The organism is Vagococcus penaei (assembly GCF_001998885.1).
Classification (GTDB): domain Bacteria; phylum Bacillota; class Bacilli; order Lactobacillales; family Vagococcaceae; genus Vagococcus; species Vagococcus penaei.
Window position 1 is genome coordinate 57,672 of record NZ_CP019609.1, and the last position, 57,671, is coordinate 115,342.

53 protein-coding genes, 1 pseudogene, 1 riboswitch and 2 other annotated features (2 of these 57 cut by a window edge) are annotated in these 57,671 nt (G+C 34.6%); of the genes and pseudogenes, 44 read left to right on the forward strand and 10 right to left on the reverse strand.

The window, feature by feature from the left end; translation table 11 throughout:
* The 7 genes from BW732_RS00275 to BW732_RS00300 form a co-directional block, all read left to right on the forward strand.
* Positions 1 to 200, forward strand: partial view of a taurine ABC transporter substrate-binding protein gene (locus BW732_RS00275; RefSeq protein ID WP_211329913.1) — the final stretch only. 784 nt of this gene lie to the left of the window's left edge; 200 of the gene's 984 nt are visible here — the last part of the coding sequence; its start codon lies off the left edge, out of view; its stop codon occupies positions 198 to 200.
* Positions 201 to 204: 4 nt separating this feature from the next.
* Entirely contained in the window at positions 205 to 984 is a 780-nt protein-coding gene (locus BW732_RS00280) for an ABC transporter ATP-binding protein (protein ID WP_077274910.1), read from the forward strand.
* 112 nt (positions 985 to 1,096) lie between these two features.
* The gene (locus BW732_RS00285) at positions 1,097 to 1,381 is read left to right on the forward strand and encodes a UPF0223 family protein (RefSeq protein WP_077274911.1); all 285 of its coding nucleotides are present in this window, start codon (positions 1,097 to 1,099) and stop codon (positions 1,379 to 1,381) included.
* A 1-nt stretch (position 1,382) separates the two neighbouring features.
* Positions 1,383 to 2,153 carry an inositol monophosphatase family protein gene (locus BW732_RS00290; protein WP_077274912.1) on the forward strand — a complete coding sequence of 257 codons (771 nt, stop codon included), beginning with the start codon at positions 1,383 to 1,385 and terminating at the stop codon, positions 2,151 to 2,153.
* Positions 2,154 to 2,281: 128 nt separating this feature from the next.
* A complete protein-coding gene (gene typA / locus BW732_RS00295; protein ID WP_077274913.1) occupies positions 2,282 to 4,123 on the forward strand; it encodes a translational GTPase TypA in 1,842 nt (613 codons plus the stop codon).
* Positions 4,124 to 4,253: 130 nt separating this feature from the next.
* The gene (locus tag BW732_RS11390) at positions 4,254 to 4,406 is read left to right on the forward strand and encodes a hypothetical protein (protein ID WP_161485485.1); all 153 of its coding nucleotides are present in this window, start codon (positions 4,254 to 4,256) and stop codon (positions 4,404 to 4,406) included.
* 155 nt (positions 4,407 to 4,561) lie between these two features.
* Complete coding sequence (locus tag BW732_RS00300; RefSeq protein ID WP_077274914.1) at positions 4,562 to 5,326, forward strand: SDR family oxidoreductase; 765 nt, start codon at positions 4,562 to 4,564, stop codon at positions 5,324 to 5,326.
* A gap of 82 nt (positions 5,327 to 5,408) precedes the next feature.
* On the opposite strand, the gene BW732_RS00305 is transcribed toward BW732_RS00300, so the two are convergent.
* Positions 5,409 to 6,632 (reverse strand): GNAT family N-acetyltransferase, encoded by a 1,224-nt coding sequence (locus BW732_RS00305; protein WP_077274915.1) that lies wholly within the window; start codon positions 6,630 to 6,632, stop codon positions 5,409 to 5,411.
* Between the two features lie 123 nt (positions 6,633 to 6,755).
* On the opposite strand from BW732_RS00305, the gene lepA reads away from it, so the two are divergent.
* From lepA to BW732_RS00325, 4 genes are all read left to right on the forward strand, one after another.
* Positions 6,756 to 8,591 carry a translation elongation factor 4 gene (gene lepA, locus BW732_RS00310; RefSeq protein ID WP_077274916.1) on the forward strand — a complete coding sequence of 612 codons (1,836 nt, stop codon included), beginning with the start codon at positions 6,756 to 6,758 and terminating at the stop codon, positions 8,589 to 8,591.
* 536 nt (positions 8,592 to 9,127) lie between these two features.
* On the forward strand, positions 9,128 to 10,105 hold the full coding sequence (locus tag BW732_RS00315; RefSeq protein ID WP_077274917.1) for a glycosyltransferase family 2 protein: 978 nt from the start codon (positions 9,128 to 9,130) through the stop codon (positions 10,103 to 10,105).
* Positions 10,095 to 11,663 carry a hypothetical protein gene (locus BW732_RS00320; RefSeq protein ID WP_077274918.1) on the forward strand — a complete coding sequence of 523 codons (1,569 nt, stop codon included), beginning with the start codon at positions 10,095 to 10,097 and terminating at the stop codon, positions 11,661 to 11,663. The genes BW732_RS00315 and BW732_RS00320 overlap by 11 nt, the downstream gene beginning before the upstream one ends.
* Positions 11,664 to 11,865: 202 nt before the next feature.
* Positions 11,866 to 13,377: a UDP-N-acetylmuramoyl-L-alanyl-D-glutamate--L-lysine ligase gene (locus tag BW732_RS00325; RefSeq protein WP_077274919.1), complete on the forward strand. Its 1,512-nt coding sequence runs from the start codon at positions 11,866 to 11,868 to the stop codon at positions 13,375 to 13,377.
* 46 nt (positions 13,378 to 13,423) lie between these two features.
* Here BW732_RS00325 and plsY read toward each other — a convergent pair whose 3' ends face one another.
* Positions 13,424 to 14,110 carry a glycerol-3-phosphate 1-O-acyltransferase PlsY gene (gene plsY, locus BW732_RS00330; protein ID WP_077274920.1) on the reverse strand — a complete coding sequence of 229 codons (687 nt, stop codon included), beginning with the start codon at positions 14,108 to 14,110 and terminating at the stop codon, positions 13,424 to 13,426.
* Positions 14,111 to 14,265: 155 nt separating this feature from the next.
* On the opposite strand from plsY, the gene BW732_RS00335 reads away from it, so the two are divergent.
* The 4 genes from BW732_RS00335 to BW732_RS00350 all read left to right on the forward strand — a co-directional run bounded on the left by BW732_RS00335 (position 14,266) and on the right by BW732_RS00350 (position 17,429).
* Positions 14,266 to 14,688: a CoA-binding protein gene (locus BW732_RS00335; protein WP_077274921.1), complete on the forward strand. Its 423-nt coding sequence runs from the start codon at positions 14,266 to 14,268 to the stop codon at positions 14,686 to 14,688.
* Positions 14,689 to 14,728: 40 nt separating this feature from the next.
* Positions 14,729 to 14,975: a binding site (T-box leader), on the forward strand.
* A gap of 37 nt (positions 14,976 to 15,012) precedes the next feature.
* Positions 15,013 to 15,257 (forward strand) — a binding site (T-box leader).
* 47 nt (positions 15,258 to 15,304) lie between these two features.
* Entirely contained in the window at positions 15,305 to 15,949 is a 645-nt protein-coding gene (locus BW732_RS00340) for an amino acid ABC transporter permease (RefSeq protein ID WP_077274922.1), read from the forward strand.
* Between the two features lie 12 nt (positions 15,950 to 15,961).
* Positions 15,962 to 16,618, forward strand: a complete 657-nt coding sequence (locus tag BW732_RS00345) for an amino acid ABC transporter ATP-binding protein (protein ID WP_077274923.1) — start codon at positions 15,962 to 15,964, stop codon at positions 16,616 to 16,618.
* The gene (locus BW732_RS00350) at positions 16,611 to 17,429 is read left to right on the forward strand and encodes an amino acid ABC transporter substrate-binding protein (protein ID WP_077274924.1); all 819 of its coding nucleotides are present in this window, start codon (positions 16,611 to 16,613) and stop codon (positions 17,427 to 17,429) included. Before BW732_RS00345 ends, BW732_RS00350 begins: the two co-directional genes overlap by 8 nt.
* A 45-nt stretch (positions 17,430 to 17,474) precedes the next feature.
* Here the strand turns inward: BW732_RS00350 and BW732_RS00355 are convergent, their stop codons facing one another.
* Positions 17,475 to 18,608, reverse strand: a complete 1,134-nt coding sequence (locus tag BW732_RS00355) for an MFS transporter (protein ID WP_077274925.1) — start codon at positions 18,606 to 18,608, stop codon at positions 17,475 to 17,477.
* A 665-nt stretch (positions 18,609 to 19,273) separates the two neighbouring features.
* Here BW732_RS00355 and parE point away from each other — a divergent pair.
* The 28 genes from parE (at position 19,274) to BW732_RS00490 (ending at position 48,054) form a co-directional block, all read left to right on the forward strand.
* The gene (parE, locus tag BW732_RS00360; RefSeq protein ID WP_077274926.1) at positions 19,274 to 21,301 is read left to right on the forward strand and encodes a DNA topoisomerase IV subunit B; all 2,028 of its coding nucleotides are present in this window, start codon (positions 19,274 to 19,276) and stop codon (positions 21,299 to 21,301) included.
* A gap of 27 nt (positions 21,302 to 21,328) precedes the next feature.
* Positions 21,329 to 23,755, forward strand: a complete 2,427-nt coding sequence (parC, locus tag BW732_RS00365; RefSeq protein WP_077274927.1) for a DNA topoisomerase IV subunit A — start codon at positions 21,329 to 21,331, stop codon at positions 23,753 to 23,755.
* A 310-nt stretch (positions 23,756 to 24,065) separates the two neighbouring features.
* On the forward strand, positions 24,066 to 26,315 hold the full coding sequence (gene pflB / locus BW732_RS00370; RefSeq protein ID WP_077274928.1) for a formate C-acetyltransferase: 2,250 nt from the start codon (positions 24,066 to 24,068) through the stop codon (positions 26,313 to 26,315).
* Between the two features lie 71 nt (positions 26,316 to 26,386).
* A complete protein-coding gene (gene pflA / locus BW732_RS00375; protein ID WP_077274929.1) occupies positions 26,387 to 27,148 on the forward strand; it encodes a pyruvate formate-lyase-activating protein in 762 nt (253 codons plus the stop codon).
* Positions 27,149 to 27,254: 106 nt separating this feature from the next.
* Complete coding sequence (locus BW732_RS00380) at positions 27,255 to 28,247, forward strand: choloylglycine hydrolase family protein (RefSeq protein WP_161485486.1); 993 nt, start codon at positions 27,255 to 27,257, stop codon at positions 28,245 to 28,247.
* Positions 28,246 to 28,347: riboswitch (guanidine-I (ykkC/yxkD leader) on the forward strand. (Overlaps the previous gene by 2 nt.)
* A 66-nt stretch (positions 28,348 to 28,413) precedes the next feature.
* Positions 28,414 to 28,749, forward strand: a complete 336-nt coding sequence (locus tag BW732_RS00385) for a DMT family transporter (RefSeq protein ID WP_077274931.1) — start codon at positions 28,414 to 28,416, stop codon at positions 28,747 to 28,749.
* A gap of 1 nt (position 28,750) precedes the next feature.
* Positions 28,751 to 29,065 carry a DMT family transporter gene (locus tag BW732_RS00390; RefSeq protein ID WP_077274932.1) on the forward strand — a complete coding sequence of 105 codons (315 nt, stop codon included), beginning with the start codon at positions 28,751 to 28,753 and terminating at the stop codon, positions 29,063 to 29,065.
* A 73-nt stretch (positions 29,066 to 29,138) separates the two neighbouring features.
* Positions 29,139 to 30,065: a manganese-dependent inorganic pyrophosphatase gene (locus BW732_RS00395; RefSeq protein ID WP_077274933.1), complete on the forward strand. Its 927-nt coding sequence runs from the start codon at positions 29,139 to 29,141 to the stop codon at positions 30,063 to 30,065.
* 57 nt (positions 30,066 to 30,122) lie between these two features.
* Positions 30,123 to 31,091, forward strand: a complete 969-nt coding sequence (locus BW732_RS00400; RefSeq protein ID WP_077274934.1) for a DUF1803 domain-containing protein — start codon at positions 30,123 to 30,125, stop codon at positions 31,089 to 31,091.
* Positions 31,092 to 31,158: 67 nt separating this feature from the next.
* On the forward strand, positions 31,159 to 31,500 hold the full coding sequence (locus BW732_RS00405) for a thioredoxin family protein (protein WP_077274935.1): 342 nt from the start codon (positions 31,159 to 31,161) through the stop codon (positions 31,498 to 31,500).
* Between the two features lie 23 nt (positions 31,501 to 31,523).
* Complete coding sequence (locus BW732_RS00410) at positions 31,524 to 31,901, forward strand: ABC transporter permease (RefSeq protein WP_077274936.1); 378 nt, start codon at positions 31,524 to 31,526, stop codon at positions 31,899 to 31,901.
* 16 nt (positions 31,902 to 31,917) lie between these two features.
* Complete coding sequence (locus BW732_RS00415; RefSeq protein WP_077274937.1) at positions 31,918 to 32,829, forward strand: RluA family pseudouridine synthase; 912 nt, start codon at positions 31,918 to 31,920, stop codon at positions 32,827 to 32,829.
* Positions 32,830 to 33,036: 207 nt separating this feature from the next.
* Entirely contained in the window at positions 33,037 to 33,576 is a 540-nt protein-coding gene (gene pyrR, locus BW732_RS00420) for a bifunctional pyr operon transcriptional regulator/uracil phosphoribosyltransferase PyrR (RefSeq protein WP_237301595.1), read from the forward strand.
* 141 nt (positions 33,577 to 33,717) lie between these two features.
* On the forward strand, positions 33,718 to 35,013 hold the full coding sequence (gene uraA, locus BW732_RS00425; RefSeq protein ID WP_077274939.1) for a uracil permease: 1,296 nt from the start codon (positions 33,718 to 33,720) through the stop codon (positions 35,011 to 35,013).
* A 29-nt stretch (positions 35,014 to 35,042) separates the two neighbouring features.
* Positions 35,043 to 35,969: an aspartate carbamoyltransferase catalytic subunit gene (locus tag BW732_RS00430; RefSeq protein ID WP_077274940.1), complete on the forward strand. Its 927-nt coding sequence runs from the start codon at positions 35,043 to 35,045 to the stop codon at positions 35,967 to 35,969.
* Positions 35,970 to 35,980: 11 nt separating this feature from the next.
* Complete coding sequence (locus BW732_RS00435; protein WP_077274941.1) at positions 35,981 to 37,270, forward strand: dihydroorotase; 1,290 nt, start codon at positions 35,981 to 35,983, stop codon at positions 37,268 to 37,270.
* Entirely contained in the window at positions 37,267 to 38,364 is a 1,098-nt protein-coding gene (locus BW732_RS00440; RefSeq protein ID WP_077274942.1) for a carbamoyl phosphate synthase small subunit, read from the forward strand. Before BW732_RS00435 ends, BW732_RS00440 begins: the two co-directional genes overlap by 4 nt.
* Positions 38,342 to 41,521, forward strand: coding sequence for a carbamoyl-phosphate synthase large subunit (carB, locus tag BW732_RS00445; protein ID WP_077274943.1), 3,180 nt, complete (start codon positions 38,342 to 38,344; stop codon positions 41,519 to 41,521). The genes BW732_RS00440 and carB overlap by 23 nt, the downstream gene beginning before the upstream one ends.
* A 24-nt stretch (positions 41,522 to 41,545) precedes the next feature.
* Complete coding sequence (locus BW732_RS00450; protein WP_077274944.1) at positions 41,546 to 42,325, forward strand: dihydroorotate dehydrogenase electron transfer subunit; 780 nt, start codon at positions 41,546 to 41,548, stop codon at positions 42,323 to 42,325.
* On the forward strand, positions 42,322 to 43,242 hold the full coding sequence (locus BW732_RS00455; RefSeq protein WP_077274945.1) for a dihydroorotate dehydrogenase: 921 nt from the start codon (positions 42,322 to 42,324) through the stop codon (positions 43,240 to 43,242). The genes BW732_RS00450 and BW732_RS00455 overlap by 4 nt, the downstream gene beginning before the upstream one ends.
* Positions 43,239 to 43,952, forward strand: a complete 714-nt coding sequence (gene pyrF / locus BW732_RS00460) for an orotidine-5'-phosphate decarboxylase (RefSeq protein ID WP_077274946.1) — start codon at positions 43,239 to 43,241, stop codon at positions 43,950 to 43,952. The genes BW732_RS00455 and pyrF overlap by 4 nt, the downstream gene beginning before the upstream one ends.
* A 2-nt stretch (positions 43,953 to 43,954) precedes the next feature.
* Positions 43,955 to 44,581 carry an orotate phosphoribosyltransferase gene (gene pyrE / locus BW732_RS00465; RefSeq protein WP_077274947.1) on the forward strand — a complete coding sequence of 209 codons (627 nt, stop codon included), beginning with the start codon at positions 43,955 to 43,957 and terminating at the stop codon, positions 44,579 to 44,581.
* Positions 44,582 to 44,748: 167 nt separating this feature from the next.
* Positions 44,749 to 45,723: a diaminopimelate dehydrogenase gene (locus BW732_RS00470; protein WP_077274948.1), complete on the forward strand. Its 975-nt coding sequence runs from the start codon at positions 44,749 to 44,751 to the stop codon at positions 45,721 to 45,723.
* A gap of 123 nt (positions 45,724 to 45,846) precedes the next feature.
* Positions 45,847 to 46,047 carry a hypothetical protein gene (locus BW732_RS00475; protein ID WP_077274949.1) on the forward strand — a complete coding sequence of 67 codons (201 nt, stop codon included), beginning with the start codon at positions 45,847 to 45,849 and terminating at the stop codon, positions 46,045 to 46,047.
* Positions 46,048 to 46,202: 155 nt separating this feature from the next.
* On the forward strand, positions 46,203 to 46,373 hold the full coding sequence (locus BW732_RS11455; protein ID WP_169834147.1) for a hypothetical protein: 171 nt from the start codon (positions 46,203 to 46,205) through the stop codon (positions 46,371 to 46,373).
* 84 nt (positions 46,374 to 46,457) lie between these two features.
* Positions 46,458 to 46,865, forward strand: coding sequence for a GNAT family N-acetyltransferase (locus tag BW732_RS00480; protein ID WP_077274950.1), 408 nt, complete (start codon positions 46,458 to 46,460; stop codon positions 46,863 to 46,865).
* A gap of 61 nt (positions 46,866 to 46,926) precedes the next feature.
* Positions 46,927 to 47,283, forward strand: a complete 357-nt coding sequence (locus tag BW732_RS00485) for a hypothetical protein (protein WP_077274951.1) — start codon at positions 46,927 to 46,929, stop codon at positions 47,281 to 47,283.
* A 225-nt stretch (positions 47,284 to 47,508) separates the two neighbouring features.
* Positions 47,509 to 48,054: a histidine phosphatase family protein gene (locus tag BW732_RS00490; protein ID WP_077274952.1), complete on the forward strand. Its 546-nt coding sequence runs from the start codon at positions 47,509 to 47,511 to the stop codon at positions 48,052 to 48,054.
* A 252-nt stretch (positions 48,055 to 48,306) separates the two neighbouring features.
* Here the strand turns inward: BW732_RS00490 and BW732_RS00495 are convergent.
* The 7 genes and pseudogenes from BW732_RS00495 to BW732_RS00525 form a co-directional block, all read right to left on the reverse strand.
* Positions 48,307 to 49,137, reverse strand: a pseudogene (locus tag BW732_RS00495) (ISL3 family transposase); the annotation flags it as partial.
* A 103-nt stretch (positions 49,138 to 49,240) separates the two neighbouring features.
* A protein-coding gene (locus BW732_RS00500) for an IS3 family transposase (protein WP_126844577.1) occupies positions 49,241 to 50,406 on the reverse strand; the annotation gives its coding sequence in 2 pieces (ribosomal slippage) (positions 49,241 to 50,127 and positions 50,127 to 50,406; 1,167 coding nt in all).
* A gap of 39 nt (positions 50,407 to 50,445) precedes the next feature.
* Positions 50,446 to 50,979 (reverse strand): transposase family protein, encoded by a 534-nt coding sequence (locus BW732_RS00505; protein ID WP_077274953.1) that lies wholly within the window; start codon positions 50,977 to 50,979, stop codon positions 50,446 to 50,448.
* Between the two features lie 186 nt (positions 50,980 to 51,165).
* Entirely contained in the window at positions 51,166 to 52,605 is a 1,440-nt protein-coding gene (locus BW732_RS00510; protein WP_077274954.1) for an amino acid permease, read from the reverse strand.
* Between the two features lie 160 nt (positions 52,606 to 52,765).
* Positions 52,766 to 53,977, reverse strand: coding sequence for an exo-alpha-sialidase (locus tag BW732_RS00515; RefSeq protein ID WP_077274955.1), 1,212 nt, complete (start codon positions 53,975 to 53,977; stop codon positions 52,766 to 52,768).
* A 23-nt stretch (positions 53,978 to 54,000) separates the two neighbouring features.
* Positions 54,001 to 55,704 (reverse strand): NFACT RNA binding domain-containing protein, encoded by a 1,704-nt coding sequence (locus tag BW732_RS00520; RefSeq protein WP_077274956.1) that lies wholly within the window; start codon positions 55,702 to 55,704, stop codon positions 54,001 to 54,003.
* A 66-nt stretch (positions 55,705 to 55,770) separates the two neighbouring features.
* Entirely contained in the window at positions 55,771 to 57,435 is a 1,665-nt protein-coding gene (locus BW732_RS00525) for a cell division site-positioning protein MapZ family protein (protein WP_228414983.1), read from the reverse strand.
* A 189-nt stretch (positions 57,436 to 57,624) separates the two neighbouring features.
* On the opposite strand from BW732_RS00525, the gene BW732_RS00530 reads away from it, so the two are divergent.
* On the forward strand, positions 57,625 to 57,671 hold the start of the coding sequence (locus BW732_RS00530) for a hypothetical protein (protein ID WP_077274958.1). It continues 583 nt past the right edge of the window; only the first 47 of its 630 coding nucleotides appear in the window; the start codon lies at positions 57,625 to 57,627; the stop codon falls past the right edge of the window.

Below are 57,671 nucleotides of genomic sequence, written 5' to 3' on the forward strand. Positions count from 1 at the left end.
GGCTAATAAATTATGCACAATTATCACCTGATTATCTAGGTAACGAAAAAGAAACTGGTAATTTCCAAAAGGTTTTTTATGATACAGCTATATTTTTAAAAGACCAAGGATCAATTAAAGATGTTCCAACGAAAGAAAAAATTGATTCATTTATTGATAAAAGCTATAATTTGAAAATTAATTCAATAGAAAGTAACTAAGGCTATGGTAAATAATAATTATTTAATTCAACTAGAAAATATTTCTCAATCATTTAGTACAACGAATGATACGATTCAAGTGCTAGAAAATATTAGTTTAACAATTAATCAAGGGGATTTTGTTTGCGTTGTTGGTCCTTCAGGTTGTGGTAAAAGTACTCTGTTAAAAATGATTGCTGGTTATCTAAAACCTACTGAAGGACAAGTGTTGATGTCTGGACAAACTATTACTGGTCCGAGTGCTCAAAGAGGAGTCGTTTTTCAAAATCCAACCTTGTATCCATGGCTAACAGTGACCGAAAATATTTGTTATGGCCCAAAAGTTTTAAAAAAAGATAAGCATCTGACCCAAAAAAAATGTGTGGAATTCTTAACTAATATGTCGTTAGAAAAATTTGCTAATGCGTATCCATTTGAATTATCTGGAGGGATGAAGCAACGCGTTGCTATTGCTAGAGCATTAATGAACCAACCAGATGTTTTACTGATGGATGAACCATTCAGTGCGCTAGATGCTATCACTCGTTCAACCATGCAACAACTAATAAAAAAATTGTGGTTGGATACACATCAAACGATATTCTTAATTACGCATGATATCGAAGAAGCTTTGCTACTGGGTACAAAAATTGTGGTTTTATCGAAAAATCCAGGGAAAATAATTTTAGAAAAAATTTTCGATTATCAGATGGAAAAGAAACCATTAACACAATGGAATAAAGAAAAAAAAGAAAAATTTCAGCAAGATAAACAAATGATTTTAAGCGAAATAACTACTTTATAATCAGTTTACTTAATCTCAGAAGTCATATTCTGGGATTTTTTTTGTTAAGTTCTATCAAATCAGCCAATTTTTTGTTACACTTTAGTAGATTGATAAAATTGTAGGTGAAAATATGAAAGAAAATTACAGCTATCCTTTAAATAGTGATTGGTCGACTGATGAAATTATTGTTGTGATGAACTTATGGAGTACTCTTGAAAAAGTTTACTCACAAAAAGTGTCCGCAGAAGAATTTTTAACTGTCTATCATGAATTTAAACAGGTTGTTAAAAGTATCGGTGAGGAGCGTCAGTTGGGTAATGCTTTTGAAGAACTAACAGGCTACTCTTTATATCGTGTTGCAAAACAAGCACGTGTACAGCAAACAGGTAATCTGAACAGAAAGGATTTTGATTAATATGACTGAAAAGGAATTAATGCTACAAGTAAAACAGTGGGTATTAGATGCTGGCGAGTATGTAAAAGTCGAATTAGCCAAGGGGTTTCAAGTTCAAGAAAAATCTGGTCGGTCTGATTTAGTGACAAATGTTGATAAAGCGACTGAAAAGTTACTAGTTACCAAAATTCGTCAGCATTATCCTGATGATCAGATTATCGGTGAAGAAGGATTAGGCGACCAAGTCACTGATTTATCGGGTAGAGTCTGGGTAATCGATCCAATTGACGGGACGATGAACTTCGTCAAACAAGGTGAAAATTTTTGTATTATGATTGGAATTTTCCAAGATGGACAACCAATACTTGGCTTTATTTATGATGTGATGGCTAACCGTTTTATTTATGGTGGTGCATCAGTCGGTGTCTTTTGTAATACAACAAAATTATCACCAGTTGCTGACCAATCTTTAGAAGAGGGTATTTTAGCAACAAATGGCTTTATGTTTTCTCATAATGTTCATGGTACACAAAAAATCGGTTTAGATGCACTAGCAGTCAGAATTTTAGGTTGTGCAGGTTTAGATTTTATGAATGTTATATTAGGTAAACAATGTGCCTATATTTCTAATCTTGCGCCGTGGGATTATGCTGCTGGAATGGCACTGGCTGAGCCATTAGGCCTAATTTGTAGCAATTTAACTGATGAAACTTATAATCTTTTGGGTGGACGTAGTTACTTTGTGGTCGCAACAAAAACTGCTTATGATGACATAAAACGCCGTGTTTTTTAACTTTTTTTAAGGTTTGAAAACTTTTCCCTTTTTTTCATGAATTATTTTTGTTATAATAAGCAGTCGGTAATTTTATAGATGGGTGCAAATTGCACCATACGTGTTAAAAATAGTGAGGAGATTACATAGTGAAATTAAGAAATGATATTCGTAATGTGGCAATTATTGCCCACGTCGACCATGGTAAAACAACATTGGTGGATGAGTTGTTAAAACAATCAAGTACATTAAACGGTCATATGCAACTGCAAGAACGTGCAATGGACTCTGGTGATATTGAAAAAGAACGTGGTATTACCATCTTAGCTAAAAATACAGCAATTAATTATAATGGTAAACACATAAATATTTTAGATACACCTGGACATGCCGATTTCGGTGGTGAAGTAGAACGTATTATGAAAATGGTTGATGGGGTTGTATTGGTCGTAGATGCTTACGAAGGAACGATGCCTCAAACACGTTTTGTGCTGAAGAAAGCGCTAGAACAAAAATTAACACCAATTGTTGTTGTGAATAAAATCGATAAACCAACGGCTCGACCAGAAGAAGTTGTCGATGAGGTACTTGAATTATTTATCGAATTAGGTGCGGATGACGAACAATTAGAATTCCCTGTTGTTTATGCAGCAGCTGTACATGGAACGTCAAGTTTATCTGATGATCCTGCTGATCAAGAACATACAATGAATTATGTCTTAGATGCTATTTTAGAGCATATTCCTGCCCCAATTGATAATAGTGATGAACCATTACAATTCCAAGTATCTTTATTAGACTATAATGACTATGTTGGACGTATTGGTATTGGTCGTGTCTTCCGTGGAAATATTAAAGTCGGTGATCAAGTAGCTTTAATGAAACTTGATGGCGAAGTGAAAAAATTCCGTGTGACTAAATTACTAGGTTTTTTAGGTTTAGATCGTGTCGAAATTCAAGAAGCTAGAGCGGGTGACTTAATTGCCCTATCTGGTATGGAAGATATTTTTGTTGGTGAAACAGTAACACCTGTTGATCAACAAGATGCGTTACCAATCTTACATATTGATGAACCAACATTACAAATGACTTTCTTAGTAAATAACTCTCCATTTGCTGGTCGTGAAGGTAAATACGTAACTGCGCGTAAAATCGAAGAACGTCTACAAGCACAATTACAAACAGATGTGTCACTAAAAGTTGAAGAAACTGAATCACCAGATAAATGGGTTGTTTCTGGTCGTGGAGAACTACATTTATCCATCTTAATTGAAAATATGCGTCGTGAAGGCTTTGAATTACAAGTATCTCGTCCAAGCGTTATCTACCGTGACGTTGATGGTGTCCTATGTGAACCATTTGAACGTGTTCAAATCGATACACCTGAAGAATATATGGGTGGCGTGATTGAATCATTAGGTCAACGTAAAGCAGAAATGCAAGACATGATTAATAATGGTAATGGCCAAGTACGTTTGATTTTCCAAGCACCTGCTAGAGGATTGATTGGTTATTCGACTGAATTTATGTCATTAACACGTGGCTATGGTATTATGAACCATACATTTGACTCATACTTACCAGTTATCTCTGGTTTGACAACTGGTCGCCGTAATGGTGCGTTAGTATCGATTGACCAAGGTAAAGCAACTACTTATTCAATTATGAGTATTGAAGAACGTGGTACAGTATTCGTTGAACCTGGTACTGAAGTTTATGAAGGCATGATTGTTGGTCAAAATAGCCGTGAAAATGACTTAGGTGTTAATATTACTAGAGCAAAACAAATGACTAACGTTCGTTCTGCTAACAAAGACCAAACATCAGTAATTAAGCGTCCGAAAATTTTAACATTAGAAGAATCATTGCAATTCTTAAATGAAGACGAGTATTGTGAAGTAACGCCAGAAAGCATTCGTTTAAGAAAACAAATTTTAAATAAATCTGAACGTGAAAAAGCATCTAAAAAGAAAAAAACTGCTAGTAACTAATTATTAGTGGTATGAGCGTAAGAAAAACTATTCTTACGCTTTATTTTTTTACTTAAGAAATTATTAATTTGACAAAAGTATATTGGGTTCATTATGATTAACTTACTATATTATAATGAGGTGATTAATTATGGGGAAAAAAACAAAAAATAGTGTAGTAAAAAAAATAATTACAAGTGGTGTAGCATTAGCGGTTGTCAAAAAAGTATTTGATAATCAAGATAAAATCTTAGCTTTATTAGGTGACAAATCAAAAGACAAAGACAAAAGTAAACAAAAATAATTTTTTCAACTTCTAGACAATTTATAGTCTAGAAGTTTTTTTCTTTTTTTACATAATAATTAATTGTGATAATATAAACGTGTAATAATCAGTATGATATGCTTTATTAGTTTTTTTGTATTATTTTTAAATTTTTGTCAAAGGAGATGATTCAAATGGATTTTAAAACATTTGATATTAATTTTGGGTTAGAAAATAAAGTAGCCATTATTACTGGTGGTTTAAGCGGGATAGGTAGCGCAATTGGTGAATTATATGTTAAAAAAGGAGCTAAATTAGCAATTTTTGATATTAATCCCGATACACCGGAATTAGTCGAAGAACAATTTGGTACAAAAGCAATTGGGTTCGCAGTTGATGTGACTAGTAAAGAGCAGGTAATGAATGCCGTTAAAGAAACCATGAATCACTTTAAAAAAATTGATATTTTAGTTAATTCAGCAGGTGTTTGTTTTCTAGATGATGCTGAAAACTTATCAGAGACAGAATGGGATCTTACCTTTAATATTAATGTTAAAGGTAGCTTCCTAGTTGCTCAGGCAGTAGGTAATGAGATGATTCAATCTGGTGGTGGAAAAATTATCAATATGGCCTCTCAAGCAGCCTTAGTCGCACTAGATAATCATGTGGCTTATGCAGCAAGTAAAGGTGCCATTCTGTCTATGACGAAAGTTTTAGCCTATGAATGGGCGCAATATAGTATTAATGTTAATTGCTTGTCTCCAACGATTGTTTTAACTGAATTAGGTAAGAAGGCCTGGGCTGGCCAAGTTGGAGAAGACATGAAGCAACAAATTCCAATTGGGCGATTTGGTTATCCTGAGGAAGTCGCAGCAAGCGCCTTATTCTTAGCGTCAGATGCTTCTAATTTAATGACTGGTGAAAATATGGTTATTGATGGTGGATATACGATTAAGTAACTAAGTAGTTTGTGTAGACTACTTACTATATAAAATAAAAAAGCAGAGTATTAGACCTTTGAGGTTGATACTCTGCTTTTATTTAGAAATAATCACTAAAGTAGGCTTCTTGATCAGGAATAATACGTTCTAAAGTACGTAAGGTCTCTTTGTCAGTTTTTAGACGTTCAACGCGGTACAAATAAGAAGGACGTTTATAGCTCATAAATAGCGCAGTAAGTGTTTGAATATCGATATACACTGGATTACCAATAGGTTTATGACTGACTGTTAAGTCATCATTTTCATCCCAGAGTAAGCTAAAAGTTCCATTATTCCATTCAGCAATAGGGTCTTCAATCACAAAATGAAATGGTTTCCCCGTTGTAATGAATGGATAATGTTTAATAAATTGCTCTACATCGACTATCCGTCCCATAAAATATGGTGCGATAAATTCTTTGATTTCACTATCTTCAAATAAAAAGGCAATAGGCTCACTTTTGTAGGTCGTCCCTTTAACGAGTTCAATCATAGAAAAATGAGCAGAAACAAAATTCCATAAACCTAGTCGAGCTTCCTGATTTAGGTAAACCATCTCTTTAATATGGAAAACTTCTTCAGCAATCCAATAGAAGCAAAAACCTTGAGGTTCTCCATCTTTATTATAGTAGATAGCAGCTATCCGTTCTTCTTCATTTTCCCAACGCCAATATTCTTCCCAATTTAGTTCTGTTCGAATCATGGCACCGTGATTTTGTTCAGCAAACTGATTGTATACTGTAAAGACATCCTCATGTGAGATGTTTTCACGTTCGACACGACCTGGGACATCAACTATTTTGGGTAATTGTGAGTCTTTAATTTCAAAGGTAATCGTATCGGAGATGATTTCCCAGCCTTTTCGGCGATAGTAGGGAATACTGTAAGGATATAAATACGAAATCCATTGTTCATTTTCTCGCATTTTTTCTAATGATAGTCTAACTAAATCACTCATTAAACCTAAATTAGCGTATTCTGGATAAGTTCCAACTCCGGTTACTCCTGCCATATTGTAGACAGTATCATGAATGTTTACTTTACAAGGATAAATGGCAATTTGAGAAATGAGCTTGTCTTCTTCATTGAACCACCCAAAAACATCAGCTTCACGAAGTACTGGGCGTTTTGCACGAATGATTTCAGACTCATCCTCATAACCACCTTCTTCTAAATCTGAATCAGTTACTTGGAACACATAACGCAGTAATTCGTTAAATTGCTTTAAGTACTTTAACTCAACTTTTTTTAAAGTTAAAATTTTTTTGACATCTTTTGCGTCCATTAATAAAACTCCTATTTATTTAGTCATTATTTATTATAGCAAACTAACTATGAAAATACTTTAAAAAGGTATAAAAGGTTGCTATAATTAGAAATGCTGATTGAATAGAAAGTGAGGAGTCAAATGAATTTAGAAGAAATGAAAAAAAGACAGGAATCCATTCGTAACTTCTCCATCATAGCGCATATTGACCATGGAAAATCAACATTGGCTGACCGAATACTACAGCAAACTGAAACAGTATCGGATAGAGAGATGCAAAATCAATTGTTAGATTCGATGGATTTAGAGCGAGAACGTGGTATTACGATTAAATTAAATGCCGTAGAGTTAACGTATAATGCTAAAGATGGAAAAGAATATATTTTTCACCTGATTGATACACCAGGACATGTGGATTTTACATATGAAGTATCTCGTAGCTTAGCAGCTTGTGAAGGAGCAGTACTAGTTGTCGATGCTGCTCAAGGAATTGAAGCGCAAACGCTGGCAAATGTTTATCTTGCAGTAGACAATGATTTAGAGATTATACCAGTGATTAATAAAATTGACTTGCCAGCTGCTGACCCTGAGCGTGTCCGACAAGAAATTGAAGAAGTTATTGGTATTGATGCGAGTGAAGCTGTTTTGGCAAGTGCTAAAGCTGGCATCGGTATTGTCGATATTTTAGAACAAATTGTTGAATACATTCCCGCACCGGAAGGCGATATTGAAGCACCTTTAAAAGCATTAATATTTGATTCAGTCTATGATGCGTATCGAGGAGTTGTTTTAAATATTCGGGTGATGGATGGTGTCGTTCGACCTGGAGATACCATTCAATTGATGAGTAATGGTCAACAATATGAAGTTGCTGAAGTAGGTATCTTTTCACCAAAGGCTGTACCGAGAGAGATGCTGATGGTAGGGGACGTTGGATATATTACGGCAAGTATTAAAAACATTCAAGATACACGTGTTGGAGATACAGTAACATTGGCTAATAACCCTGCTACTGAACCATTACAAGGGTATCGTCGAATGAATCCAATGGTTTATTGTGGACTATATCCCATTGATAATTCAAAATATAACGACTTACGTGAAGCACTTGAAAGATTACAATTAAATGATTCTGCACTTGAATTTGAGGCTGAAACATCGCAGGCACTTGGTTTTGGTTTCCGTTGTGGGTTCTTAGGTTTATTACACATGGATGTCATTCAAGAGCGTCTAGAACGTGAGTTTAATCTTGATTTGATTACTACGGCTCCTTCGGTAATTTATCACGTAAATAAAACGGATGGCTCAAAGATTATTGTCGATAATCCTGCTGATTTTCCTGCTCCAGGTGTGATAGATTCGGTTGAAGAACCATACGTCAAGGCACAAATTATGGTACCTAACGATTATGTTGGTGCTGTAATGGAAATTTCACAACGTAAGCGTGGGGAATTTGTGACAATGGACTATTTAGATGATTACCGAGTAAATGTTGTGTATAATATTCCACTATCTGAAATTGTATTTGATTTCTTTGATAAGTTGAAATCGAGTACAAAAGGGTATGCCTCATTTGATTATGAATTGATTGGTTACCGTACAAGTAAGTTAGTCAAAATGGATATTCTACTCAACGCAGAAAACGTTGATGCACTAAGCTTTATCGTCCATCGAGAATTTGCCTATGAACGTGGACGTGCAATCGTTGAAAAATTACGTAAATTAATTCCAAGACAACAGTTTGAAGTACCTATTCAAGCAGCAATTGGGACAAAAATTGTAGCAAGAACCGATATTAAAGCATTACGTAAAAACGTATTAGCTAAGTGTTACGGTGGAGATGTGTCGCGTAAACGTAAATTATTAGAGAAACAAAAAGAAGGTAAGAAACGTATGAAGTCTATCGGATCTGTTGAAGTGCCACAAGAAGCCTTCATGGCAGTTCTTAAGATGGATGAGGATGAACCTAAGAAGTAGTAAGGGTTTGTGCGAAACGTGACTAACTGAATAATAGTATTTTCCCCCAATCTTCCCCCATTGCTTGAAAATAAGGAAAGATTGGGGGATTTTTTATGCTTCTTTTGTCATAATACTTTCAAATATATCAACGGTTTCTTTTTTCATTTAAAATTGATTCAAAGATATTAGCTGTCTCTTTTTCATTTTCTTATTGACTTGATTATTGGTCTTCATAGTCGTTGCTAATTGAGAATAACGAGTCTTTTTCGTATTTTCTTAAGTTTTATCTTGGATTTTAGTCAATATATTTCATGATAATTATTAAGATAGATTCCAATGAACTTAAAAAATAGGTAATTTTCGCATCCATTCAATTAGTTTTTTAAGATATTTGTTTTATTTTATATTAAAAATACTTAAAATAACAAAAAGATTATTAATAAACTAAAAAACATAAATATCAAACGTTTTCAAAAAATAAACTAATAGTAGTGTCAGTGGAACAGTGTTATAATACAAATATTGTATTTATTTAGTTTAGGAGGTAAATTCAGTTGAAAAAAGCACGTTTAATAATTATTGTTCCTTGTTATAATGAAGAAGAAGTTCTGCCTCTCTCTAGTCCAGAATTATTCGGAATTTTATCGGATTTAATTGATGCTGACAAAATTAGTCAAGATAGCTCTATTTTATTTGTTGATGATGGTAGTAAGGATAAAACATGGGAAATAATTGAGCAATTGAATACACAGGATTCTGTTCATTTTAATGGAATAAAATTTAGTCGAAATTTTGGGCATCAGAATGCTTTATTAGCTGGAATGGCAACAGTATGCGATGATGCGGATATTGTAATAACAATCGACGCTGATTTACAGGATGATGTACATACAATTAAAGAGATGGTTGCCCAATATTACAATGGGTTTGATGTTGTATATGGTGTGCGAAACAATCGTGATACTGATACATATTTTAAGAAGACATCTGCCAATTTATTTTACGCATTTATGAAAAAAATTGGCATTAGAATGGTTCCAAACCATGCAGATTTTCGTTTAATGAGTCAACGAGCAATAAAAACATTGTTAACTTTTAAAGAAGAAAATCTTTTCTTGAGAGGAATGGTTCCTTTAGTTGGTTATCCTTCTACAAATGTCTATTACTCAAGAAATGAACGAGCAGCTGGCGAATCTAAATATCCACTGAAAAAAATGTTAAGTTTTGCTATGGAAGGCATCTCTTCATTTTCGGTTATGCCTATTCGTTTTGTTAGAAATTTAGGGATACTTACAATAATCATCGGTATTGTATATATGATTTATACTATTTTCAAAAAAGTGATGGGTGATGTTGATACTGGTTGGACGTCACTTATTATGAGTATTTGGTTAATTGGTGGTATTCAATTATTAAGTATTTCAATTGTTGGTGAGTACGTTGGCAAGATTTATTCTGAAGTAAAAGAACGACCACGTTTTATTATCGAATCACACTTAAATGGACGTGAGGTGAAAGACCATGAATCTTAATCAAACTTCCAATTCACATAAGTCTATTCAGCGACTTTTCAAATTACCATGGTCAATAACATTCATTTTTTTTATGACATCTTTCATATTCTTGTTAATTGCTAGTAAAAATTCTCCAATATATGAGTTTAATGATTGGGTTGATTTAAATGCGTTTGTCACAATGGGTAAATCTTGGGGTCATGGAATTATCCCATATAAAGATCTTTTCGAACAAAAAGGGCCGGCACTATATTTTTTATTTCTTATCGCTTCAAAAATTTCTAATAGTTACTTTGGCGTTTTCTTCTTGGAAGTGATTAATATGACTTTGGTATCTTGTATTTTATTTAAATTAGGGTCTCTTTTTTTAGATGCTAACAAAAGTATTGCATTTGTTTTATTGAGTTATTTATTGCTAACATTTGATCCGTTTTTTAAAACGGGGGGTAGCGCAGAGGAGTTTGTCTTTTTACCTATTTGTTATACAATTTATTTAATTTTTAAGTTTCAGCAGAATAATTTTAAATTGCTTAATTATGAATATTTTTTAATTGGTTTAACTTTGAGTTATTTATTTTGGGTTAAATATACTATGATTGGTGCTTCATTAGGCTTTTTGCTATCAGTAGGAATTTGTCTAGTTGCTAAAAAAGACACTAATCAGCTCATTCGTGGTAGCGTCTGGGTTCTTTTCGGTTTTCTGTCTCTAAGCTTATTTATTATTTCTTATTTTAGTTTAGTAGGTGCTTGGGGAGATTTAGTGTTTAATTATTTTTATGCAAATATAAAACTATATCCTAGTGGAACAACTAGTGGATTGATTGGTAACATTTTTAATGCAATACTAATTTTTTCTAGGAGAGTGGTGAGTCAGCATCTATTAATTGTCGTTTTTATTCTTGGCTTTTTAGGAATGATTGTATCGAATCGTTTATTTAAAGATAAGTGGACGTTGTTTATTTATTCTTCTAGTTATTTTATGTTAGTCATTAGTACTTTTTATGGTGGTAAAGGTTTTAATTATTATTATCTAATTTTAATGCCTTTTGCTTGTTTACCTATTTTACTCGTTCTAACCTATATGGATAAAATTAAATTCACCAATTTACAAGTTCTGTTTATTGGTTTAGTCAGTTTTGTTACATTATTTGGAACTACAAATAACTTTCAATTCTCAAAAGCATTTCCAGATAATCGTTCGTTAACATTTAATCCGAATGATCATTCTTACGCTCAAGAAAAATTTGCTAAAATTATGAATGAAGAAGAGAATCCAACGATGTTAAATTATGGTTTTTTAGATGGTGGATTCTACCAAGCAGCGAATATATTACCAAGTATCTATTATTTTGAACGTCAAAATATTAGTCAAGAGCATTTGCCTGAAATGATGGATACTCAAAATCAAGCGGTTAATGACAAAGCTGTTATGTTTATTGTCCATAAAGGATATTATGGACAATCAGAAGAAGAATCTGTACCAGTGAATATTCGTGCAAACTACTCTCTTGTTTCCGAACATAGTCAATTTAATGAAATTGATTTGACGTATCGTCTTTATCGTGTTAATCCTTAAAAAAGCATTTTTTCAATTAAATAATATTTTAAAGTTAGATATGGGTGCCTATTCAGATCTAGCTTTTTTTTAAGAAAATCAAAGAACAAGAAAAAAGTTATTACTTATCATGTAAGGATTACAAGTACAGTGATATGAGATACGTAGTAGCCTTTGATATATGTTATAATAAGTAAAATATAATTTTGGGGTGGATTTACCAATGGCAATAACATTGAAGAAGATAGAATCGATTTTATTTGAAGCAGGTCTAATTAAAGAATACATTCATAATAATCACTGGCATTTTAAATTGCCGGTAGCAGATTATGAGTTTAAACATATCACCTATGATTCTCGTCAAGTAACGAGCGACTCTTTATTTTTTTGTAAGGGATTATCGTTTAAAGAAGATTACTTGAAAAGAGCTGTTGCAGAAAATGACTTAAATTTTTATATCTCAGAAACACCTTATAATGTTGACGTTCATTTAGGCATTATTGTAACAGATATTCGGGAGGCTTTAGCATTAATCAGCATGGCTTTTTATGACTATCCACAAGAAAAACTGACCTTAATTGGCTATACAGGGACAAAAGGTAAAACGACAGCTGCTTATTTTACAAAAGCAATTCTTGATGAAGCAACTAATCATAAAGTGGCAATGCTCTCAACGATGAACACAACGTTAGATGGTAAGAATTATTTTAAATCCTCTTTAACAACACCTGAATCGCTTGATTTGTATCGAATGATGGCAGAAGCTGTGACAAATGGTATGACACATTTAGTCATGGAAGTTTCTTCACAAGCGTATAAAGTTAAACGCGTCTTTGGCTTAGTTTTTGATATTGGTGTGTTTATGAATATTTCTCCTGACCATATTGGTCCAATTGAGCATCCAACTTTTGATGATTACTATTACTGTAAGCGACAATTAATTAAACAATCTAAACAAGTTGTCATTTATCAAGATACCCAAGATGTTGACCTTCTAATTGAGATGGCTAATGCTTATAATAAACCTTACGTCACTTATAGTGGTAAAAGTGATGCCGATTTTGTGTGGTTGCCAACTTCTGATTCGTTAACATTTAAAGTGACACAAGTGATTGACAGTCATATTACCATTGCAGGAGATTATTCTTTACAACTACGTGGTGATTTTAATAAAGACAATGCTTTAGCAAGTCTAATTGTATGTGCATTGGCTGGTGCAAGTGTTGATGACTTAGTTAGAGGCTTAGAGATTGCTAAAGTACCAGGACGTATGGAACATATACTTGGTAAGCGGGGGCAACATATCTTTGTGGATTATGCACATAATTATGATAGTTTAAAGAATTTGATGTCGTTTGCAAAAAATGAATACCCACAAGCTAGATTAACTTTAGTGATAGGTAGTCCAGGTAACAAAGGTGTGTCACGTCGTAAAGATTTTGGGAAAGTTATTTCAGAATTTGCTGACACTGTTTTTTTAACATCTGATGACCCACAATTTGAAGACCCAAATCAAATTATTTTAGAGATTGCTGAAGCAATTGACAACCAACAAGTTGAACAAATTGTCATAGCCGATCGTGAACAGGCTATTAAAGCAGCAATTGATCAAGCTAATAAGGGCGATGTCGTCATATTGGCCGGTAAAGGACAAGATTTATTTCAAAAGGTAAACGGTGTCGATGTTCCCTATGCTGGCGATTATCAAATTGCAACTGACTATTCGAATTCATAATATTATTATGTCAACCTAATGACGAATACAAAAAAACAAGAGGAAATTAATCCTCTTGTTTTTTTTGTTCGTTTACATTATCTGAAGCAGTTTGCTCTGATATTTTTTTTACTGATTTTTTTAATCCAAAAGGTACTCGACTTTCAGTACCATTTCTAATTCGTTTAATATTATCACGGTGACGATAAATAATAAAAGCGGTGATTAGAACAGCTAATGTCGTTAGTAGCCAGTTTTGCTCAGCCAGAATTTCAGGGAAAATAAGTGGAATGAAAATAGTTGATAAAGTAATGATAATAGCACTTAACATGCTTGATAGACTCACCATACTCGTAAAGAAGAGTAAGATAGCAAAGAGACTGATAGAATAGATAAAAAATGTTGGACTGTAGCCTAATAACATACCAGCACTAGTAGCTACAGCTTTTCCACCTTTAAAATCACAAAATATGGGAAAAGTATGACCGATAATAGCCAAAACACCAAACCATAAAGGATTGACATCTAAGTTAAACCAAAGTGGTAACATTGTAGCAATTGCACCCTTTGCAATGTCCATTATTAAGACAACGGTACCAGCTTTTTTACCTAAAACTCTAAAAGTATTTGTCGTTCCCATATTTCCACTACCAAATTGTCGAATGTCTTTATGATAAAATAATTCGCCAATCCAAACACCAGAAGGAATAGATCCTAGTAGATAGGCTAAGAATAAAAGTAATACTATTTTCACGTGAGTTAACCTCCTTAACGATAAAGTTAATTTTACCATGAAACAGTGATGGCAACAATAAGTTTTAAATGCTTGTGCTTTATTTTAAATAAAGTTACTATTAGACATATACACTAAATGAATTTATTTTTTAAAAAATAAGGAGGACTAGTCTTATGACATTTAAAAATCCAAATGATGAAACGATTAAGGACTATTTAAAAAATAGTAAAAATATTGCTGTGATTGGGTTAAGTAATAAGCCTGACCGCACAAGTTATCAAGTGGCTCAAGTATTGCAACTTTCTGGATACAAATTATTTCCAGTGAATCCTATGTTAGCTGGTGAAACGATTTTAGGAGAACCTGTTGTAGCAACGCTTACTGATGTGAAAGAACCAATTGATATTGTTGATATTTTTAGAAAAAGTGATGCTTTACCAGATATTGCGCGTGAATTTGTTAAAACAGATGCTAAGATTTTTTGGGCGCAATTAGGCATTGAAAATGAAGAAGCTGCGCAAATTTTGGCTGAAAATAATCGAAAAGATGTTGTCATGAATCGTTGTATTAAAATAGAATTAAATAATATGGCTTGACACTGTTAAATTAACATGATATTCTAATGAAAATTAATTATTTAAATTGTTGATAAGGACAAATAGTAAGTTAGTTTGACGTTTAGAGAGCCTTTGATTGGTGAAAAAAGGTCGTCGCTAAGTTTATGAACACACCTTAGAGAACTTTTCTGAAATATAAGTAAGTGAAGTCGGTGCACCCGTTATCGTGATGCAGTTTTGCTATTAAGACTGCTTAGAGACCTAATGGAATATTACTTAGGTGAACTTGAGGTGGGACCACGACATATGATATGCTCGTCCTCTTGGCATTATTGCCAAGAGGTCTTTTTTTTATTTTTAATAACAGAATCAAGAATGAGAACAAGTAATTTATTTTGCTTTGTGTGAAGAGAGCCTTTGGTTGGTGAGAAAAGGTCACAGCTTATAAATGAACACATCTCGGAGATATCTTGCTGAAATTCTAATAGTAGGTAAGGTCGGTCCACTCGTTATCGTGGTCAGTTTGGATACAAACTGTTAGAGGCTTAATTCATTATATTAAGCAAACATGAGGTGGGACCACGACATATAATATGCTCGTCCTCTTGGCGTTATTGCCAAGAGGACGTTTTTTTATTTTTAAGGAGGAAAAGACATGGATTTAGTGATTAAAGTATTACCGGCATTACTTGAAGGAACTAAAATGACCATTTTAGTTTTTATTTTGACATTAATTAGTTCTTTGCCGTTAGGTATGTTAATTGGTTTCGTTGCAACAACTCATTTTAAACCACTGAAATGGGTAATAGATACGGTGATTTGGATTATTCGTGGCACGCCCTTATTACTGCAATTAATTTTTGTTTTCTTTGGTTTACCATTTGTTGGTATTATTATTGAAAGTCGTTTAATGGCAGTTTTAATTGCTTTTATTATTAATTATTCTGCTTACTTTGCAGAGATTTTCAGAGGTGGTATTCAAGCAATTCCTAATGGACAATATGAGGCAGCTAAGGTGTTGGGTTTAAGTACTTGGCAAACAACTTATAAAATTGTTATACCACAGGTTTATCGGGTTGTTTTCCCGTCAGTTGGGAACGAAGTAATTACGCTGGTTAAGGATACGTCGCTAATTTATGCTTTAGGATTAAGTGAAGTCATGAAAGCCGGTCGTGTCGCAATGCAACGGGAAGCAAGTATTATTCCTTTAATTGTTGTTGCGATTATTTATCTGTTACTGACGGGATTCGTCACACTAATTTTAAAGTATATTGAACGTCGTCAAGCCATTAAAAGTTAGGAGAGACTATAGATGTTAGAAATTAAAAATTTAAATAAGTCATTTAATCAAAAAAAGATTATCGACGACCTCAATTTAACAGTTGAGACGGGCACAGTTCTTGCTTTAGTCGGACCATCTGGAGGTGGTAAAACCACTTTGTTACGTTGCATATCTGGTTTAGAAACGATTGATAGTGGTGAACTGTTACTCGATAGTAAACCCGTTCTATTTACTGAAAATCGCGGAAAAATTGGTGTTGTTTTTCAAGACTTTAACTTGTTTCCACATTTAACTGTTCTAGAAAACTTGATTTTAGCTCCAACCATGGTGAAAAAACTTTCAGGCGAACAAGCAACTATAGAGGCTAATCAATTGCTTGAAAGGTTTGGTTTACTTGAGCATCGTCGGTACTATCCTTCACAATTGTCAGGCGGACAGAAACAACGTGTTGCTATGGTTAGAGCACTATTAATGACACCAGATGTCTTGTGCTATGATGAACCAACGAGTGCTCTTGACCCTGATTTAGTTGATAACGTAGCGCAAACGATTCTAAAGTTAAAAAAAGATGGGATGACACAAATTGTTGTAACGCATGATTTAACTTTTGCTAAAAAGATTGCAGATAAATTAATCGAAGTCAGTCCAATAACTAATGTAAGAGATGGAGGAAAAGAAAATGACTAAAAAAAGATGGGCAGTAGCTATATTATTAGTAAGTATGTTATTCGTCAGTGCATGTGGATCTAAGCAACAAGGTGCTTCTTGGGACGAGATTAAGAAAAAAGGTGAATTGGTTATCGGTGTCGATGATACATTCGTTCCAATGGGTTTTAAAGATGATTCAGGGAAATTAGTTGGATTTGATATTGATCTCGCAAGTGATGTGACGAAACAAATGGGTGTTAAAGCAAAATTCCAACCAATTGATTGGTCAATGAAAGAGTCAGAGTTAAAAAATGGAACAATTGACGTTATTTGGAATGGTTATACAGTCACAGACGCTCGCAAAAAATCAGTTGATTTTAGTGACTATTATTTAACAAATGAGCAAGTACTTGTAGTTAATCCGGATAACGGCATTAACACATTCGCTGATATGAAGGGTAAAACATTAGGTGCTCAGGAAGGATCCAGTGGTGAAGAGTTACTAGAGAATAATCCAGAAATGTTAAAAGATTACATTAAAGACAATGAAGCTGTCTTGTTTCCAACGTTTACCGAGGGATTTTTGGATTTAAAAGCTGGGCGTATCGATGGGTTATTGATTGATAAAGTTTTTGCTGACTATTATATTGCTAAACAAGCGGACATGAAGGGTTTAGTCATCATTCCAAGCGAGTTTGAAAATGAAAACTTTGCTATTGGTGTCCGTAAAGGGGATAGCGAACTATTAAAAGTAATCAATGATGGTTTAGCAAAAAGTACTGAGACAGGAACTGCACAAAAAATCAGTCAAAAATGGTTTGGCGACAATCGAATCATTATAAATCGTTAAAAAAAGCAGACTTGATAAACTTATCAAGTCTGCTTTTTTTAACGATTATAGTAAATACTTTTTATTATGTTTGATTGGTAAAACAATTAGGCCAGTTAAGCAACCTAAAATTAAAAAGTAAATAAAAACAGATAAAAATGTGTTAGTTGCTTGAACTAAGAGTCCAATTGCAATTTGGGAAACGGCTCCACCAACAATTCCTCCCATTGCAATTGTCGCATAGCTTGGAGCAAATCGATCTCCTTCAAATGTTTTAAGCGGGATAGACATGACCGTCACAAAAGTGATGGTTAAAAGTAGAGAAGCTAGACCAAGTAAGATGGTAAAACTAGGCATATGACTTGTAAAATAAGATAAGAAAGTTAAAAAACTGCCAAGAATAGAACAAATTAGAATAACTAAAGTATCTTTACCTTGAAAATAACGACTGATCATATAGCCGCCACCAATGGCACCTAGTAAAGAAAAAATACCTACGACAGAGCTAACCATTCCTGCTTGTGTTAAGCTTAAGCCACGATAGTTGTCAAGATAAGTCGGTAACCAGCTAGTTAACCCATACAGTAGACTGTTGACACAAAAAGCGCTGATGAATAAAAACCAAACTAAGGGTGTTTTCCAAATATCAAGCATACTGATAGTGGATTTAGCTTTCTCGTTAGTCAGATTAGGCTTGTTTGGTATAGCTATTGCTACAAAAACAGCTATAACAAGGGCGACAATCGTTAGAACCTTGTATGCAGAGCGCCAACCAAAATTTTGAATTAATGGAGAAACTAAAATAGGACCTAGAATACTTGCAAACCCCGAAGCCGATAATAAAATACCCTTAGCGAAAGCCCGACGTTCGACTGAAAATGATTCTGTAATTTCTTTACTAGAAGCTGAGGTGTACCCTGAATGGGCCAAGAGACCAGATAATAGTCGAATAGCGATTAGCATCGTAATGGTATCCGCCATACCAAAAAGAAAGTCGAAAACTCCAATCATAATGATAGACCAGAGAACAATTTTTTTTGCCCCAAATTTATTGACCGCGATACTCATTGGAATCTGAAGTAAAGCATAACCAATGAAAAAAGCACCTAATAATAAACCTTTTGTACTATCAGTCATAGGAATATCCTTATTAATAGAGATAACAGCAAATCCAACCGATAGTTTGTCAATATAAACCATAACGTAGCCTAAAAAAAGGGCCGATAATAAAAGATTAGGATTCGTTTTTACATTGCGTTTAAGAATAAGACAACACTCCTTTAAAATAATTAATAATGTTGAATAAATGAATAATCACTACTATTTTATATAATTATCATTCAAATGTACAGTATATTACAATAGATTAATTAAATTGAGCAAATATTGCATTTTTAATTAATATTTTTTGAAAAGTGCTATCCGATAATTTATTTAGAGATATATCATCCTTAAGTAACTATAACACATTGCTCATATGATTTTACTTATGTTACTATACAACGTGTATTTGAAAAAATTAAATATGAGTTCAAAAATAAATTAATGTCTTGTTTTATTTAGCTCATTGGTAGATTAATTCAAGTGAAAGGGTTAGTTTTTATTAATAGGTAGTAGAATAAAAAAATAATTGAAATACTCAATACTATTTTCTAAGTACCTAGTGAATGAGTGGGCTTTACAACTTGATCTAATTTATTATAAGATAATGGTCGGATGGACATTATTCGATGATCAAAGTATCAACTTACCATATGTCGATTTTTTTTGTGGTAAATTCTACTTTAAAAGCCGAAGGGAATAGCGTAGTATAGTCAAGGTAGGTCTCTTTAGCCAATTGATTATTTATATAGAAGGAGAAAATAATGACGAAAAAAATAAATAAACAATATGATGATACATCTATTCAAGTCTTAGAGGGACTAGATGCTGTTCGTAAACGGCCAGGAATGTATATAGGTTCAACAGATACAAAAGGGTTGCATCATTTAGTATTTGAAATATTTGACAATGCTGTAGATGAAGCATTGTCTGGTTATGGTAATCAGATAGAAGTGACGATTCATTCTGACAATAGCGTTAGTGTTCGAGATTACGGTCGTGGTATGCCAACTGGAATTCATGCGTCTGGTAAACCAACGATTGAAGTTATCTTTACAATCTTGCATGCTGGGGGTAAATTTGGTCAAGGTGGCTATAAGACGTCTGGAGGACTACATGGCGTGGGTGCCAGTGTGGTGAATGCATTATCTAGTGAGTTAACAGTTCAAACCGTTCGAGATGGTGAAGAAGTTACTGTCTCTTTTCAAAATGGTGGACATACAGATGGTCAATTAAAACGTAAAAAGGTAGCAAAATCGATACCCAATGGTTCTATAATTACCTTTAAACCTGATACAACAATTTTTTCGACAACGACGTTTTCATATGACGTTTTAGCCGAGCGCTTGCGTGAGACGGCTTTTTTACTTAAGGGAGTTAGTATCACACTGCTTGATGAGCGAACAGAACAAACAGATACTTTCCGCTATGATGAAGGGATTAAAGAGTTTGTAGCTTATTTAAATGAAGGAAAAGATGAACTAACACCTGTTATTTATTTTTCTGGCTTAAAAGATGAAATTGAAATTGAGTTTGCTTGTCAGTACAATGATGGTTACTCGGAAAATACGTTATCTTTTGTTAATAATGTGCGAACTAAAGATGGTGGGACACATGAAACTGGTATGAAATCGGCTTTAACAAAATCATTCAATGAGTATGCACGGACAGCTGGTTTATTAAAAGATAAAGATAAAAATCTAGAAGGAAGCGATTTTAGAGAGGGTTTGACAGCCATTATCTCTGTGCGCATCCCTGAAAATTTACTTCAGTTTGAAGGTCAAACAAAAGGAAAATTAGGAACCGCTCAAGCACGTGCAGCTGTTGAAAGTGTCGTTAGTGAGCAGTTAGGTTTCTACCTACAGGAAAACAGCGATTTGTCACAAATGTTAGTCCGAAAAGCGTTGAAAGCACGAGAAGCACGAGAGGCCGCGCGTAAAGCACGAGAAGATAGTAGGAATGGCAAAAAAAAGCGTAAAGGTGAAACACTACTTTCTGGAAAATTAACGCCTGCTCAGACAAGAAACCCTAAGCGCAATGAATTGTACTTAGTCGAGGGAGACTCAGCCGGTGGATCGGCTAAGCAAGGCCGTGATCGAAAATTCCAAGCGATTTTACCCTTACGTGGTAAAGTGATTAATACTGAAAAAGCAAAATTAGCTGATATTTTAAAAAATGAAGAAATCAATACTATGATTTATACAATTGGTGCAGGCGTTGGCGCTGATTTTGAATTAGAAAATTGTAACTATGACAAGGTTATCATTATGACGGATGCTGATACGGATGGTGCCCATATTCAAGTTCTCTTGCTAACGTTCTTCTATCGTTACATGAAACCTCTTGTTGAGGCAGGTAAAGTGTATATTGCTCTACCACCATTATATAAAGTTCAAAAGGGTACGGGAAAGAAAGCAACTATCGAATATGCGTGGACTGACGATGAGTTAGCAGCAATTACGCGTTCAATGGGCAAAGGATATATGCTCCAACGCTACAAAGGTCTTGGTGAGATGAACGCAGATCAATTATGGGAAACAACGATGGATCCGGATACACGGACACTGATTCGCGTTAAAATTGATGATGCAGCGATTGCTGAACGTCGTGTTACAACCTTAATGGGTGATAAAGTAGAACCGAGACGTTTATGGATTGAAAAAAATGTTCAATTTAGTTTAGAAGAAGATGGTAGTATTTTAGATCATCATGATGATGAAACGAATACGGCTTTTTTAGAATCTAAAGAAACTGAGTCGACTGATAGTGGTGACACTAGTTTATTCGATTAAATCATAAGAAATAGGAGAGATGATGGAATGAGTGAACATCAAAGAGTTCAAGAGTTAACACTTGAAGAAGTCATGGGTGATCGATTTGGTCGATATTCAAAATATATTATTCAAGAACGTGCATTGCCAGACATTCGTGATGGGTTAAAACCAGTTCAACGACGGATTTTATTTTCAATGAACAAAGATGGTAATACTTTTGAGAAAGCATTTAGAAAGTCAGCAAAATCAGTAGGTAACATCATGGGTAATTATCATCCACATGGTGATAGTAGTATCTATGAAGCGATGGTTCGAATGAGTCAAGATTGGAAATTACGGGAGCCGTTAATTGAAATGCATGGTAATAACGGTAGTATGGACGGTGATCCGCCTGCTGCTATGCGTTATACAGAGGCAAGACTATCTAAATTAAGTGGTGAATTATTACAAGATATCGATAAAGAAACTGTCGAATTTGTATGGAATTTTGATGATACTGAAAAAGAACCAACAGTGTTACCTGCAAGGTATCCTAACCTTTTAATTAATGGATCAACGGGAATTTCAGCTGGTTATGCAACGGAAATTCCTACTCACAATTTAGGTGAAGTTATTGATGGGACGATTTATCTAATTGATCATCCAAATGCGACTTTAGAAAAATTAATGGAATTTATTCCAGGTCCAGATTTTCCAACTGGTGGTATCTTACAAGGGAAAAAAGAACTAAAAAAAGCTTATGAGACTGGAAAAGGTAAGGTTAATTTACGTTCTAAAACGTCAATAGAACCTTTAAAAGCGGGACGTGAACAAATTGTTGTTATGGAAATTCCTTATGAAGTTAATAAGGCTAGCCTCGTTAAAAAAATTGATGAAATTCGCTTAAATAAAAAAGTTGAAGGGATTTCTGAAGTGCGTGATGAAAGCGACCGTACAGGCTTAAGAATAGTAATTGAATTAAAAAAAGAAGTTGATGCATCAGGAATTTTGAACTATTTATTTAAAAATACTGATTTACAAATTAACTATAATTTTAATATGGTAGCTATTAATCGATTACGCCCAGAACAAGTTGGTCTAATAGCGATTTTGAAAGCATATATTGACCATCGAGAGCAAGTAATTCGAAAAAGAAGTCAATATGATTTGAAAAAAGCAAAAGCACGATTACATATTGTTGATGGCTTAATTAAAGCTTTGTCAATTTTAGATCAAGTGATTGCTGTCATTCGTGGTAGTAAAAATAAAAGAGATGCTAAGTTGAATTTGATGACTCAGTTTGAATTTACGGAAGAACAGTCAGAAGCTATTGTATCCCTACAATTATATCGTTTAACTAATACAGATATCACAGCCTTGGAAAAAGAATCAGCTGATTTACATCAACAAATCGCTTTATTAAATGAAATTTTAGGTAATGATAAAGAATTATTTAAGTTAATGAAAACTGAGTTACGTCAAGTTAAAAAAAGTTATTCTTCTGAACGTTTAACCCGGTTAGAGGATACAATTGAAGAGATTACTATTGAGACCTCAGTATTAATTCCTCAAGAAGATGTTATGGTAAGTATCACACGTGAAGGCTACTTGAAACGCAGTAGTTTACGCTCTTATAATGCGTCAAAAGAAGATGATATAGAAATGAAGGATACTGATTATCTGATGTTTAGTGGTCAGTTGAATACTCATGATAATTTATTATTGTTGACAACAAAAGGGAATATGATTTATCGCCCTGTCTATGAATTAACTGATAAAAAATGGAAAGATGTCGGTGAGCATTTTTCTCAAACTATCAATAATTCAGTGCTAAATGAGCAAATATTAGCAGTCTTCCCGTTTGCTCAGATTGATGAACAGGCTCAATTTGTATTAATGACACGTGAAGGAATGATTAAACAGACCTTGATGTCAGAATTTACTATGTGGCGAACTTATAAGAGTCGCTCTTCCCTAGCAATTAAGTTGAAATCTGATACTGATATCGTCGTAGCAGCAGAATTGATCAAATCAACGGATAAAAAAGATGTTCTTTTAGTGACCAATCAAGCTTATGGATTATTGTTTGATTTATCTGAAGTTCCTTGTGTTGGTGCAAGAGCAGCTGGAGTCAAAGGAATTAATTTAAAAACAGCAGATTTTGTTGTTAGTGGTACTTTAATCGAAAGAGGGACATCACCGACAGTTACAATTGTTACAAATCGTGGATCATTGAAGCGCATGAAAGTCTCAGAATTAAGTAAATTAAGTCGTGCAAAACGCGGGTTAATGGTATTAAAAGAGCTGAAAAACAATCCGCATCGAGTGATTAATGCTTTTTTAGATGATAAATTAACGACAATTATCATTGTCGATGAAAAAGGCCAAGATTATTTGATTGATTTATCTAAAGTACCAATTAATGATCGTCAATCAAATGGCTCCAGTTATACAGATGCTAATGTAAGTTCTGTATTATTTGAAAATCAGTAATAAATGAACGAAAAACCCGCTTATTTAAAAGATAAGTGGGTTTTCTGTTATACATAATTTTTTCACAAACTATACTGTTATAGTACAGTTTTCTGATAAAAATCATACATTAAAATTAAGGTGTAAACTCTCTTTATATGTTGGTGCATAAGGCTTTTGTTTATTTTGTGTTTTTTTTAACACAATTTGTATTTTTTTAACTATAACACTTGAAAACGATTGTATTTGTGTTATACTGAATTTGTTAAAAGAAAACGAAATTTAAACTTTAAAAACTAATGATGAACAAAATTTAAGGAGGTTTCTCAGCATGAGAAAACAATGGGACGGCTTTAACGGTGGAAAATGGGAAACAAGTGTCGATGTCAGAGATTTTATTCAAGCTAATTATACTGAATATCAAGGTGATGATTCATTTTTAGTAGGACCAACTAATAGCACAAATAAACTGTGGACAAAATTACAAGAATTATTTGATGTTCAACATGAGAAAAATGGTGTGTATGACATGGATACTAATATTCCTGCAACCATTACTTCTCACGAACCTGGTTATTTAATTAAAGAAGAAGAAAAAGTTGTTGGTTTGCAAACTGATGTACCTTTAAAACAAGCGTTTATGCCATTTGGTGGAATTAATATGGCAAATCATGCTTTAGAAGCAAACGGTTACGACACTGATGCTGAGATGACTAAAATCTTTACTGAGTGGAGAAAAACACACAATCAAGGTGTTTTTGATGCTTATACTCCTGAAATGCGAGCTGCTCGTAAAAACAAAATTATTACTGGACTACCAGATGCTTATGGTCGTGGACGAATTATTGGTGACTACCGCCGTTTAGCGTTATATGGAATCAACTACTTAATTGCAGAAAAGAAAAAAGATTTAGCTAATGTAGGTAACAAAGTAATGACAGATGATGTAATTCGCTTACGCGAGGAAGTTTCTGATCAAATTAAAGCGTTACAAGATATTAAAGAAATGGCAACTTACTATGGATTTGATATTTCTGAACCTGCTAAAGATGCTAAAGAGGCAACACAATGGTTATACTTCGGTTATCTTGCAGCCATCAAATCTCAAAATGGTGCGGCAATGTCAATTGGTCGTATCTCTGCTTTCTTAGATATTTATATTCAACGTGATATTGAAAATGGTGTATTAACTGAAAGTGAAGCACAAGAAATCATTGACCACTTAATCATGAAATTACGTATGGTATCATTTGCACGTACACCAGATTACAATCAATTATTCTCTGGATACCCAATTTGGGCTACATTATGTGTAGCTGGTATGGGCTTAGATGGACGTTCATTAGTCACAAAAAATGATTTCCGTATTTTACACACATTAACTAATATGGGACCATCTCCAGAACCAAACTTAACTGTTTTATACTCATCACATTTACCTGAGGGCTTTAGAACTTTTGCTGCACGTATTGCTAAAGAAAGTTCATCAATTCAATTTGAAAACGATGATTTACTACGTGCTAACTGGGGATCTGATGATTGTGGTATCGCTTGTTGTGTGTCTGCAACTGTTATTGGTAAAGATATGCAATTCTTCGGTGCACGTGCTAACTTAGCAAAAGCTGTCCTTTATGCTATCAATGGTGGCGTTGACGAAATGACTAAAGTGCAAGTAGCACCTAAATTCCGTCCAATGACTGGAGACGTTTTAGAATATGACGAGTTTATCGAACGTTTCAAAGACATTTTAGATTGGTTGGCAGAATTATATGTAAACACATTAAATGTTATTCATTACATGCACGATAAATATGCATATGAAGCACCACAGTTAGCCTTTATGGATACTAATTTAAAACGAACATTTGCAACTGGTATTGCGGGTATTTCACACGCAACTGATAGTATTATGGCAATTAAACACGGTCATGTTGAAGTTATTCGTGATGAAAATGGCTTAGCAATTGACTATGTACCAACAAATGAATTCCCAACTTATGGTAATGATAATGAAGAAGCTGATGCAATGGCTAACTGGATTTTAGAATACTTTATGACACAAATTAAACGTCAACATACTTACCGTAACTCTACACCATCAACATCATTATTAACGATTACATCAAATGTTGTTTATGGTAAAGCAACTGGTAATACACCAGATGGACGTCGTGGTGGAAAACCATTAGCTCCTGGTGCTAATCCAAGTTATCAAGATGGTAAATTCTTAGGTGAAAAGAATGGTTTATTGGCGTCACTAAATTCAACAGCTCGCTTAAACTATAAAAATGCTTTAGATGGTATTTCTAATACACAAACAATTAATCCAAATGGTTTAGGTAAAGATGATGATACTCGTATTGCTAATTTACGTAATGTAATGGATGGTTATTTTGACAAAGGTGGCTACCATTTAAATGTTAACGTCTTTACAAAAGACTTATTATTAGATGCTCAAGCGCATCCTGAAAAATATCCAAACTTAACAATTCGTGTATCTGGATATGCGGTTAAATTCCGTGATTTAACTCCAGAACAACAAGCAGACGTGATTTCTCGTACTGCTCATGATAGAATGTAATTAGAAAAATAAAAGTAAGAGATGGCTGGCTAAGGTTAGTCATCTTTTTTTAGATAAGGAAAGTGATAATTATGACTGAACAAGTAACAGGTAGAATTCATTCCACAGAAAATTTTGGGACAGTAGATGGACCAGGTGTTCGCTTTATCGTCTTTATGCAAGGGTGTAAAATGCGTTGCCAATTTTGCCATAATCCGGATACATGGAAAATTGGTGGTGGGAAAGAAGTTGCACCTGATGAGATTTTAGCCGAAGCACTTAAATTTAAAAGTTATTGGGGAAAAGATGGTGGAATTACCGTCAGTGGTGGTGAACCGTTACTACAACCAAAATTTATCACGGAATTATTTAAAAAGGCTAAAGCTTTAGGGATTCATACAACGATTGACACATGCGGTCGACCATTTACATATGATGAACCATTCTTTAGTGAGTTTAAAGAATTAATGAAATATACTGATTTGCTATTATTCGATTTAAAGCATATAGATAATGAAGGTCATAAAATTTTAACGATGAATCCGAATGATAGTATTCTTGAAATGGCTCATTACTTGTCCGAAACCAATCAACCAGTTTGGATTCGTCATGTATTAGTTCCTGAAAGAACGGATTATGATGAGTATCTAATTCGCTTAGATGAATTTATTAAAACTTTAAATAATGTTGACAAAGTCGAAGTGTTGCCATATCATACAATGGGCGTGTTTAAATGGGAAGATATGGGCTTAGAATATCCCTTAAAAGGTATTCCCACACCAAGTGATGAAAGAGTTGAAAATGCGAAAAAATTATTACATGTTGATGAATATCAAGGTTATTTAACTCGTTAAATAGAATTTGTTTTTAAAAGGGATGATTATTAGTGGTTATTAAGAGTAAAGTATTGTACACTAGACTTATTAAATGAGTACTTTATTGAGGAGAGTGTTTTACACTATGTGTACAAGTATTTTTACCACATCATCTGATCAGAAATATTATTTGGCTCGGACTATGGATTTTGCTGTTCCTTTAGAGTCAAGACCGGTTTTTGTCCCTCGTCAATTTTCGTGGGTATCAGAGAGTGAGAACAACTATCAAAACCGCTATGCTTTTGTTGGGACTGGTAGCAAGATTGCTGAAACGCACTTATTAGCTGATGGCGTTAATGAAAAAGGCTTATCAATGGCAGAATTATATTTCACGGGTGAAGCAACCTATCATGCAGAGAAGGCTGACACGAAAATTAATTTGGGTCCTCATGAATTGATTACATGGGTCTTAGGTCATGTAGCGACGATTGAGGAGTTGAAAAAAATTGTAGAGAACATCCATCTTATTGATATTCCAGTGCCCCTAATACAAGCAACGGTTCCGCTACATTTTGTCGTTTCTGATGTGACTGGGGAATCAATTGTATTAGAGTCAAATCAGTCAGGTGGTGAGTTGTTAGTTAAACCTAATGTCCTCAGTATTATGACAAATAGCCCTGAACTTGAGTGGCACTTAAAGAATGCTCGTCATTATTTAGCGATTCAAAATCATTCATTAGCAGAAGTAACTATTGGTCCCGTAAGTTTAAAACCAACAGGACTAAGTTCTGGTACGTTTGGCCTTCCAGGCGGGTATACGTCATCTGAACGTTTTATACGATCAACTTATTTACGCCATACAATGACTTGGCCTGAATCAGGTCCAGCGATGATTTATCAAATCATTCATTTGTTAGATAGTGTTACGCTACCAAAAGGCTCTGTTGTCAATGAGCAAGGACTGTATGATTATAGTCAGTATAAGGCAATTATGAGCAACAATGATTTAACTTATTACTATCAAGCATATGGAACCAATTCTATTGATAGCATTAATTTAAAAGATTTACTAACGACAGATAAATTAAAAGTATTTGATATTGATAAATCTGTTATCATCAGTAATTTAATTAAATAAATTTGTTTTCTAGGGTTCCGTAAAGATTAATATCTTTAGTCTGGTCCGAGAGAAAACCATAGTTACGACTATGACACGGAAGGATAAAAGCCTGGGAGATGTATGAGAAATCTTACATTTCCTAGGCTTTTTTTAATTTATTAACTTAAAGATAGGGGAAAAAATAATGAAGAATCCATGGGTACAAGTTTTAATTGCATCTATATTTGAGGTGAGTTGGGTGATTGGCTTGAAACATGCCAATTCCTTAATTGAATGGATAGGGACGCTAATTGCCATTTTTTTGAGTTTCTATTTAATGATTAAAGCCGGTGAAAAAATTCCAGTTGGAACAGTTTATGCGGTCTTTGTTGGTCTTGGAACAGTCGGGACGACAGCAGTTGGTGCAATTCTTTTTAACGAAACAGTTACGATGACTAAATTATTTTTTATTTTATTATTAATTAGTGGAGTCATTGGTTTAAAAGCGTCAACAAAAGAAAAAACAAAGGAGATGAATTAAAATGGTCTGGGTTAGTTTAATTTTTGCAGGGATTTTTGAGATGTTAGGTGTAAATGCTATTAATGCGTATTTAAAACAACGTAAGTTAATTAAGATGGTTCCTTTAGTTGGCTTTTTTTTACTTAGTTTTATTTGTTTGAATTACTCAATGAATACTTTACCAATGAGTACAGCATACGCTGTTTGGACAGGAATTGGAGCCTCTGGTGGTGCGATTTTAGGTATTATACTATATGGTGAACCTAAAAATGCGAAACGTTTATTTTTTATTGGTTTGATTTTAGTTTCAGCGATTGGCTTAAAAATAATTTCGTGAAGAACTATTACTCCCTTGTAGTTGTATGTTATAATACGCTTTAGGAATTACTTAATATTGGAGGAAATAGATTATGTCAAAAGTTTTAGTATTTGGACATCAAAATCCCGATACAGATGCAATCACGTCTGCCATTTCGTTTGCTTACCTACAAAAAGAATTAGGTATCAATGCAGAGGCGGTAGCTTTAGGATCAGTAAATGAGGAAACAGCTTACGCTTTAGAATATTTCAATACAGAGGCACCTAGAATTATTGAAACGGTTGCTAATGAAACTAACCAAGTTATGTTAGTTGACCACAATGAAGCGCAACAAAGTGTGTCAGATATTAAAGAGGTTGATATTTTAGCGGTTGTCGACCATCACCGAATTGCTAACTTTGAAACAGCTAACCCTTTATATTACCGAGCTGAGCCGGTAGGTTGTACCAACACTATCATCTTGAAATTATTTAAAGAAAATGGAATAGCAATTCCTAAACAGATTGCTGGCTTGATGCTATCTGCAATTATTTCAGATTCTTTATTATTTAAGTCACCAACTTGTACTGAAGAAGATATCAAAGCAGCGAAAGAATTAGCCATGATTGCTGAGGTTGATTTAGAAGTATATGGTTTAGCAATGTTAAAAGCTGGAACTAATCTAGCAGATAAAACAGCTGTTGAATTAATTAATTCTGATGCAAAAAGTTTCCCAATGGGTGACCAAAATATTCGTATAGGTCAAGTGAATACTGTTGATGTCATGGATGTATTATCACGTCAAGTGGAAGTAGAAGCAGCGATGAAAAAAGAAATGGCTGACAATAATTACGACTTATTCATCTTAGTTATCACAGATATTTTAGCAAGTGATTCTGTCGTTTTAGTTGTAGGTGACTCTTACAATAAAGTTGAAGAAGCCTTTAATGTTAAATTAGATAATCATACTGCTATTTTAAAAGGTGTTGTGTCACGCAAAAAACAAGTTGTACCGCCTCTAACGACTGTATTCAATTAACTATTGACTTCCAAGGGCTCGCTCTTGGAAGTTTTTTATTAGAAAGTAGAGGATAATATGTTAAAATTTCAAACTAATTTAAGTAAGACTAAATTGTTAACTTATGAGCAAAATCCGTTCTTTCTTGCAATTATTACTTATTTAGCCAATCACCGTGATAGCTTGATAACTCTCCGTGATATTAAACGAGAATTTCCAGAGTTAGTGGCTGTTGAGACATTCATTGAGCCGCTAATAGAATCTGGCTTGATTGAGCGTCATCAAGGAACATATCGCTTAGGCATTGCGTATTATTCTACAAAAGATATTGAGCAACAAGTTATTCAGGTTGAACAAGTGTTTGAAGAATATAATGAGTTGATTAATAATTGGTTGAATCATCTGTCTATTGATATCCCGGTATCTCAACAGCATTCAGCGATTTTAGAATCTGTGTTCATGACATTCTTGCAAGTACAACAATCGTCTTTTTATGAAGACAATTTAATTATTGACCGTTGGCGTTTATATCCGATTAAACGTCAGTGTTTAGAAGAAGAGCTCTTTAATTGGATTTTTTATACTCCATACTACCAAGAAGCTTCTAACCAGTATAATTTGTATGATTATTTTAAATTTTTAACACTAAATGATACCGAATTTCCAAATTCATTATTAGATACGTATCGGAAGATTGGCGATGTAAATCCTCATTTCTTTTTTCATCATGTTGAACGAAAACTTAAACGTATCTTAAAAGGCAGAACAAAAACTTCAAGTCAGCGTGATGTGCTGATGGAAACCTTGATTGATTTTGATTACTTATCTCTCTCTGATGGTCACTATCAGCCTCAATTTTTATTCATTGAAGATACCGCCAAATTTGTGTTACCAACTGAGGTCAAAAATGCATTAGATGATGTGATTATGCCACAGATGATTGATGAGAAAGCTTTTATTATTAGTAGTTGCTTATTGGATTGGTTAATCCAAAGAAGTTGGCTTATATCACCTGTTACTTCACTGCCTATATTAGTAAAGGCATAAATATTGGTAACCTCTTATTTTTACTATAAACTATAACTACAATAGTTTTAGAAGGGGAGAACAAGATATGTTTCAAAAAGTAACAGAGTTAACAAATTTGAAAGAGTTAATTAGACAAGAGGAATTGGTTATGATTTATTTTAGCCAACCATCATGTAGTGTGTGTCATGGCTTGAAGCCTCAGGTTGAAAAACGTTTGGTAAAATATACAGAAAAAATTAAATTTTTAGAAGTTAATGTATTAGATATTCCTGAGGTGGCTGGTGAATACCAAATCATGACTATTCCGGTAATTTTATTATTTTACCGGGGATCAGAGTATATGCGTAAAGCTCGAATTATTCCTTTAGATGATTTAGAAAAGAGTGTTCAAAAAATTGTTGAAGGTGCAACTGGTGTATTAGAATAAAAAAGAAGGACGTGTAAATAAATATGAAACGCATGATTATGTTTATTGTGATGTTACTAATTGTTGGTTTTGGTGGTTATTTTTATTATCAGCAACAAGCTAAACCAAAAGCACCTGATAAAGTAGCAACAGATACGGGAACGCAAGAAATTCAATCAGCTGATTTAGCTGAGTATTCTAAACAAGCACAAGAGTATGAAAAAAAATTCAAATTTAATGATGTGTTTGATTCATGGGATGCATTAAACGATGCAGAAGGTGACGATGATAGCTATACATTAGATAAGTATCCTGACAAAAAGCTATTTCTCGAATATGCAGCGAAACAAGAAGATGGTAAAATTGTTGCTGTCTTTAGCGATAAAAAGCCCGACTCAACCCAAAATACAGAAGATAAGTAAATCTAGGAGGACATGCATGAACCAACTTAAGTTAACGATTACGGACGAATCAGGTCGAATTGACAAAGTACTTGCCGATTCATTTAAAGATTTTTCGCGTTCACAAATTCAATCATGGTTAAAAAATCAATTAGTCGAGGTTGATGGGAGTAGTATTAAAGCTAACCATAAAGTAAAACCGGGTGAAATAATCCGTGTGACAATTCCTGAACCGGAAATATTGGATATGGTACCACAAGATATTCCTCTGGATATTTTATTTGAGGATGATGATGTCATTGTTGTGAACAAACCACAAGGTATGGTTGTTCATCCGTCAGCTGGACATCCGGATAATACATTAGTCAATGCTTTGCTTTTTCATGCTGATCATTTGTCAGCAATTAATGATGTGATTCGCCCAGGGATTGTACATCGGATTGATAAAGATACATCCGGCTTACTGATGGTCGCTAAAAACAATCATGCGCATGAGTTTTTAACTGAGCAATTAAAAGAAAAAAAACCATTAAGAAAATATATTGCCTTAGTTCATGGTGTGATTCCCCATGATAAAGGGACAATCAATGCACCTATTGGTCGTAGTAAAGATAATCGTCAAAAGCAGGCAGTAGTTAGTGAAGGAAAGCCAGCTGTTACACATTTTCAAGTTTTAGAACGATTTGATGAATTCACATTAATCGAATGTGAATTAGAAACAGGAAGAACGCATCAAATTCGTGTCCATTTGAAATACATTGATTATCCAATTGCTGGCGATCCTTTATATGGACCACGGAAGACATTATCAGGCAATGGACAATTTCTACATGCGAAAACAATCGGGTTCGAGCACCCAACAACACATGAAGATATGCTTTTTTCAGTGGAAGAGCCTGAAATTTTTAAAGAAACACTAACTAATTTAAGAAAAAAGATTGATTTTTAAAGCAAAATAAGGTAAAATTACTTTAATAATTAAATACGATTCCTTTAAGAATAGTCCAGAGAGGCTAAGAAGGTGAATGTGTTAATGAACTTACTGCTGAGTGCATGATTGGGTCATTAATAATCTTTATGAGAACATTTCCTCCTATCCTTGACTGGGTAGGAGTTTTTTTATTGGAAAATAAGCGTAAACCAGGAGGAAAAAACCGTGAAACAAAAAGAAGTTGTGGATACAACAACCATGAAACGTGCGATTACACGAATTACCTATGAAATCATTGAACGCAACAAATCAATTGATAACATCGTATTAGTTGGTATTAAAACACGGGGTATCTATTTAGCCCAACGTATTGCGGAACGCTTAGAGCAGTTAGAAGGGCATCAAGTACCAGTTGGTGAACTTGATATTACTTTGTATCGTGATGATAACCATCAGACCAACCATAATGATGCAACGGTTCATGCATCAAATGTTCCCTTTTCATTGGAGGACAAGGAAGTCATTTTGGTTGATGACGTGATTTATACTGGTCGGACGATTCGGGCTGCTTTAGATGCCTTAATGGATTTAGGCCGTCCTAATAAAATTTCATTAGCGGTTTTAGTGGATCGTGGTCACCGAGAGTTACCCATCCGCGCAGATTATGTCGGAAAAAATATTCCAACGTCTAAAAAAGAGCAAGTCATTGTACAAGTTCAAGAAGTGGATGGACAGGATAGCATTTCGATTAAATCTGAAGACTAAAAGAATAGCTTTTTAATCGAGTACAGAGAGACTTGGAAAAGCGGCAAATCAAAAGGACACATATGTTGTGGCCTCTAACTTGTTGTATACCTCGTTTCGATAATCGAAACGAGGATTTTTTTGTATAAAGGGGAAAAGAAAATGAAAAAAGATGTATTTCGTAATGAGGACGCTGTGATTGATATTCATGAAAGACCCTCAGGAGTTAAATGGTTAGGTCTAAGTTTACAGCATTTATTCACCATGTTTGGAGCAACTGTTTTGGTCCCAATTTTAGTCGGTATTAATCCGGGTATTGCACTATTCAGTTCAGGTTTGGGAACTATTGTTTACTTAATAGTTACAAAAGGTAAAATTCCTGCTTATCTAGGCAGTAGTTTTGCTTTTATTGCGGCAATGCAGATGCTGATGGAGACAGATGGATACCCTGCTATTGCTCTAGGAGCTTTGACAACGGGTTTAGTTTACTTAGTTGTTTCAATGATTGTTAAAAAAGTTGGATCTGCTTGGTTAGATAAAATTTTACCAGCAATCGTTGTGGGGCCGGTAGTTATGGTTATCGGTTTAGGTTTAGCTGCTAATGCCGCTAGTCAAGCAATGTATCAAAATCTACCAGATGGCTCACAATTATATAATGTTAAATACATTGCTGTGGCTATTATTACTTTAGTCTTGACTGTCATTTTTAATATGTACTTAAAAGGTTTTCTAGGATTAATTCCAATATTACTAGGTATTGTCTGTGGCTATATTGTCGCGTTATTATTCGGCATTGTCGACACACAACCTATTGCTGAAGCTGCTTGGTTTGCTATACCAAACTTTCAAGCACCATTTGTAACGTATACACCCAAATTTTATTTGACCGCCGTCTTAACGATGGCTCCAATTGCCTTTGTGACGATGACAGAACATATTGGCCACTTGATGGTTTTGAATAAATTAACGAAACGTAATTTTTATAAAGAGCCTGGTTTACACAAAACCTTAATGGGAGACGGCTTAGCTCAAATCGTCGCTGGTCTAGTTGGTGGACCTCCAGTAACTAGTTATGGTGAAAATATCGGGGTTTTAGCTATTACACGAGTACATAGCGTATTCGTTATCGGTGGAGCGGCTGTTTTAGCAATGGTATTAGGCTTTGTTGGAAAATTAAGTGCACTAATTCAAAGTATTCCTGGTCCAGTCATTGCAGGTATCAGTTTTATCTTGTTCGGTGTGATTGCATCAAGCGGATTGAAAATTTTAATCGATAATAAAGTTGATTTTAATGCTAAGCGTAATCTACTAATCGCGTCTGTGATTTTAGTTGTCGGGATTGGTGGATTAACCTTTAAAGCTGGACCAGTTGCAGTCTCAGGTATGGCATTAGCAACCGTTTTTGGAATTATTATGAATTTAGTTTTACCACAAGTAGCAAAAAGTGAAGAGGAATAAGTACAGATTATAAATAGGGGGCAAAGCCAGTGATTCGAACATCAGAACAAATTAGTTTAAAACATCTTCTTACAGCGGAGTCATTAAGTGATCAAGAAGTGATGGGATTAATTAAACGAGCTCAGGAATTCAAGAAAGGCGCTCGTTCCAACTTGCCGAATGAACAATTTTTTGTCGCTAATTTATTTTTTGAAAACAGTACGAGAACGCATAAAAGTTTTGAAGTAGCAGAAAAGAAATTAAATCTAGATGTCATTGAATTTGATGCTAAAACAAGCTCTGTATCTAAAGGTGAATCACTGTATGATACCGTCTTAACGATGTCAGCAATTGGTGTACAAGCTTGCGTGATTCGACATTCTCAAGAAAATTATTACAATGATTTAATTCAAAGTAAAACCATCACGACATCTATTATCAATGGTGGTGATGGTAGCGGTAATCATCCTACACAGTGTTTACTTGATTTATTGACTATCTATGAAGAGTTTGGTTATTTTGACCAGTTAAATATCGCAATTTGTGGTGATTTATCACATTCACGCGTGGCCAACTCAAATATGAAGATGTTAAAACGTTTGGGTGCTAATTTGTTCTTTTGTGGACCTAGCGAGTGGTATAACAAGAAATATGAAGCATATGGGACGTATGCAACGATTGATGAGTTGGTGGGTAAAGTTGATGTGATGATGATGCTACGTGTTCAACACGAAAGACATGATTCAGATGAAGGATTCTCAAAAGAAACCTATCATCGAGAATACGGACTAACTAATGAGCGTGCTAAAAAAATGTTAGAGCATGCGATTATTATGCATCCGGCACCAGTCAACCGTGATGTCGAGTTAGCCGATGAACTGGTTGAATCCTATCAATCAAGAATTACACAACAAATGACGAATGGCGTATTTATGCGAATGGCAATTTTAGAAGCAATTTTAGATGGAAAGGCTTAGGTGACATGAAAATGACTACATTAATTAAGAATGGTCGTATTATAAATAATCGTAACGAATTAAAACAAGTTGATCTGTGGCTTGCAGATGGAAAAATTAAAGGGATTGGAAATTTTACACCTGAGCAAGTGTCAGCGAATAAAGTTATTGATGCTAATCAAGGTTTAATTACACCTGGTTTAGTTGATGTCCATGTTCACTTTAGAGAGCCTGGTTTTGAATATAAAGAAACAATTGCTACTGGAAGTTTATCAGCAGCTAAAGGTGGCTTTACAACTGTTTGTGCCATGCCTAATTTAAATCCTGTACCTGATTCAGTTGAGAATTTTAACTATGTTAATCAATTAATTGAAAAAGATTCTATAGTGAACATCTTGCAATACGCATCGATTACGAATGGGTTGAAAAGTGAAGAACTAGTTGACTTTAAGGGACTAAAAAATGCGGGTGCTTTTGCTTTTACTAATGACGGTGTCGGTGTTCAGACAGCTGGTACAATGTATCTAGCAATGAAAGCTGCTGCTGAGCTAGGTATGGCGATTGTCGCACATACTGAAGACGAGTCACTATTGTTTGGTGGGGTTATGCATAAAGGAAAAGTTGCAGAATCTTTAGGGTTACCAGGTATAATGAGTGCCACTGAGTCCTCACAAATTGCCAGAGATGTCCTATTAGCAAAAGAAACAGGTGTCCACTATCATGTGTGTCATGTATCCACTAAAGAGAGTGTGGAAGTGATTCGACAAGCCAAACGTCAAGGCATTAATGTCACGTGCGAGGTCTGTCCACATCACCTGATTATGTCTGAACAAGATATAACGTGTGATCATGGTCACTTTAAAATGAACCCACCATTAAGAGCGATAGAAGATCAACAAGCACTTATCGCTGGGCTTTTAGATGGCACCATAGATTGTATTGCAACAGATCATGCACCGCATAGCCATGATGAAAAAAATCAAAGCATGCTTGATGCACCGTTTGGAATTATCGGTAGTGAAACAGCTTTTCAGCTAATGTACACACATTTTGTTAAACCAGGTATCTTTTCATTAACAGATGTTGTTTATTGGTTGACTGATGCTCCAGCTCGACTATTTAATTTACCTGTTGGCACATTAGATATTGGTTCAGCTGCAGATCTTGTGATTTTTGACTTAGAAACAGAAAATATCATTAGTGAAGACTTTGTGTCAAAATCAAATAATACGCCATTCATTGGTGAGAAGGTATATGGTGAGACGCTTTATACTTTTGTTAATGGTCATCTAGTCTGGGAAAAAGGTGGAAAGTCAGAATGAAACGTTTATTAATTTTAGAAGATGGTACCTGTTTTGAAGGTGAAGGTTTTGGTGCACCAGGTGTTGCAACAGGTGAAGTCGTCTTTACTACCGGTATGAGTGGTTACCAAGAAGTATTAACAGATCCTAGTTTTAAAGGCCAATTAATTATGTTTACTTATCCATTGATTGGTAATTATGGTATCAATCGAGATGATTTTGAAGCTATGTTACCAGCGTGTACTGGTGTGATTGTTCGTGAGGTTGCCCGCTTAGCATCCAATTGGCGTAGTCAAATGACACTTGATCAATTTTTAAAGCAGAAAGGCGTTCCAGGGATTTCAGGAATTGACACGCGTGCGTTAACAAAAAAAATTCGTGAAGCTGGTACGCTAAAAGGAAGTATTATTGATGTTGTGCCTGATTTAGCTCATGAGTATGATCAATTGAAAGCCACTGTATTGGCTAAGACGCAAGTTCAACAAGTTTCAACGACAAAAGCTTATACAATTCCTGGTAAAGGGAAAAAAGTAGTAGTGATTGATTTTGGAATGAAACAGAGCATTTTAAGAGAGTTAATTAATCGCCAGTGTAACATTACAGTAGTACCTTATAATTATTCTGTTGAGGATATTTTAACCTTAGTCCCTGATGGTATTATGTTATCCAACGGTCCTGGTGATCCTAAAGATATTCCTCAGGTTTTAGAGACAATCAAAAGTTTACAGACTAAAGTACCAATTTTTGGTATTTGTTTAGGCCATCAGTTATTAAGTCTAGCTAATGGTGCAGATACATACAAATTAACCTTTGGGCATCGTGGTAGTAATCACCCAGTCCGTGAGGTAGCGACTGGTCAAATTTTCTTTACTGCTCAAAATCATGGTTATGCAGTATCTGAAGAAAGTCTAGAAGAGACAGATTTAATGCTAACACATATTGAAATTAATGATGGCACAGTTGAGGGTGTTAAGCATAAAAAATACCCTGTCTTCTCAGTCCAGTTTCATCCAGATGCTGCCCCTGGACCACATGATGCACTAGCAATTTTTGATGAATTTATTGAATTAATGGATAATTGGGGGAATCAAGATGCCAAAAAGAACAGATATTAAGAAGATTTTAGTGATTGGCTCTGGACCAATTATCATCGGTCAGGCTGCTGAATTTGACTATGCGGGAACACAAGCATGTTTAGCTTTGAAGGAAGAAGGATATGAGGTTATCTTGATAAATTCTAACCCAGCAACAATTATGACAGATAAGGGGATTGCAGATAAAGTTTATATCGAGCCAATAACCATTGAATTTGTCTCGAAAATTTTACGTAAAGAGCGTCCTGATGCTATTTTACCAACTCTTGGAGGCCAAACGGGTCTTAATATGGCCATGACCTTATCTGCTAGTGGCTTGTTAGATGAATTAAATATTGAACTACTTGGTACTAAATTAACAGCAATTGACCAAGCGGAAGACCGTGATTTATTTAAGCAGTTGATGGAAGAATTAAATGAACCGATTCCTGATAGCGTGATTGTTCATTCTGTCACTGAAGCACTAGCATTTGGCGAAAAAATTGGCTACCCGCTAATCGTTCGTCCAGCTTTTACATTAGGCGGAACTGGTGGCGGTATGTGTGCAGATGCAACGGAACTTATTGCAATCACAACGAATGGCTTAGCATTGTCTCCAGCTAATCAATGTCTAATTGAAAAAAGTATTGCGGGCTATAAAGAAATTGAGTTTGAAGTCATGCGTGACTCAGCCGATAATGCGATTGTTGTCTGCCATATGGAAAATTTTGATCCAGTTGGAATTCATACAGGTGATTCAATTGTTTTTGCACCCTGTCAAACATTATCAGATGTTGAAATTCAATTATTGAGAGATGCCTCACTTAAAATTATCAGAGCGCTAAAAATTGAAGGAGGCTGTAATGTCCAACTAGCTTTAGATCCAGACAGTTTTAATTATTATATTATCGAGGTAAATCCTCGCGTGTCACGTTCATCTGCTTTAGCGAGTAAAGCAACGGGGTTTCCGATTGCTAAAATTGCGGCTAAAATTGCGATTGGTTTAACACTCGATGAAATGAAAAATCCGGTGACGGAAACAACTTACGCTATGTTCGAACCAACACTCGATTATATTGTATCTAAAATACCACGTTGGGCTTTTGATAAATTTGAAAAAGGTGACCGTTTACTGAGTACCCAAATGAAAGCAACGGGTGAAGTTATGGCTCTTGGTCGAACGTTAGAAGAGTCGCTATTAAAAGCTGTTCGTTCACTAGAAATTGGTACTTGTCACATTGAGATAGATGAATTAAAATCGCTGAGCGATGACACTCTAACGCATGGTATTGTTTATGCCCAAGATGATCGGTTGTTTTATGTTTCAGAAGCCTTGCGTCGTGGATTCACAATTGAAGATATTGCCCAGTTGACTAAAATTGATTTATTTTTCTTAGATAAGTTATTGCATATTATCGAAATAGAACAAGAGCTAAAAACCAACCCACAAGATTTAGCCAGTTTAAAGAAGGCAAAGAAATATGGTTTTACTGATAAGTATATTGCGAAACTCTGGGAGACCCATGAGCCAGTCGTTACCCAATTACGTAAAGATGCTAACGTACTACCTGTTTATAAAATGGTGGATACGTGCGCGGCTGAGTTTGACTCTAAGACACCTTATTTTTATAGTAGTTATGATTACGAGAATGAAAGTCTAGTGACTACCAAACCATCAGTACTTGTACTGGGCTCCGGACCAATCCGAATCGGTCAAGGGGTTGAGTTTGATTATGCGACAGTTCATTCAGTTAAAGCTATTCAAGAAGCTGGCTATGAGGCTATTATTATGAACAGTAATCCAGAGACAGTTTCCACAGATTTTTCCATCTCGGATAAACTTTATTTTGAACCATTAACACTAGAAGATGTGATGAATGTAATCAATTTAGAACAACCGATTGGGGTAATCGTTCAATTTGGTGGGCAAACAGCAATTAATTTGGCTGAAGGTCTGACGAAAAATGGTGTCACAATTATCGGTACAAGTATTGAAGACTTAGATCGTGCAGAAAATCGTGATAAATTTGAACGCGCATTAACGGAATTAAATGTCCCTCAACCAAAAGGTAGTACGGCTACGAATAAAATCGATGCAGTGCGTATTGCTGAAGATTTAGGATACCCTGTACTCGTTCGCCCAAGCTATGTCCTAGGGGGACGTGCGATGGAAATTGTATGGTCAACCAAAGATTTGGAACGCTACATGGAGGAAGCCGTTAAAGCCTCTCCGGAGCATCCAGTCTTAATTGATCGTTACTTGATGGGGGTCGAATGTGAAGTTGATGCGATTAGTGATGGTCAGAATGTCTTAATTCCAGGTATTATGGAACATATTGAGCGCGCAGGTGTCCATTCAGGTGACTCGATGGCAGTGTATCCTCCACAAAATTTATCTGAAGCAATTACGGAAAAAATTGTCGATTACACGAAACGCTTGGCTGTTGGCCTACGATGTAAAGGAATGATGAATATTCAGTTTATTATTCACGAAGATGACGTTTATGTTATTGAAGTCAACCCACGTGCTAGCAGAACGGTACCGTTTTTAAGTAAGGTCACAGGTATTCCAATGGCCCAAGTTGCGACACAGCTGATTCTAGGTAAAACGTTAGGTGAACTAGGTTATGAACCAGGACTTTATCCAGAAGCGAAACAAATTCACGTTAAGGCACCAGTCTTCTCTTTTGCTAAATTACATCAAGTTGATACTAACTTAGGACCAGAGATGAAATCGACTGGTGAAGTGATGGGCTCTGATAGTACATTAGAAAAAGCTCTTTATAAGGCTTTTGAAGCGAGTGGCATGCATTTGCCTGACTTTGGTTCTGTTCTACTAACGGTTGCCGATGATGCAAAAGAAGAAGCCTTACAATTGGCTAAACGTTTTCATGCAATTGGGTACGGTTTGTTGGCGACAGAAGGTACGGGCAATTACTTAATGAGTCACGGGCTAGAAGTTGATATTGTTGGTAAACTTGATACAGATGACGAAAATAATATTTTAACAGTTATTCGGTCTGGTCGTTGTCAACTAGTAATTAATACCACTGGAAAAGACTCAACGACTGCAAGTGATGGTTTTAAAATTCGTCGTCAAGCAGTTGAGGCTAGTGTGCCTTTGATGACATCATTAGATACTGCAGATGCAATTTTAAAAGTTTTAGAAGCAAGAAGCTTTTCAGTCGTCACACTATAATAATTGTTAAGGGGAGAATTAGGCATGCTACAAGAGAATATGCTAGTAAAAAAACAAGTCGAAATTGCTCGAAATATTTATGAATTAACATTAGCTGGGGACTTAGTTCACGAGATGGAGCAACCAGGTCAATTTCTTCATCTGAGAGTCCCACGCTCTGATTTACTCTTACGACGACCAATTAGTTTGGCGGAGATTAATCAAGCAGATAAGACTTGTAAGCTGATTTACCGAGCAGATGGAGACGGCACGCAAGTCTTGCGTCAAGTAATGACAAATGAGACCATCGATGTCATTGGCCCTTTAGGAGTTGGCTTTGATACTTCAATGGTAGCACCTGGGGACAGAGTATTTATTATCGGTGGTGGTATCGGTGTTCCCCCGCTATATCAACTTGGTAAAGAGCTGGCTGAAAAACAAGCTAACTGTGTATTTTTGTTAGGATTTGGAACAAAATCAGCTATTTTTTATGAAAAAGAATTTTCTAAACTAGGCGTTGTTATGATGGCGACGGATGATGGATCATATGGTCAAAAAGGGCATGTTGGACATTTGATTCATCAAGCTAAACAAGTTTATGAGAGTCCTAAAGCAGTCTATGCATGTGGCCCAACCCCTTTATTACGCAGTGTTGAAACGGTTTTTGATACCCATCCGCATACGTATGTTTCCTTAGAAGAACGTATGGCATGTGGTGTTGGGGCATGTTACGCTTGTGTGTGTCAATCAAAAAAAGATCCAACTAAAAATAAAAAAGTGTGTGACGAAGGTCCAGTATTTAAAACGGGAGACGTGATAATATGAGCCGATTAGCAGTATCTTTACCTGGACTAGAGTTGAAAAATCCAATTATTCCAGCTAGCGGCTGTTTTGGTTTTGGCGAAGAGTATGCCAAATATTATGACTTAAGCCAGTTAGGAGCCATTATGGTAAAAGCAACAACGTATGAGATGCGCTATGGGAATCCAACCCCTCGTGTAGCTGAAACCCCTAGTGGCATGCTAAATGCGATTGGTCTGCAAAACCCTGGCTTAGAAGTGGTCATGGCTGAAAAATTACCGGCACTCGAATCTTATGACGTGCCAATCATTGCAAATGTTGCAGGGTCAACAGAAGAAGATTATGTCAAAGTTTGCGAGCGTATTGGAGAGGCTCCGAATGTCAAAGCAATTGAACTAAATATCTCTTGCCCGAATGTTAAAGAAGGTGGAATCGCCTTTGGTACCAGTGCAGAAATTGCGGCACAATTAACTCGTGCGGTGAAAAAAGTTGCTAGTGTTCCAGTCTATATTAAATTATCTCCCAATGTTACCAATATTGTTCCTATTGCTCAGGCAGTAGAGGCTGCTGGTGCGGATGGCATTACAATGATTAACACTCTACTAGGTATGCGACTTGATTTAAAAACTCGTCAACCGGTCTTAGCAAATGGCACTGGAGGCCTGTCTGGTCCTGGGATTAAACCTGTCGCCATTCGTATGATTCATCAAGTATCACATGCCGTAACCATTCCGATTATTGGAATGGGAGGTGTAGCGACGGTTGATGACGTTATTGAAATGTATTTAGCGGGAGCGAGTGCAGTTGCAGTAGGGACGATGAACTTTACTGATCCATATATCTGTCCAAAATTAATCCAAGGATTACCAAAGCGAATGGATGAATTAGGGATTGAAACATTAGAACAATTAATTCAAGAAGTGAAGGAGAGTAGAAGATGAATCGACCGATTATTGCGTTAGATTTCCCAAATAAACAGACTATCCAGCAATTTTTACAGTTGTTTCCAACCGATGAAGCATTATTTGTCAAAGTGGGAATGGAGATTTTTTACCAAGAAGGGCCAGAGATTGTCAGATGGTTACGTTCATTAGGTCATGATGTTTTTCTTGATTTAAAACTGCATGATATCCCAAACACGGTCCGTTCAGCAATGCGCAACTTGGCTGGGCTTGATATTCAGTTGACAAATGTTCATGCGGCAGGTGGTAAAGAAATGATGTCCCAAGCGTTACTTGGTTTGCAGGAAGGTACCAAAGAAAATAGAACGATACCAAAATTAATTGCCGTAACACAATTAACCTCAACTAGTGAAGAACAAATGCAACATGATCAATTAATGACGTGTTCTCTGGAAGAAAGTGTGCTACATTATGCGAAAATGACTCAAGAAGCTGGTTTGGCGGGGGTCGTTTGTTCTGCTTTAGAATCTCGAGCGATTAAGGAGCAGACTAATCAGAATTTTATTTGTTTAACTCCAGGTATTCGCCCAAGCAATACCAATATAGGTGACCAAAAACGTGTGGTTACACCCCAACAAGCAAAAGAAAATGGAGCGACTTATATTGTTGTAGGACGCCCAATTACGCAATCAGCTAACCCTTACGAAGCCTATGTGGCCATCAAAAATGACTGGAATGGAGTAAATTAACTATGAAACATATTGCTAAAGAATTACTAGCTATTGAAGCTGTTACATTGAGTCCAAAAAATCCTTATACATGGGTAAGTGGTATTAAAAGCCCGATTTACTGTGATAATCGTATTACAATGAGTTATCCTTATGTTCGTCAAGAAATTGCTAAAGCATTAGCAAAGACGATTCTTCAAATGTATCCAGATGTCGAAGTAATTGCTGGAACAGCAACCGCAGGTATTCCTCATGCAGCTTGGGTAGCTGAAGAATTGAATTTACCAATGGTTTATATTCGTGGCAAAGCGAAAGATCATGGGAAACAGAACCAAATTGAAGGACGAATTACACCAAAACAGAAAATGGTCATTATTGAAGATTTAATTTCAACAGGTGGTAGTGTGATCGAAGCTGCAGAAGCAGCACAAAAAGAGGGGGCAGAAGTATTAGGTGTGGCTGCTATTTTCAGTTACCAATTACCTAAAGGACTTGCTAATTTTGAAAAAAGTGGCTTACCATTTTATACGTTAACGAATTATACGGAATTATTAGAAGTAGCATTGGATAAAAAGTACATTAACTCAGAAGAATTGACCTTGTTACAAGAGTGGAAAGAAGCACCTGAAGAGTGGCATCAATCTGTCTAGTCAGTTTACATACAGATTGAGGTTCAAAAGAGGAACCTAATTACTAATAAATAAAAAAATTAATTTAAAATGAGAATTTCTTATAGACATTCTCATTTTTTTGTTGTATTGTTTTTAACAAGAAGTAACTTGTACAAACATTATAAGATGAAAAGGGATGAGATTGAATGATTAATATTGCAATTATTGGCTATGGAAACTTGGGACGTGGAGTGGAAAAGGCAATTAAGAAAAACAATGACATGACATTAGTCGGTATTTTTACAAGACGTCAACCAGAGACGGTAACAGCTGAAACTGCTAAAGTATATTCAATGGATGACCTTTTCATAATGAAAGATGACATTGATGTATGTATTTTATGTGGTGGTTCAGCAACTGACTTACCTAAACAGACACCTGAGTTAACAGAGCAATTTAATACAATTGATAGCTTTGACACACATGCAAATATTCCTACACATTTTGATCGAGTGAATAAAGTGGCTAAACAGAAAGAAACGGTGTCGATCATTTCCATCGGTTGGGACCCAGGTTTATTTAGTGTTAATCGCTTATATGCGGAGAGTATTTTACCAGATGGTGAAACACTAACATTTTGGGGAAAAGGTGTCAGTCAAGGGCATAGTGATGCTCTACGTCGATTAGATGGCGTGCAAGATGCCATTCAATATACCATTCCTAATGATGCCATTATTGAACGCCTAAAGACAGGGGAGTCATTGGACCTAACTACGCGTGATAAACATACACGTGAGTGTTACATTGTGCTTGAAGAAGGTGCAGATGAAACACGTATTCGGGAGCAAATTGTAACAATGCCTAATTACTTTGACGAGTATGATACAACGATTCATGTCATCTCACAAGAAGAATTAGAAAAGAATCATAAACAAAAGATGCCACATGGTGGGAAAGTTTTACGTGTAGGTCAAACATCAGCTGAAAACAAAGAGGTTTATGATTTTTCTCTTGCACTAGATAGTAACCCTGAATTTACTGCTAGTACACTTGTTGCCTATGCTCGTGCAGCAGCAAGACTAGCTAAAGAAGAACGCTTTGGAGCCTACACGATTTTTGATATTGCACCAAGCTATATCTCACCATTCTCTGCTGACGAATTACGTCAACGTCTATTATAATAGTTAGCCAAATATCTGGTTGATTTTATCTATTAATCATGAAATCCTTCTGTCTTCAGTTGATTTGCGTTATAATCTTATTTATAGATAACAATTAACTACCAGAAAAAGGAGTGCTTGGTTATGTATGATACAAACGAGAAACAATTTAAATGTGACCGTTGTAAAAAGGCCATCGGTACAGCTGAAAAGTGTTGGACAAAGTGGCAATTTCCTCCCAATGTGAATGCTTTTCAAGATAAATCAATTAAAGCACTAGAATATCAAAATGCTCCAATTATTTGTTTAGCTTGTTCAGAGCAAATAATGACAGAATCCTATTAGGTTCGATAAAACTAAAAGCTCTCAGAATTTTCTGAGGGTTTTTATTATAAGGGAATCATTTTTGAAAAAATATTAATAAAAATGATATCAATAATTTGTTAGTTAATTATTGATATCATTTTAATTGTTTAGTTAATTTAGACGGAGGTATCGGTATGGAAAGAGAGACACTGTTAAAGTATCTTGAATTAGCTTTAATGAATTTGAATTCTCAGAAATCTTTTAGATTTAATATTGAATGTGAATTAATCAGACTGATGAATTTGTATTCAGAAGAAGAAATTAATGAAAAAATCAAGAATATTACGTATCATTTAAAAAACTAATCTAATTGGTTTAGACATGATAAGGCCTATTTTGCTAATTGAAAACAGTCTCTTAATTAATGAAATAACTAGGAGGATAAAAATATGATACATTATAAAGAAGATAAGCAAATTACACGAAAAGATTTAAATCAAATTTACACTAGTGTTGGCTGGTTAGCTTATACAAACGATATGGATAACTTAGAGCAAGCGGTGAGTTGTTCATTGTCAGTTATAAGTGCTTGGCATGAGGATAAATTAGTTGGTTTAATTAGAGTTGTCGGTGATGGATACACTATTGTATATATTCAAGATATTCTTGTTCATCCCAATTACCAAAACAAACATATCGGGACCAACTTAATGATTAGAATACTAGCCAACTACCCATCGGTGAGACAGAAAGTTTTACTAACTGAGGATGCACTTAATGTTAGACATTTTTATGAAAAATTTGGCTTTTCTTCTTGTGATAAAGGTCAGGCTGTTGCTTTTTATAAAGAATTTTAGTGAATGTAGCTTAAAATAACGCGTGTATCTTTTAGTTAGGTATTTAAAAGGAGATTTAATTATGACTGAATTAGAATCACCCTTAGAAATTGAAAAATTCATAAGAAGTAATGGAGATATGCCAAAATCTAATTATTTTGTAGCTGAAAAAAGTTGGAGACCTTCTTTACAATTAAGAGGTAGTGGTACATACATATGGTCTTATTTTAGCAGAAAACCATATCTCTTAATTTTTACTGAAAAGGAATTAATACTTCATAATTATTGGGGAGAATTGAAGGATAAAAATAGGCATATTCCATTGAAAGAGATTAATAATTTTTATATTGAAAAATTAACACCATTTAATGAATACTGCCTTAGTTTTGAGTGTGAAAAAAGTTCTATTTTTATATTACAAGCAAAGAAAGTATTCTAGATAAAATTAGTGATGATGACGATTTTTCTCTTAAAAATTTCAATTCACTTATTGAAAAAAATTTCTTTGGGCTTTTGAAAGCGTAACATCATATGTAGTTATTTAATTTACTACGTAACATGAACTATCGAGATTAATCTATGTTCTTATCTAAAATTCGTCATAGCTGATATAATATGGCTTGTACTGAGTTAAATAAAATTTTATAAAAGAGGAGATAGAAACATGAGTATTTACTTAGTTAGACATGGGCAAGATGATGAGCATGTTAGAGGTGGCTGGTGTAATCATGGATTGATTAAAGAAGGTATAGAACAAAGTGAAAATTTAGGAAACAAATTATTAGCAATTACTTTTGATAAAATTTATTCGAGTACTCTAAATAGAGCTATCGAGACAACTAATATTATTCAAAGAAAGTTAAGAACCAAAAATAATGTAATATATACAGATCAACTACGAGAAATTAATAATGGACTTCTATCTGGAATGAAACACGAAGTTGCTGAGAAAAAGTATCCGGGATTGTATTATAGTTCTTTAGAATTTGATGAAAAATATCCATTAGGAGAGAGTCCGAAAGAATTTTATAACCGAATTGATAATTTTTGGAGTACTGAAATAATTCCTCAAAATAAGAAAAATATTTTAATTGTGACACATGGTGGAGTCATAAATATAATACTGCACATTTTTAATGATTTGATTTATTCAAATAAAAAAATGATATTTCCTATTGGTACTGGAACATTTGTAAAAATTGAGCTGTAGTATAGGCCTTCTAGTTTTTTAACGTCATTATTCATATAATTTAATGCTTATATTAAGCTGAAAAGCTCTTAGATAAAATCGTACTCAAAACTCAGGCATTTTTTATGTATCATTTTAACTAAAAACAGGGACATATTCATTTTTGGAGTGAATATGTCCCTGTTTTTTTGGCTCTTTGTCAAATCGGACTGATGAGTCGGATATATGAGATGATAAATTTGAGATTATTCTCAGATTTATCATCTTTTTTAGTTATTTAATTTTAATAAGGCCGTTTATCAAGAAAATTCTTATGCGCATATTCGTAAAGGAGTTGAACCCGTAGGAAACTCTTTTAAGAGTTTTTATATGAGTGTTCTTAGCTTCGATTTTTCCATTGGAAAAATTATATTTTAGGGCATTTCGAATACCTTCCTCGTAGGAAATCAGATTGTCTATTTTATTTCTAAATTGTCTATCCAAGCTATCGGGTAAATCTTTCAATAGTTCGAAAAATGACTGGTCATCTTTGTTTCTAAAGTGATACATTAGTAAATGAAAGATATCATAAGCTTCTTTTAGATTAGAAGAGAATGAAAGTAGTCGATCAATCATCATAGATTCCGTTAAAAGAGGATGCTTTGGAGAAGGAAAGCTTCTCCAGGTTTTGAATTCTGAAATGGAAATAGTTGTTTGATTTTTCAGAAGACATTTCCAGTTTGATTTTAATTTATTGGCTTCTGAATTTTTCTTGTTGGCAACTAATGTCTTCATTTCTCGTACTCTCAAATCATTAAAAGCAGTGTTCAAATGCTTTACAATATGAAATCGATCAATGACTAGCTTAGCAGTAGGAAAGACTGTTTTAGTCAATTGAAAGTAAGCTGCATTCATATCTGTTACTAAAAATTTAACTTTTCTCCGTTCCTCCAATGAAGAGCGATTAAAGTAAGGAATGATTTTCTCTAATTTCCTACTAGGTAAAACGTCCACTAATTCACCTGTTTTCCCATCAGCACATATGAAGTTCATTTTATCTTCATAACTAGCGTGAGATCTAAACTCATCTACCATTAAAACTTTGGAATGGCAACACTTTTTTTGACAAATATTATAAGGTGTCAAAACATTGGTACTGTTATCCGATTACCCTTGACCATGAGCCTCTCAAACTGTGACTCTTTCGCGGTGTGTTGACTTATAAAAATCAACCCGCTATCTCACACGTATCACAGTTTGACTCATCCTCAAGGGAAGCTATCGCTAATCTCTGAGCTCTGATACTAAGCGGAGTGACATAATTCAATGCTCCGTGTATTCTGAAATGATTCCACCAATGAACATAGTCATAAAGAGCCACAGATAATTCTTTTAGTGTCTCAAACTGATTGGGATAAACGAACTCTGCTTTAAAGGATTTATAAGTTGACTCGGCGACGGCATTATCCCAGGGATTTCCTTTTCTACTCAACGATCGCTTGATATTAAATGTATTTAGTATGGTATCAATCACTTGGTTATCAAATTCTTTTCCTCTATCAGTATGAAACAACTGAATGTTTGTTAAGGCGTACGGAATCGTATAAAATGCCTGTTTAACTAATTCGGCATCTTTTGATGCCCCACAACTAAATCCAATGATTTCTCGATTAAATAAATCAAGAATTAAACAGACATAGTGCCAACGATTGCCAACCTTGACATAAGTTAAATCGGCGACAACTTTTTCTAATGGCATAACGGAGTTAAAATGACGTTTTAATTGATTGGTTATTTTAGACTCATTCACATTAGAAGATACCACCTTAAAATAAGCTTTCGTATACACAGAAACGAGGTTTCTGTGTCGCATAATCCTTCTAATTTTTCTTCTACTGAGAATGATGCCTTCTAAACTAAGTGCTTTTTTTATTTTACGAGCGCCATAAGCTTTTTTATTTTGGCGAAAAATCATTTCCACAATTTCTTCTAGTTCACTTTCTAGTAATGGCTTCTTTTCCTGATAATAGTAAGTTTGTCTTGATATTTTAAGGACTCGGCACATCGCTGATATAGAATATTTATGTTTGTTGGCTTTAATTACTTGCCTTTTCGTCCGAATATCAGCGCCGCTTGCTTTAAAATATCATTTTCCATTTCAAGCATTTTAAGTTCTTTTCTGAGTTTGATTAATTCCTTTTGTTCAGGTGTTAAATTATCTTTTTCTTTGAATGAACCTGTGGTTGTTCCTTGTTTTACCCACCTATCAAAAGTTGAAGGAGTTAACTCATAGTCACGAATAATATCTATTCTAGGTTTTCCTGATTGGTAAAGATCTACCATTTGTTGTTTAAATTCTTTGGTAAAAGTTCTTCTTGGTTTACGTTCTAACATGACATTTCCTCCAGTGTGTTTTCTTATTCTCATCACACCTTATTTTTTCTGTCTAGTCAAGTGTAGCCTATCCACTTCTGGAAAAGATCGAGGTTTAAGTTGTTGTGGGAGCTGTGATTCAACGGACTTAAGAACTCTTAAAACTGTAGTTAAAGAAACTTGGCATTGTTTAGATATAACTGTCATAGAGATTTTCTCAGTTAATAATTCTAAAATCTTCAAAGTAATAAATTTACTGATATGACAATTTTTTTCAACAATAGAACACTGTGCGGTCCAATTGTGAGAACAGTTTTTACAATGGAATCGTTGTTTCTTTAGTTTTAAAACAGTAGGCATATTTTGATAAGAATCTAATCGAATAGTTACTTCTTTTTTTCCATTCCTAACAACCACACTTTTTCCTTCATTATCAACAACAGTTGACCCACAGGATTTACAAGCCGAAGGCATGGGAGAATAGATGCCAAAGATAATTAAAGAGTTCTTTCCTTTAACTTTAGCTTCCTCCGTATTTGTTAAATATAAATGTTCATCTGTAATTCGTAGCATTTTTTTGATATGATTATTCACGACATGTCGTCCTTTCTATCTTAGATTTTTGGTGGTACTTAAATTTTACTAGATAGACGACATGTTTTATATTTAAATAAACTAAAAAAGGACTGATGAATCAAATTTTGATTCATCAGTCCTTTAAATTATAGAGCCGTTTTTTTGATTTTTTCGGTCATAAATAGTTTGAATTAACTTTTTAGTTTAATCTTTCAATTTATTTTGTCGTCTAGCAAGAATTGGGAAGATAAACCCTAGTGCGAGTAAGACAATAGGTGTAATAATATTTAGACTTAATTTAAATAGCCAAGAAGTAGGATTATCTGCATAGATATCTTTAGGAATGATACCTAATAAGCAAGCAAAGGCTGTAAATAAGAAACACCATAAGCCGACTAGGTAACCTAGTTTAGGCCGACGAATAAATTTGTATTCTGAAGTAAAGTCTTTATGTAACTTATTAACCATCATAAACGCAAAGAAAACCCATAAATAGCGTAGTGGCATGACAACAGCATTTAAGTTAAGTAGCCAGTTATAGAGTTCGTTCATACTCTTCATTCCTAAACCGGGGACAATGATTAAAATACTGACGAGGATACCGGTTAATGCATACCCTTTAAGTGGTACATCATTTTCATTCATTTTAGCAAAAGATGCTGGAATAAATTCTTTATCAGAGTCCGCTAAAAGAATTTTTAAGGGGGCATCAATTGAAAAAGCTAAAGCTGATATTTGAGCCAAAGCTTGCGCAATGGCATAAATAACAACGAATAAGTTTCCTACACCATAATAAACGCCTAACTTGCCAAAAGCAACGTAGGCACCATTGGCCATTAAATCTTTCGGTATATTATTACTGTCAAAGAGCATGCCCATAGAAAATGATCCAAGAATCGCACAAACAGCGATCATCGCAGCTAATGCTAGCATACCTTTTGGAAATTCTTTAGCAGGATTTTTAGTATCATTGACATATGGTGAAATTTTTTCAGCCCCACCAACTGCGAAAACAAGCATAGAGATGGTTGTGAAATAATTTAAATTAAATGTCGGTAAATATGTTTTTAATGATCCCATGTTAGGTGTTGCTAAGGTTGCTTGTTGATTGATAAGAGGAGCACTGATAGCTAGTAAAATAAACAATAATGACATAATAAACATAGCTGTTCCAGCAATACTACCAATTCTTTTAAGCGTTGTTAATCCTTTCGAGGCAACCCACAGGAAAAACAGAAAGATGATTAAACTTAAAAATGATGTGACAGTTGAACCAGCTTCTTGAATAAACGTTCCATTTTGCTTAAAAATCCAATTAAAAGCGATAACAATCTGTTGTGGCTTTTGAGCAAGGTAGGGGATATGAACAACCCAGTAAGTCCAAGCAGCAAAATAGCCAATTTTTTTAGTAGTTGTATTTTTGACCCAACTACTGACACCACCACTTGAATCTTTAAACGTTGAGCCTAATTGACCAACAATTAGTGCATAAGGAATAAAATATAGAATCATAATTAAGATCCAAGAAAAAATAACCGAGATACCTTGTGTTGCATAATTATTAACCACATTACCAAGTCCCCATACAGAAACAAAGGCAATAACGGCTATGTTATACCAACGTAATTGCTTTGATGAACCCATAAAATTACACTCCTTTTATAAATAGTAAACATAATAATAATATCTGTTAATCTAATTTATTACAATAGTTATTGTTTGATTACTGGTATTTATTAAAAAAAATTAAGGCAATTAGCCAGTCCTTCTCATGTAAGGTTAGCTAACTGCCTCTATTGTGTAATTATTTTAGTGTTTGATTAAATTCCGATAGATTAGAGTAATTAATACCCTTTAGCTGATTAATATCAGCACCATAGGATAATCCGACTCCACGTGTACGATCAAAGCCAATCCCACTGTAAAAGACATAATAAGTGCCATTCTCTTTAATAAAGGCGCTTCGATAAAGTCCTTTGCCGTCCCATTGTTTTTTGTCTTGTGATGGATAAATGATAGGAGTTAGTGTTGACCAATTCTTGTTATCTTTAGAAACGGAATGGTAAAGAGACATGGTATGACGTTCAGATGGTGAATTTGATCCATTTGATTTAAACCCAACAACAATCATTTCATAGCCTTCGTCTGTTTTTTGGACATCTAAATGCCAGTGTTTCATATTTTTTTCTTCGTAAGGGACTTTAATTTCAATTGGTTCAGACCAGTTAAAACCATCTTGGCTTTCACGATACCAAATCCGGTAGCCATCAGCAACATACCATACTTTATACCCGTCAGCATCTTTGATAAAAGCAGGAGATACCCAATCAGCTTCCTTACGTGGAGCATGATAAACGACTTGTTTGTTTGACCATGTCTTGCCATCAGTCGAATCTCTGCGGAAGATAGTTACTCGATCATTCACATCATCGACATAACGCCAAAACATTTCTAATTGATTTTTTTCAGTATTAAAAATAAGATGAGTGTCAGAATCATATTGTAGAGGACTACCAGATTTTGTGAATTTTTCTGATTTTGGTTGATCTAGTGGATTATTTGTATCTGGAATCCACGTGACCATATCATTTGACTTGAATATATGTGGATTTTCATAGGTAGCATCTCCCTTTGGATAAGCAGTAATCGCCATCCAGTATTTATATCCATTCCATTCATTTGGAAAGGCTACAACAGAAGGGTGTGTATTTTCTATCGTATCATAGGCGGTTGTTAGTAATGAACGTTCTTGAGCATTTGCTTGATTCGTGACTTTTTTGTTATTTATGACAATAACTTGATTCTTTTTAACAATATTTTTCTTTAATAGAACAAATTCTTTAGCGGGTAGATAAAACATACCTCCACCTACAAATAATAAAATGATCATCGCAATATTGATTATCATTCCTGTTTGTTTCTTTTTCTTGAAAAACCATTTATAGATGAAATAAGACAATGCAAAAACAATTAGTCCTACACCAATGATCCCAATCAGTACCTCTCTATATCTCATAAAATTATCTCCTAATAGTTTGCTTATTTTGTCTCGCGTAAGTCATCAACCATTTTTTTGGTTGGTGTGACGGACAAGGTTTTTTGATTATCATAAATAACATAGCCGGGTTTGGCGCCGTTAGGTTTTTTAATATGTTTAACTTGAACATAATCGACTGGTACATGACTTGATAAGCGATACTTAGAATAATACGCTGCTAATTCAGCTGCTTCAAGTAATGTTTGTTCAGAGGGTTTGTCACTTTTTACAATGACATGAGACCCAGGAATATCTTTTGCGTGTAACCAAAAGTCAGTTTTTTTCGCTTGTTTTAGTGTGAGTAAATCATTTTGTAAATTATTACGTCCCACTAAGATAGTTGTACCATCAGATGCTTTAAATTCTTCTGGTTTACTTTTTGCATGTTTCTTTTTCTTAAGTTCTTGTCTTTTAGGTTTAATATATTTTTCTTCAATTAATTCTTCACGAATCATATCAATGTCTTTAGGGCTAGCAATTTCAAGTTGTGACAAAACAGACTCAAGATAAATTAAATCAAATTTAGCAATTGATATTTGTTCTTTTACAATTTTTACACCATTTTTAAGTTTTTGGTATCGTTGAAAATATTTTTGAGCATTTTGGTTTGGGGATAATGCCATATTTAAAGTAATTGTAATAGGCTCATTTTCCTCATAATAATTCGCCAATGTGATTTCTGGTACACCTCTTGGTACATCATGTAGGTAAGTTGTTAATAATTCACCTTTAATCCGGAAAATTTCAGCATTATCAGCGTCAATTAATGATTGTTCTAATTTTTTTAGTTTCTTTTTAATTTTTTCTTGGTCATTACTAACTTTACGAATCAACTCGCCAGCTTGTTGTTTTACACGATCTCGCTCAGCTTTTCCTTCATAAAAATAGTCGAGTAATTGGCTTAAGGTATTAAAGGATATACTATTTCCAACGATACTTTGGAAGGGAATAGGTAGTAAGTAATCTTTTCCATCGCAAGTTGTTAGTGTTGGCTTTAAATGTGTCATTAAGTCATCAAAAAATTGTTGCCACTGCTTTAGTTTATCTTTAGGCGACTGTTTCATTCGATAAACAATTTCGTTTGCTGTATCTCGACCAATCCCTTGAAAAGTCGTCATAATTTGAGAGACAGTTATTTCATCTGAAGTATGCATTAATTCAAATAAACGATTAGTCGATACATTAAAAGGATTCAGTTGGTTCGTCGTCGGTGGATTAATATAAGTAGCACCAGGTAATAATAAACGGTATGTATTTTGGCTACTACCGATATGTTTAATCGTATCAATAATTTTATGTGTTTGTTTATTCAGTAGAATAATATTGCTATGACGTCCCATTAGTTCCACAACTAAAACAATCTCTTCTAAATCACCTAATTCATTTCGACTACTGAAGGATAAGTGAATAATGCGATCATTATCAATTTGAGTAATAGCAGTCAAAATACTACCCTCAAGATATTTTCTGAGAATCATACAAAAATTAGGTGGCGTCATTGGATTTTTATAAGTAATAGTCGTCAGTTGTACGCGTGCATAAGACGGATGAGCAGATAATAATAATGTATGGTTTTTACCATTATTTCTAAAAACGAGCATAATTTCGTGATCATAGGGTTGGTGAATTTTAGATAAGCGACCGTTGATTATAGTTTGTTGTAATTCGTTAACCATAAAATGTGTCAAAATACCATCGTAGGACATAAACATTCTCCTTTATATAAAAATAAGAAAAAACAACAAAGTGTTCTTTCTTATTAATTTGTTTATTTAGTTTGGACCGTTTCCTCTGAACCAACCAGTTTTCGCATTAACAGTGACAACATAAATTGGAAATTCTTCCGGTTTACTATTAGGGAAGAGACGTGAAGTTGTTGTAGCATATAAGTCATAGTAGCCATCTCCATTTTCAATAAACTTCGGCACTAAGCTATATCCGCCGTTGGCAACATATCCACGAGAGATAACGGTTGAGATGAATTTTTCTTGAACACCTGGGTTCCAAGCCCAAGCACTGTTAGATAAATCAATTTGACCATCTTGACGTTCACCCCAGCGACCACCATAAGTCGAAGGCACACCATTTTGTTTAGGCGTTTGAGAATTAGCCGTTGTTCCTTGATTACTATCAGTTTGTTGATTTGATGCTAAGTCTTTTTCGCGTTCTTGTTCTTGTTTTTTTGCTGTTTCAGCTTTTTCATCGAGAGCTTTTTTAACAGCGTCTAATTGTGTTGTGTATTCTTTTTTTATGTCTGGATCTTTAATTGGTTTGATAGCATTTACCGCAGCCTCATAAAGTTCGGTTGTTGCAGTATCAGTTACTTTATTATTTTTATAGACTTTTTCAATAGCTGTTTGTGCAGTATTTAGCGTTTCTTTTTGAGCAATTGCTTCAGATAATCCCTCATTAAAAAGCTGATCAAAAGCTGTCACTTTACTACCGTCAATTTGTTTTAGGGCAGTATTATCTGCATTTTTTACATAGGCATCATCAAGGGATAGGGTTTGACCATTTAAAACAGGTTCTTTAAACAAGTCATTTAATTCTGTTTGACGATTAAATGTAGCTTCTGCAGTCTCAAATAAACGATTTAAATCATTGTAGTTGGACTGATTTTTAATTTTATTTAAATCTGTTTGAGCTTTAGTCAAATCATTTTTAGTCATATTTTCTTTTAGAAAAACGTGTTCAGAATTTAGAAAGAGCGATTTGACTGCTGTTTCAGCTGTTGCTATCAATTGTGTTGCTTGCTCTTGTTCAATGTTCTTTTGATGGTTATTATACATCACACCACCAGAGGCAATGAGAACTAAAAGAACAGCAATTGTCAGTAAGCCTTTTTTTGATTTTTTAGACGGTGGAAGTTGATTACGTCTAGAGCTGTTACTATTCTTTGGCGGTGTATCATTATTGTTTCCATCACCGGTAGTAGCACCAGGTGTAATTAGACCAGAATCAGTTGAGTGAGTTGTCTGTTTATCAGATTTCTCAGTAGTAATAGTTGTACTTTGTTCAAAGATTGTATCAGTTTTGTCTGATAATTGTGTGCTCGTTGTTTCTTCAGTCTTAATAATATCACCATTAGGTACATTTGAAATCGTTGAGGTTGTTTCTTGTACTACATCCATCTCTTTCTGTTCTTTGGCGGTATTAGCGTCTTGATTATCATTTTTTAGGCTATCTTCAGGTAGATTATTTACTGGTTGAGAGTCATTAGGCGACTCGTCACGAATCCGGTGTTTAAATAAAATAGGTTCATCAGTATCAGGTTGTATTATTTGTTTATTATCTGTTGACTGATTATTTTGGGATTCATCGGATACATTGCCCTTGTTCAACTGATTTTCACTTTCAGGAATGAAAAGGTCGCAGTTAGGGCAGAAGTCATCATTTTTATTAAATACATGGCCACAGTTAGGGCACTTTTTCTCCATTTTAGGCAAGTAAATCGCTCCTAATCTTTTTATAATCGATACTACAACTTATTTATTATATACCATTTTACTCAAAAAAAATAGGGTAGATAGTTTAAAAAACAGGATGTGTTTGTTAGTATAGTTGTTCTTCTCATATTCGTATATATAGGTTATAATAGACCTATTATAAATTTAAGGTGGTAGACAATGAGTCACGTGACGCAACAATCGAATATTAAAAAGAAAAAAAAGCA

Excerpts from the sequence above, each read along its gene's own strand:
- uraA (WP_077274939.1), top strand. The coding sequence starts at position 33,718 with ATGAAAAAAGATGTATTTCGTAATGAGGACGCTGTGATTGATATTCAT.
- lepA (WP_077274916.1), top strand. The coding sequence starts at position 6,756 with ATGAATTTAGAAGAAATGAAAAAAAGACAGGAATCCATTCGTAACTTC.
- BW732_RS00390 (WP_077274932.1), top strand. The coding sequence starts at position 28,751 with ATGGTCTGGGTTAGTTTAATTTTTGCAGGGATTTTTGAGATGTTAGGT.
- BW732_RS00280 (WP_077274910.1), top strand. The coding sequence starts at position 205 with ATGGTAAATAATAATTATTTAATTCAACTAGAAAATATTTCTCAATCA.
- BW732_RS00335 (WP_077274921.1), top strand. The coding sequence starts at position 14,266 with ATGACATTTAAAAATCCAAATGATGAAACGATTAAGGACTATTTAAAA.
- BW732_RS00400 (WP_077274934.1), top strand. The coding sequence starts at position 30,123 with ATGTTAAAATTTCAAACTAATTTAAGTAAGACTAAATTGTTAACTTAT.
- pflB (WP_077274928.1), top strand. The coding sequence starts at position 24,066 with ATGAGAAAACAATGGGACGGCTTTAACGGTGGAAAATGGGAAACAAGT.
- BW732_RS00520 (WP_077274956.1), bottom strand. The coding sequence starts at position 55,704 with ATGTCCTACGATGGTATTTTGACACATTTTATGGTTAACGAATTACAA.
- BW732_RS00345 (WP_077274923.1), top strand. The coding sequence starts at position 15,962 with ATGTTAGAAATTAAAAATTTAAATAAGTCATTTAATCAAAAAAAGATT.
- pflA (WP_077274929.1), top strand. The coding sequence starts at position 26,387 with ATGACTGAACAAGTAACAGGTAGAATTCATTCCACAGAAAATTTTGGG.
- BW732_RS00325 (WP_077274919.1), top strand. The coding sequence starts at position 11,866 with ATGGCAATAACATTGAAGAAGATAGAATCGATTTTATTTGAAGCAGGT.
- BW732_RS11390 (WP_161485485.1), top strand. The coding sequence starts at position 4,254 with ATGGGGAAAAAAACAAAAAATAGTGTAGTAAAAAAAATAATTACAAGT.
- BW732_RS00450 (WP_077274944.1), top strand. The coding sequence starts at position 41,546 with ATGCTACAAGAGAATATGCTAGTAAAAAAACAAGTCGAAATTGCTCGA.
- BW732_RS00410 (WP_077274936.1), top strand. The coding sequence starts at position 31,524 with ATGAAACGCATGATTATGTTTATTGTGATGTTACTAATTGTTGGTTTT.
- BW732_RS00525 (WP_228414983.1), bottom strand. The coding sequence starts at position 57,435 with ATGGAGAAAAAGTGCCCTAACTGTGGCCATGTATTTAATAAAAATGAT.
- BW732_RS11455 (WP_169834147.1), top strand. The coding sequence starts at position 46,203 with ATGGAAAGAGAGACACTGTTAAAGTATCTTGAATTAGCTTTAATGAAT.
- BW732_RS00300 (WP_077274914.1), top strand. The coding sequence starts at position 4,562 with ATGGATTTTAAAACATTTGATATTAATTTTGGGTTAGAAAATAAAGTA.
- BW732_RS00470 (WP_077274948.1), top strand. The coding sequence starts at position 44,749 with ATGATTAATATTGCAATTATTGGCTATGGAAACTTGGGACGTGGAGTG.
- BW732_RS00395 (WP_077274933.1), top strand. The coding sequence starts at position 29,139 with ATGTCAAAAGTTTTAGTATTTGGACATCAAAATCCCGATACAGATGCA.
- BW732_RS00305 (WP_077274915.1), bottom strand. The coding sequence starts at position 6,632 with ATGGACGCAAAAGATGTCAAAAAAATTTTAACTTTAAAAAAAGTTGAG.
- BW732_RS00340 (WP_077274922.1), top strand. The coding sequence starts at position 15,305 with ATGGATTTAGTGATTAAAGTATTACCGGCATTACTTGAAGGAACTAAA.
- BW732_RS00405 (WP_077274935.1), top strand. The coding sequence starts at position 31,159 with ATGTTTCAAAAAGTAACAGAGTTAACAAATTTGAAAGAGTTAATTAGA.
- BW732_RS00380 (WP_161485486.1), top strand. The coding sequence starts at position 27,255 with ATGTGTACAAGTATTTTTACCACATCATCTGATCAGAAATATTATTTG.
- BW732_RS00355 (WP_077274925.1), bottom strand. The coding sequence starts at position 18,608 with ATGGTTTATATTGACAAACTATCGGTTGGATTTGCTGTTATCTCTATT.
- parC (WP_077274927.1), top strand. The coding sequence starts at position 21,329 with ATGAGTGAACATCAAAGAGTTCAAGAGTTAACACTTGAAGAAGTCATG.
- BW732_RS00480 (WP_077274950.1), top strand. The coding sequence starts at position 46,458 with ATGATACATTATAAAGAAGATAAGCAAATTACACGAAAAGATTTAAAT.
- BW732_RS00440 (WP_077274942.1), top strand. The coding sequence starts at position 37,267 with ATGAAACGTTTATTAATTTTAGAAGATGGTACCTGTTTTGAAGGTGAA.
- BW732_RS00475 (WP_077274949.1), top strand. The coding sequence starts at position 45,847 with ATGTATGATACAAACGAGAAACAATTTAAATGTGACCGTTGTAAAAAG.
- BW732_RS00290 (WP_077274912.1), top strand. The coding sequence starts at position 1,383 with ATGACTGAAAAGGAATTAATGCTACAAGTAAAACAGTGGGTATTAGAT.
- pyrF (WP_077274946.1), top strand. The coding sequence starts at position 43,239 with ATGAATCGACCGATTATTGCGTTAGATTTCCCAAATAAACAGACTATC.
- BW732_RS00485 (WP_077274951.1), top strand. The coding sequence starts at position 46,927 with ATGACTGAATTAGAATCACCCTTAGAAATTGAAAAATTCATAAGAAGT.
- BW732_RS00385 (WP_077274931.1), top strand. The coding sequence starts at position 28,414 with ATGAAGAATCCATGGGTACAAGTTTTAATTGCATCTATATTTGAGGTG.
- carB (WP_077274943.1), top strand. The coding sequence starts at position 38,342 with ATGCCAAAAAGAACAGATATTAAGAAGATTTTAGTGATTGGCTCTGGA.
- BW732_RS00350 (WP_077274924.1), top strand. The coding sequence starts at position 16,611 with ATGACTAAAAAAAGATGGGCAGTAGCTATATTATTAGTAAGTATGTTA.
- BW732_RS00435 (WP_077274941.1), top strand. The coding sequence starts at position 35,981 with ATGACTACATTAATTAAGAATGGTCGTATTATAAATAATCGTAACGAA.
- BW732_RS00515 (WP_077274955.1), bottom strand. The coding sequence starts at position 53,977 with ATGAGATATAGAGAGGTACTGATTGGGATCATTGGTGTAGGACTAATT.
- parE (WP_077274926.1), top strand. The coding sequence starts at position 19,274 with ATGACGAAAAAAATAAATAAACAATATGATGATACATCTATTCAAGTC.
- BW732_RS00510 (WP_077274954.1), bottom strand. The coding sequence starts at position 52,605 with ATGGGTTCATCAAAGCAATTACGTTGGTATAACATAGCCGTTATTGCC.
- BW732_RS00320 (WP_077274918.1), top strand. The coding sequence starts at position 10,095 with ATGAATCTTAATCAAACTTCCAATTCACATAAGTCTATTCAGCGACTT.
- BW732_RS00415 (WP_077274937.1), top strand. The coding sequence starts at position 31,918 with ATGAACCAACTTAAGTTAACGATTACGGACGAATCAGGTCGAATTGAC.
- BW732_RS00455 (WP_077274945.1), top strand. The coding sequence starts at position 42,322 with ATGAGCCGATTAGCAGTATCTTTACCTGGACTAGAGTTGAAAAATCCA.
- pyrE (WP_077274947.1), top strand. The coding sequence starts at position 43,955 with ATGAAACATATTGCTAAAGAATTACTAGCTATTGAAGCTGTTACATTG.
- BW732_RS00285 (WP_077274911.1), top strand. The coding sequence starts at position 1,097 with ATGAAAGAAAATTACAGCTATCCTTTAAATAGTGATTGGTCGACTGAT.
- BW732_RS00490 (WP_077274952.1), top strand. The coding sequence starts at position 47,509 with ATGAGTATTTACTTAGTTAGACATGGGCAAGATGATGAGCATGTTAGA.